This window comes from Aromatoleum evansii (assembly GCF_045689615.1).
Lineage (GTDB): Bacteria > Pseudomonadota > Gammaproteobacteria > Burkholderiales > Rhodocyclaceae > Aromatoleum > Aromatoleum evansii.
This window is the reverse complement of sequence record NZ_CP141259.1, coordinates 2381802-2437848: the sequence shown is the minus strand read 5'-3', so window position 1 is coordinate 2437848 and position 56047 is coordinate 2381802. Positions and strand designations below refer to the sequence as shown.

The following is a 56047-nucleotide window of genomic DNA, read 5'->3' as shown; positions in this document are numbered from 1 at the left end:
TGCCTTCGGCGGAATCGCCCTGCGCTTCCAGCGTGCCGTCGGTGAGGAAGCCGGAGCCATACAGCGGAATCGTCTTCTTCAGGCCTGCCGCGTCGTAGTCCTTCACGAACTTGACCGCTCCACCACCTGCGAAGAACACGAACACGGCGTCGGGCTTGAGCGCAGCGATTTCGGTCAGGTAGGGCTGGAATTCGACGTTCGGGAAGGGCAGGTACATTTCCTTCACGACCTTGCCGCCCGCCTTCTCGAAAGCCTCCTTGAAGCCCGCGACCGACTGTTCGCCGAAGGAGTATTTCCAGCTCAGGGTGACGACGTTCTTGTGCTTCCTCTCGGCCATCACCTGCCCCATCGCGTACGCGGGCTGCCACGCGGAGAAGGAGGTGCGGAAGATGTTGGGCGCGCACAGCGGCCCGGTGATCTCGTCGGCGCCGGCGTTCGGAATGATCAGCAGCGTCTTGGTCTCGCGCGCGACGCGCGTCATGGCCAGCGCCACGCCCGAGTGCACGGTGCCGATGAGGACGTCGACGTTGTCGCGCTTGATCAGCTTGTTGGCGTTCTCGGGCGCCTTCGCGGCATCCGACTCGTCATCGACGGTGAAGTACTCGATCTCGCGCCCACCGAGCTTGCCCCCGCCCTGCTCCACGGCGAGTTTGAACCCGTTGGTGATCGCGTTTCCCAGTGCTGCGTAGGTGCCCGTGTACGGCAGCATCAAGCCGACACGAATCTTGTTGGCGCTCTGGGCGAACAGTGGTGCCCCGGGAAGGGCGAGGCCCCCCGCGATACCGGCAGTGGACAGCAGGAAACGACGGCGATTGAATCCTTGCTCCATTACACACTCCTCCTTTGGTGAGGCCGCTCGAGCGGCTCTGGTTATGTCTTTTTCGCGCGGGATCTACGCCCCTGACAGCGAACGCAGCTTGAATCGCTGGATCTTTCCGGTCGCCGTCTTGGGCAACTCGTCGACGAATTCCAGCCAGCGGGGATACTTGTACGGCGCGAGCTTGCTCTTGACGTGGAGCTTGAGCTCGTCCGCCAGCTCGGCCGCGGGCATGCGACCGGGCTTCAGCACGACAAAGGCCAGCGGCTTGATCAGGCCATCATCGTCCGCCTTGCCGACCACGGCCGCTTCGAGCACAGCAGCGTGGGTGATGAGCGCCGATTCGACCTCGATCGGCGACACGTAAATGCCGCCGACCTTCAGCATGTCGTCGTTGCGCCCGGCGTACACGTAGTTGCCGTCCGCGTCCTGGCTATACTTGTCGCCGCTGCGCGTCCATTGGCCGACGAAGGTCTCGCGGCTTTTCGTGCGGTTGTTCCAGTACAGCGCCGCGCTGGTGGGGCCGCGCACCTGGAGCTCACCGGCCTCGCCGGGTGCGACCTCCTCGCCGCCATCCCCGATCAGGCGCAGTTCGTAACCCGGTACCGGCTTGCCGCTGGTGCCGTAATGGACATCGCCTGCCCTGTTCGAGAGGAAGATGTGCAGCATCTCGGTGGAACCGAGTCCGTCGAGGATCTCGACGCCGAAATGCTCGGTCCAGCGATTTCCGACTTCGGCCGGCAGGGCCTCGCCGGCGGAGGCGCAACGGCGGATCGACAGCTCCTCGCGCCCGGGAAGCGCGGGACTCGCGAGCATGGAAGCATAGAGTGTCGGCACCCCGCAGTAGATGGTCGGCTGGTGCTCCCGCAGGACGCGGAACACCGCATCCGGCGTCGGCCGTTCGGCCATCAGCACGGCCGTGGCACCGGCCGCGAGGGGGAAGGTCAGGCCATTGCCAAGGCCGTAGGCGAAGAACAGCTTCGCCGCCGAGAACACCACGTCGTCCTCACGTACACCCAGGATCGGCTTCGAATACAGCTCGGCCGTGTGGATCAGGCTCGAGTGCAAGTGCACGGTACCCTTTGGGGCGCCGGTGGAGCCCGACGAATACAGCCAGAAACACGGATCGTCGCAGCAGGTCTGGGCTGCCTCGTAGGGCGGACGCGGCGAGGCGATCAGTTCCGCGAAATCCAGATGCCCGCCGTGCGTGCATGCATCGCCGCCCGAGACCATGACGTTCTTGATGAAGGGGCTGGCTTCGATCGCGTTCGAGAAGGCCGGCAACAGGGCCGAGGAAACCACCAGGCCACGCGCACGGCTGTCACGCAGCATGTAGGTGTAATCGGAGGCCGTCAGAAGCGTATTAACGGGGATCGGCACGACGCCGGCCTTGATACAGCCGAGGAAGGCGGTCGGAAAGTCGATCGTGTCGAGCAGGCATAGCAACACCCGCTCTTCCATCCTGATGCCAAGTTCCCCGAGTGCGTGCGCGAAGCGATCGACGCGTTCGGCAAGCTGTGCGTAGGTATAGCTTCCCGCGTGGTCGATCACTGCTGTCTTGCCACCGCGCCCCGCGCGCAGGTTGCGCTCGATCAGGTCGTGCGCGGCGTTGTACTCGCGCGGGATGGTGATGCGCGGAGGGCTGACACTGTGATCCGCGACGCTGAGTTCTGCCATTTGCTCCTCCTCTCCTTATGGTTCTTGCCGGCGTGCCGCTGCGGATCTCTCAGTGGATCGTCATTCCGCCATCGGCCGCCAGGATCTGTCCGGTCACATAGCTCGACGCATCGGAGGCGAAGAACACGAACACTGGCGTGATCTCCTCCGGTTCTGCCCAGCGTCCGAGGGGAATGCGGTCGAGGTACTTTTCCTTGAAGCGATCATCGGTGCGGATCGTCTCGGTCATCGGCGTGGCCGCTCCCGGTGCGATCGCGTTCGCGGTGATGCCGTAGCGCGCGAGCTCCTTCGCCGTGCTCTTGGTCATCCCGAGCACGCCGGCCTTCGCGGCGCTGTAGTTGATCTGCCCGATCGTGCCGAGCACGCCGGCAGTCGAGGTCACGTAGATGATGCGGCCGTACTGGCGCTCGATCATGCCGCCGACCACCGCCTGCAGGCAGTTGAACGCACCGGTGAGATGCACGGCGAGCACCTGGTTCCACTGGTCGGGGGTCATCTTGTTGAGCATCGCCGTGCGCGTGATGCCGGCGTTGTTGACGAGGATGTCGATGCGGCCCCATTCGGCGTTCACCTTGGCTGCCATCGCCTCGACCTGCTCGCGATCCGCGACGTTGCACGCCACGCCGATCGCCTGTCCGCCGGCCTCGACGATCTGTCCGGCCATACGGTCCGCGGTCGCCTGATCGATATCGATCACCGCGACCTTCGCGCCCTCTCGCGCGTAAGCCCTTGCAACGGCCGCGCCGATGCCCTGCCCTGCGCCCGTCACCACTGCAACCTTGTCCTTCAACTGCATGCGAGTCCCCTTCAACTGCGCGGCGACCAACCAGCCGCCGGTGAACTGCAAATGCTCCCCCCGGTTGCGAAAAGGCCGGGGTGGGAAGAAGCGGCCAATGCCGCGTCCACCACCCCGGGAAGGGAGAGACCTTATGAAACTGTTTGAAGCGCGGTGCGTCAGGCCTTCGGCTTGCCCAGCACCTGCTCGGCGAAGTTCTCGTCGAACATCGCGCCTTCGGCGATCAGCTGACGGTACTTGATGAAGTCGATGACGTCCTTGCCCGTCTGCTTCTTGCTGTCGAACGCCGTGAAGCCGAGGTAGGCCTCGTGGTTCATGTTCGCAGCCAGCCAGTGGCGGTTGGCGACCTTGAGCTGGTCCCAGAAGAACTTCTTCTTGCCGCGGATGCCCTCGATCGTCTTCACCAGGCAGTGCGGGAAGAGGTTCGTGAACTTCCACACCAGCGCATTGACCGCTTCATCGAGCTTCGAGAAATCGGTCGTGCATTGGGCGATCAGCTCCTTCGCCGCCTTGGCCTGCTCCGGGGAGACCGGCTCGCCGTACACCAGCTCGCCGTCATCGACGTACGCATCGGTGCGCACGAGCGGGTTGCGCACCCACTGTCCATCCTTCTTCAGCACCGGCACGACCTTCGTGACGAGGTTCTTGGCCTTCATCTTGTACGCGCTCCACGGCTCGCACGAGATGCAGTTGTACATGGCGTCTTCCATGTTCAGCATCCACGGCAGGAAGTCGGTCGAGCCGCCGTCCGGCGCGCTGCCGTGCTTCGGGCCGGCCTGGCCGAACACCGCCATGTCCGAGGTCACGGTCAGGTCGGTCGCCATGCCGATCTCCTGGCCGCCGCCCACGCGCATGCCATTCACGCGGCAGATCACCGGCTTCTTGCAGTTCAGGATGCCATCGACCATGGCGTTGAACAGGTCCATGTACTCGCCGTACTCGTTCGGGCGCTTCGAGTAGTAGGCGGCGTACTCGGCGGTGTTGCCGCCGGTGCAGAATGCCTTGTCACCGACTGCGGTGAACACGGCGGCGACGACCGAGCGGTCCGACGACGCGCGCTGGAAGCCCGCGATCACTGCCTTGACCATCTCGGTGGTGTAGGAGTTGTACTGCGTCGGGTTGTTCAGCGTGATCCAGGCCGAGTACAGGCCGGGAACCTGGTTGCCCTGGGGATCGGTCACCGGGCGCTTCTCGAAGATCACCGAAGGCGCTTCGGTGCCGAAATGCTCTTCTCCGAGCAGGGCGTGATCCTTGATGTGGTTGTCGCGGCGCAGCCAGTCGAGTGACATGAGATGTCTCCTGTTATATGCAGTGTTGCGTTTAATCAGAAATCGGGCGTCAGGATGACGCGACGCTTGAGCTTGCCGTGGTGCGCCTCGTCGAACACCTGTTCGATCTGGCTCATCGGGCGGGTTTCGACGAAGGGGCCGAGCTTGATGCGACCGTCGAGGCACATGTCGCGCACGGCCGCGTAACGATCCGGCGGGCAGCCCCAGGTGCCGATGATCTCGGCATCGAAAGCCATCAGCTTGGAGAGCATGTAGGTCGTCTCCGCCGTGCCGTAGCCGACGATGACGAGCTTGCCGGTGAAGGACAGCAGCGACAGCGCCAGCTCCTGGCCGGGCTTGCTGCCGGTGACCTCGAAGATCTTCCAACCGTAGTTCGACGGCAGGCCACGCTCCTTGCAAAAGCCCTTGAAGAGCTCCTTGATGTCCTTCGCGCTCTTGTCCTTCGGGTTGATGACGAAGTCGGCACCGAAGTCCTTCATCATCACGAGCTTTTCCTCGTTGATGTCGATGCCGATGACGGCCTTCGCGCCCATGCCCTTGGCGGTCTGCACCATGAAGCTGCCCACGCCGCCCGCAGCGCCGATGACGATCACGAGGTCGTCCTTCTTCAGGTCCGCGCGCACGGCGGCCTGGTAGGGGGTCGTCACCGCATCCGCGACCACCGCGAGATGCTCGAGCGGGGTGCTGCCGCGGTTCTCGACCACGCACAGGTACTTGGACTGCGCGACGATGTGGCTCGAATAGCCGCCATAGATGCCCATCGAGTTGCCCGGCATCTTCTGCGACAGGCAGCGGTTGCCGCGACCCGTGTTGCACAGCTCGCACTCGCCACAGGGGATGACGGCCGGAACGATCACTTCCTTGCCGATCATCGACGCTTCGCCGCCGATCACCGTGCCCGAGATCTCGTGGCCGAGCGACAGCGGGGGCTTCTGTACCGTCGGCACGCCCATGTAGAAGTACGACAGGTCGGTGTGGCACACGCCGCAGCCGGCGATCTTCACCACCACGTCGCCAGGCCCCAGCTCGGGCATCGGCACGCGGGTCTTCTGCAGCTTGCCCGGTTCGGTCATCTGCCAGGTATCGATGAATTCAGGAATCACGCTTCGTCTCCCACTCTTGATTTCGGATCTTCACAACCTTCACTACAGGCTCGGCTCACGGCATCCGCCGGCAGCAGCCCCCCGACGGGGGGTGTTTCGTGCCGAGGCGTCCGCTTGCGCCAACGAGGCGCGGAACACCCCTCGGCGGGGGGCGGGTCGCAGGCACAAGCGCCCGTCAGCTGTTCCGCCACACCGGCTTCCGCTTCTCCAGGAAGGCAGCCAGCCCCTCCTTCGCGTCGTCGGTGTTCATCAGTTCCTTCAGATAGATGTTCTCGGCGGTGTCGAGCGCCGCGCCGAAGGGCTTATCGGCCACGGCACGAATGGTCTTGCGGGTGCTGGCGAGCGCGGCACGGCTCAGCCCCATGAAGGGGGCCACGAAGGTCTGCACGTCGGCGGCGAAGGTCTCCTTCGCGAACATGCGGTTCACCAGCCCGATCGCCTTCGCCTCGTCCGCGCCGATGTTCTCGCCACCGAGCAGCAGCTCCAGCGCACGGGCCGGCGGCACCAGGCGCGGCAGCAGCACTGCGGCGATCGGCGGGAATACCGCCAATTTGATCTCCGGCTGGCCAAACTTCGCGTTCGACGCCGCGACCAGCATGTCGCACGCGATCGCCACTTCCATGCCGCCGCCCAGCGCGACGCCATTCACCGCGGCGAGCGTCGGGATCTGCAGCTGCTGCATGCGGCGGAAGATGCCGTGGAAGACTTCGATCATCCGATCGACCTTGTCCGGCGTATGGTCCGCGACCTCGACGCCGGCCGAGAAGGCCTTCTCGCCCGCGCCGGTGATCATCAGCAGCTTCACGCTGTTGTCGGCGAGGCACCGGTCCAGCGCGACATTCATCTCCTCCATCGTCGGGATGTCGAGGACGTTGAACGGCGGGCGGTTGATCGTCAGCGTTGCCAGGCCGTCGGCCACGCCATAGGTGATGAACTGGAATTCCGCACTACTCATCTCGTGTCTCTCCTCGTTCTCGTTCGCTCTGCGCGCTTTCGTACTTCAGTTCTCGTTCTTCATCTGCAGCCGGTACGGGCAGACCGCATCGCAATCCGCACAGCACACTTCGCCGTCGCAGCGGATGTGCCACAGGTCTGCACCGCAATTGGTGCACCGGCACTTGGCCTCGGGCTTGATGGCCGGGCGGACTTCCTCCGCCGACCAGAAATCGATGACCTGTCCCATGTCCGCCCCCGATCAGAACAGGTCGTCGAGTTCGTCGGCCCCTCCGCCCGGCATCTTCCCGAACTGCTGCAGGTAGGCCTGGATCATCTGGCTCTCGCGGGACGTGAAGAGCGCCGCCTCCTCGAACACGAAGTTAGTTGCGTCGCCGCCGCGCTCGAGCTGCTCCATCAAGCCCTCGCGCAGGTTCTCCACGCCCTTGATCATCAGCACGTTCTTGTCGCCATCGAGCAGCTGGAACACGCCCGACTCGGTCGGCACGGACGCGATAGTCGCTTCGTCGAACTTCAGTGAGGACTCCGGGGGCAGGATCGCGTCGGCGATCTTCGGCGCCAGGTTGCACTTGAAGCAGCGAGCCGCCTCCGCACGCGCCGTCGCATCGTCGAAGCCCAGTTCCACCTCGTCCCAGCCCGTGCGCTGCTCGGGCGCCAGCATGATCGGATGGAACTTGCGGATCTTGTTGAAGCCTTCCTTGCGGCCGATGCGCGGGTTGGTCTCCCAGCCGGTGCGCAGCAGCACTTCGGAGATGTCGCCGTCGCCGCCGAGCACGACGTCCATCGCCGAGGCCGCAACCCGCCCCTGTGCAACCGACTCGATAAGGGTCGAAGGTCCGAGCACGCAGTCGCCGCCGGCATAGACTTTCGGCCGGCTCGTCAGCATCGAGTCCTCGCGCACCGTGATGCGGCCCTTGCGGTCGGTCTCGACGCCAAAACCTTCGAAGCGCTTCGGGAACTGGCCAATCGCGGCGATCACCAGATCGACGCCCTCGACGACTTCCTCGCCAGTCTCCACAGGCTTGCGGCGGCCCGATGCATCGGCCTCGCCGAGCGCCATCTTGGCGTACGTGATCTGCAGGCGATAACCGTTCGTGCCCGGCTCGATCTTCTTCGGCGCGAGCAGGTAGCGGATATTCACGCCCTCCTCCACGCAACCCTCGAACTCCTCCAGGCGCGCCGGCATTTCCTCGCGGGTGCGCCGATACACCATGTCGACCTCGGCGCCGAAGCGGCGCGATGAACGCGCGTTGTCGGTCGCGACGTTGCCGCCGCCGATCACCGCCACCTTCTTGCCGGTCTGGATGCCCTCAGGCGTATTCACGAGGCCCATCGTCACGGCCTTGAGGTAGGTCGGGCTGTCGACCACGCCCGGCAGGTCGTCGCCGGGGATGCCCAGCTTGTCGCCGCCCTGCGCGCCGATGCCGACGAACACTGCGCCATAGCCGTCATTGAAGAGCGTATCGACGCTCTCGACCTTGGCACCGAAGCGGAACTCGACACCCAGCGCCGACACTTCGGCAACCTCGTTGTCGATGACCTCGGCCGGTACGCGGTAGGACGGGATGCCGTAGCGCGCCATGCCGCCTGCGGCCGGCTGTGCGTCGAACACCGTGACACCATGGCCCTGCTTGGCGAGGTAGTACGCGACCGTCAGGCCGGCCGGGCCGGCGCCGATCACCGCGGCCTTCTTGCCGGTCGCCGGCAGCTTCTTCGCATGCTCGCGCCAGATCCCCGTGTCGTTGTCCGCGGCGATGCGCTTCAGGTTGCGGATCGACAGCGGATCGTCCAGGTCCTTGCGGCGGCAGGCCGATTCACACATCGCGAAACAGGCGCGACCGAGGATGCCCGGGAAGGGAAGCCGTTCGCGCACCACCGCGATCGCCTCGCCGTACTTGCCTTCGGCGGCGAGCTGCACGTAGCGCGGCACGTCGATACCCGCCGGACAGGCGTTCTTGCACGGCACCATCGACTCCTCGCGCTTGGCAGGGTCGAGCGTGCGGTCCGTCAGCGCGCCGGTCGGGCAAACGGTCACACAGGCCTGGCAGAAGGTACAGCCGGATTCGATCAGCGTCGGCGCGATCGTGCCGACATAGGTGCGCTTGCCCTGCGGCGTCTCGACTTCCTTGACCTCGAGACAGCCCACCCCGCGCACGTCATTACAGGCGACCAGGCAGCGGCGGCAGTCGATGCACAGGTTGTAGTCGCGGTCGAAGAAGGGCTCGTCGAGCACGACCGGCAGCTGCGCGGGCTTGTACGGCGGCGTCGTGTTCGGGATGCCGATGTAGTCGGAGACCTTGCGCAGCTCACAGGACGAGAAGATCGTGCAGCAGCGCGTTTCCTGCGGGTTGCCGTAGGAGCACTGCGAGCGCGAACAGCCGTCGCGCTGCGGACAGGTCAGGCAGACATGGGGATGCGGGCCGAGGATCTTGGCGAGGCTGGCCTGGCGCACTTCCTGGATCGCCGGCGACTTGGTCGTCACGACCATGCCGGCCGTGACGGTCGTCGAACAGGCCTTCACAACGCCATCAACACCGTCGATCTCGACCATACAGAGATTGCAGCCGCCCTCTCCCGCGCCACGCTGGCCGGCGGGCGGCAGATCGGGGTGCGCACACAGCGCCGGAATGTAGAGGCCTGCGGCGGTGGCGGCATTCAGGACCGACGCGCCGGCGGGCGCCTCGACCTCAACGCCGTCGATGCTCAGCTTCACGGGCGCGCCGAACTCGGCCATGCCGGCCGGCTTGCTCGCCTTCCACCACCTGATTTCCGATGTCTGTACGGCTTCCATGTCTCTCTCGTCCTCTGTTTTGCTCCGGGCTTAGCTTTTGCCCGGTCCAAGCCGTTTCTTACGCCGCCTGCGCAAGCTGCAGATAGCCCGGGTAGTAACTCCCCTGGCAGGCTCCCGCGCGCACAGCGGCGATGAAACTCGCCATGTCGGTGACGGGCTGCGAGAACTTCGTCGCGCACCGCCCGACTGCAATCGTCTTGTGGCAATCGCTGCCGCCCAGCGCTGGCAGGGCCATGTGGCGAGCGGCACTGATTGCCAGATCGTTGTCGCTGTCGAGATTGCCGCCGTTATGGGTTTCCACGGCAGCGATCCCGGTGATGTCCAGCAGCCCGTGCAGCAGGCTCGCGACCCCGACCTCGCGGAACGGATGGGCCGGCACGCAGATTCCGCCGATGCTGTTGATATGCTCGATGACCTCGTTGATCGGGAGGTAGTTGTCGCGCCCCCAGATGTTCCAGCCGTCATCCTGCATACCGTACGCCAGCATGTGCCCCCGATCGGTCGCAATCTCCACCCCGCGCAGCACCAGGAAGCCCTCGTCGCGCCCCACCTGCTCTACCGGCAGCGACGCTTCGTACGAGTAATGCTCAGTGATGCACACCCCGTCGAGTCCCAGCTCCTTGGCGCGGCGGATCAGATCCACCGGCTCCAGCCAGTTGTCGTAGGAGTACTTGGTATGGCAATGGCAATCGATCCACATGGGACGGACTCCGCGCGCCGGCCTGGCCGCTCAGGAAACGGTGTACTCGAGGTTGATGCGCTTGGACGGCGCGAAGCGCTGGCGGGAGAAGAATTTCTCCAGCGCGAAGTCGTCCCAGTTCACCAGCGTGTAGACCTTCTTCACGCCCGCCGCCTTCATGTTCATCATGAACTGGTCGAGCAGCTCGCTCGCCACGCCGCGGTTCTGGAAGCGCGGATCGACGCCGATGGTGTCGATCGTCGCGGTCGACTCGGGGATGCCGAACTCGCCGAAATACACGTCGCCCATCACAAAGCCGGCGATCTTGCCGTCGATCTCGCACACCAGGGAGGAGTTGATGTTGTGCTGCGGATTGAGCACCCCTTCCAGCTTCCGCTCGTAGTACTCGCGACGGTTTTGCTTGGAGCCTGCCGCGTCGATCTCGACGATCGCGTTCAGGTCTTCCTTCTTCAGCACCCGCATCACACGCTTCTGGTCAGACATTTACCTATCTCCTTTGGTTGGCAGTTCCGCGTCCGTTCGCGTCACCGCCTCTCAGAACAGTTCGTCTTCCTGCTGGGGCTTCGTCGAGCGGCGGGTGTACACCGTGCCGATGACCTTCCCCATTTCCTGGTCGGTGTCGAGGCAGGTCGTGCAGCCATCGCCCTCGGTCTGGTAGCTCTCGACGTGCACCTCGAACCCCATGCCCCGGTACGCTTCGGCGATTTCCGACAGCCGCGGCTCGCCGATCGTCGTCAGGCGCTTCCAGCCTTCCCGCAACAGGCGATCCTCGACGTCCTCTTCACGGGTGGCCGAGCCGGCCAGCTTGATCGGGATCGTCTTCTTCGTGCTCATCTTGGAACCCTCCGTCATCGCCGGGAACATGGCTTGCTCATTACCAGGAATGCTTGATCGCGCCCGGGGTGCAGGCAGTGGTACAGGGCAGGCTGGTGTAGCCGCCGGCCGGCTTGCACTCGGCACAGTCATAGGCCAGTGCCCGGGTCTTCTCCTTCCTCACCCACGCCACTTCATCGTCGTAGTCGTCGGTGATGATTTCGAACATCTGCTGCGGACAGGCCTTCAGGCACGCCCGCTCCGCGGCACAGTCGATGCACTTGTCCGTGTCGATGCTGATGTAGTACTCGCCGGAACCGTCCTTGTAACCGTAGTTCGCGATCATTTCCCTCTCCTGGAATCTATGTGCCGCGGCGCCCTTGCGGATCACCGCGGCCCTTGCGCCAATTACTTGGCGGCCTGCTTCTGCATCAGCGTGTAGCCGAACAGCGCAGCACCCAGCGCGCCGGCGATCTGGCTGTCGATCTTGGTCTCGAGCTGCTTGATGCCCAGCAGACGCTCGATGCGCTTCACGACGCCCGGGTTCTTCGCGATACCGCCGGTGATGAAGAAGCCCTCTTCCACGCCGATCCGCTCCAGCAGGCTCACCACGCGCTCGGCCATCGCCTGGCAGTAAGCCGCGATCACCATGTTCTTGGTGTAGCCGGCCTTCAGCAGGCCCAGCGCCTCGGACTTCGCGAACACCACGCAGATCGACGACACGGCTTCCGGTTCGGTCTCGACGTCAAAGGAGCGCGGGCCCAGTTCGGCGATGGGGATCTGCATCAGGTCGGAGATGACTTCCATGCCGCGGCCGGTACCGGCTGCGCACTTGTCGTTCATCAGGAAGTTCGTGACCTTGCCCTTGTCATCGCAGTGGATGGCCTTGCAGTCCTGGCCGCCCATGTCCAGGATGGTGCGCACCTTGTTGCCACCCATGTAGTTCGCGCCGCGGGCATGGCAGGCGATCTCGGTGATCGCCTTGTGGGCGAAGGGCACGTTCACCCGGCCGTAGCCGGTGCCGACGACATAGTTGATGTCCTCGAGCTTCATGCCGATCTTGTCCATGATGCCCTGCAGGGCGTTCTTGGCCGAGTCCGGCGAATTGTTGCCGGTGCGCATGCTATTGTAGCCATACAGCTCACCGTCACAGACCAGCACCGCCTGCGAGGACACCGACCCGACGTCGATGCCGCAGGTGATGATCTTGGCGTCCTTCCAGTTCTTGGTCTCGTCGTACCAGGTGTTTTCCTGCCAGCGCCAGAATTCCTTCTTCTCGGGGGCGGCGGTGGCGGCAGCAACTTCTGCATTCATTTGATCGCTCCTTAATCCGTATCTGTTCGCGTGTCGGTTCAGTGCACTCGCTCGGCTGCAATCAGCGCGCAACCCAGGGCGCTGACGAACTCGGGCAGTTCGGGCAGGAGAACCTCATCGACGTCCATTGCGGTCTTCAGCGACTGGACGAAACCGGGGTTGTGGCCCATGCCGCCGATCAGCACGACGTTGCCTTCGATGCCGACGCGACGCACCATCGCGCACACGCGGCTGGCCACCGCATCCAGCACCGCCTTGGCGATGTCTTCCTTGGGCGTCGAGGAGTGGATCAGCGACACCACTTCCGACTCCGCGAACACGGTGCATTGCGCGTTCATCGGGATGCTCTTGTCCGAGCGCAGGCTGGCCTCACCGAACTCCTTCAGCGACAGCTGCAGCGCGCGGCTCATCGCCTCGGCGAAGGAGCCGGCGCCGGCGGCGCACTTCTCGTTACCGGCGAAGTCGATCGCCTTGCCGTCCGGATCGGTCTTGATGCCGCGCCCTTCCTCGGCACCGACGTCCACCACCGTGCGGGCCTGCGGATACATGAACACCGCACCGCGCGCACCGGCGGTCATCTCGGTGATGCCTTCGGTCGCGAAGGCCACCTGGCCGCGGCCGGCGCCGGTTGCGAACACCGACTTCACCTGGTCGCGGGTCACGCCAGCCTCGGCCAGCGCGGCGTCGAAGGCCTTCTCGGCAGCCTGATCGGCGTCGAGGTCGCCCGGCAGCATCAGGTGAGCCTTCTTGACCGCGAAGCTCGGCGCCTTGGCGCCTTCAACCTTGATTTGTTCCAGCAGCACCACCTTGACGCTGCGGGAGCCCATATCGATTCCAGCGGTAATCATTCTCGTCTCCTCTTGGCTCTGTTACCGATCAGGCGGCCTGGCGACGCACGCCAAGCTGCTCCATGAAGGCGTCGACACGTGCCTGGGTGCGCACTTCGTCGAACTCGCGCTCGTCGCCCATGTTTCCTTCGAAGGTCATCACCGGCGTGCCCGACTTGGCGATCGCCAGGCGGTTTTCCATGATGCCGACCGACAGGCCTTCGCAGCCGCGGTTCAGGTGCAGCATCACGCCGTCGACCTGCCATTCCTTGATGATGCGCAGCATCATGTCGCTCTTGATGGTCGGGTCGTAGAAGTGCTGCCACTGCGGCTTCGACAGGTTCCAGTCGGCATACAGGCGCACGGCGGTCGCGCGATCCTTGATCTCGATGCCCTTGTTCCACGGCAGCGTACGACCACCCCAGGTACCGTCGGCCTTCTCTTCCCAGATGCCTTCCAGCGCGAAGGTGTAGAGCGAGCCGATCGACACCGCACCGTAGGTCTCGAGGTAGCGGAAGATCTTCAGGAAGGACCAGGGCGGCTGCGTGTCCGTCATCAGGCGGATCGTTTCGTTCGGCACGGCAGCGATTCCGCGGGCGACGCGATCCTTCACTTCCTCGTACAGCTCGTCCATGAAGTCGGCGCACCACTTCGACGACTTCGACAGCGTGCAGAGCACATACAGCGAGTACATCGTCTTCTCGTCGAGCGGCGCGGGCTTCACCTTGTTCAGCGCGCAGATGTCGGCCCAGCGGGAGGTCGAACGCATCTCGTTCTTGACCGCCTCGATGAACAGCTCGTCGTTGAACTCGCGGCCGCTGGCCTTCTGCACGAACTCGATGCCGTCATGCAGCTGGTTGGCGACGTAGTCGAGACGGGCGTCCGTCATGTCCTTGTACGGACCGACGCCAACGTCGAGGTAGAACTCGGGGATCTTCTCTTCCTTCGCGACGTGCTGGTACCACTTGGAGTGCGAGCAGCAGATCTGCGTCTGGAAAACAAAGTCAGGCTTCGGGAACTCGCCGCCGAAGGCGTACTTGTTCAGGTGCATGCCACCCCAGTAGATCCGCATGTACGAGCACAGGTCACGGGCGAAACCGTAGGCTTCGGCTGCGTCCATGCACTCCTTGGCGAACTTGCGGTCGTGGGCGACGGCGGCGGCGTACGGCTCGCCGGTCAGCGAATAGACGTCCTCACCGAGGCCGGCGGGGATCGCGTCCAGCGCCCAGGCCGAGCCGGACCAGCGGATGCCGCCCTTCTCTTTCGCACGGGCGTAGTTCATGTAGTACTGCTCGCGAAGCTCCTTCGCCTTCTTCCAGAGCTTCAGCGGCTCGGTCGGATACAGATTTGCCATGGCGTTTATCCCTCTTTCCCGTCAGTTCAGAACAGCTCTTCTTCGCTCAGCGTCTCGAGGAATGCCTCGATACGGATGCGGAAGGGCCCGATCGGATTGGTGATGTCGAATTCCAGGAACAGCGTCGGAATCCCGTTATCCTCGAGATGACGCTTCAGATCCGGGTAATCGCCCTCGTGCGGATCGCAGAACTTCTGCTGCAGGAAGATCGCGCCTTGAACGCCGTAGTCCTTGGCCAGACCGAGAACATGGTCGAAACGGGTGTGCGCCGGGTAATCCTTGGTCGGACAGGCCGGGCGGTCGCAGTAACGCTCGGCAATCGCCTTGATCACATCACCTTCGGACTTCGAGGCGTTCCAGAAGTAGCGGCTGCCCGAGCACTGGTCATCAATGACGATGGTCGCGCCGACCGACTCCACCATGCCCATGAACGCGATGTCGTCGTTCTCGGAACCGATGGTCATGAAGCGCGCGCCGGTCTTGCGCTCGACCTTGCGGGTCGGCAGCGCAGCGAGGGTCTTCTTCAGCATCTCGTTGTGCTCGCGCTTGTCGATGAACTGCGCGGTCAGCGATGCGTACAGGGCTTCGACGCCGGTGACCTTCGGGTCGGCTTCCTTGCGGTACTCGTACAGTTCGCGCAGCAGGCGGCGGTTCTCGTCGCACACGGCGAGCGCATCCTTCAGCATCGCGTCGGTGATTTCCTTGCCCGTCAGCGTCTGCAGGAACACGCGGAAGGACTGCACTTCCTCGTAGTGGGCCTTGCGGGAATGCTGCGACTGGACTTCGTTGGGCATCGGCACGTAGTAGTCCCACTTCACGGTGGGGACGTGCAGGCGCCAGGAACCGAAGGTCTGGCGATACTGGATACACGATTGGGTCAGCGTGACGCCTTCAGCGTAGTCGAAGCGGCCGAGCAGGCCCTGTGCGAGCGAGTCGCGGCAGAACGGGCAGAACATGCCGAAGATATGCGGCTCCGTCACGTTCTGCGGTTCGTGCGCACCGAGGACACGCACCGGCAGCATGCCGGCCGCGATCAGCAGCTCTTCCGGCGTGTAGGTGCACATCGTTGCCACCACCTGGCCACCTGTCCGCGCCTTCCAGTCGCGTGCATAATCGTGGCGCTTCTCGTACCAGGTCTTGAACTGGTCGAACAAACCATCGCTCATCGAACTATCTCCTCTGATGTGTTGCGGATCCCGTCCCTGAGTCCGCCTTTGCTGCATTATTGTGCCGTTACTGCATGATTTCGCATGTTACGCACTGCAGTGCAGTCGTTGTTGACCTAAGTCAAATGAGCGGCACCTTTACATGCACTTGATTGCATTTTAAGTGCGCAAAACTGCACTTTTATTCGCTGCAGCGCACAAATAAATGCATTGCGTTGCATCGCAGCAAGCGTACCGCCGTCGCCTGCGAGGGATCAGTGGCAAACCGCCCCCGCCTCGATTGCCTGCAACGGCCGGGCTTCAGGGATGATCAGCGGAATGAGAAGAGAGAGAGTGAAGGCTGCATGCAGGATGCTGCAGCGCAATAGCCACTATTCGTGCAATTTGGTCGCCGCGAGACGACCGGGGAAGAGGAGGCGTCCGGAATTGTTCCGCGCCGGAGGGGCGCGGAAAGGATCGCGCGCGCTGCCGGGGGCCCTTCAGCGCGACAGCACTTCGAGGATATCCAGGAAGGATTGCTCGACCGTGCGGCCGGATGTATCGATGATGGCGTCGGCCTTGCTGTACATGGCCGTCCGGCCGGCCAGGATGCGCTTCAGGTCTTCCATCGCCTCCTGGTTGCCGTGCATGGGGCGGTAATCCCCCTGTGCCATGACGCGGGCCATGTGTTCCTCGGGCGAAGCGCACAGCCAGATCGTGAAACACGATGACAGCAGGAGGTCGAAGTTCGCCGGTTCGGAGACGATGCTGCCGCCAGCGATCAGCACGAAGGCTTCGTTGTGTGCGACCACCGACTCCAGCCCGCGGCGCTCGTAGCGCCGGTAAGCCGACTGCCCGTAAAGCGAAAAGATTTCGGACAGGTCGGCGCCCGCCTCCTGCTCGATGACCTTCGCGAGCTCGAGGAAAGGGACGCCCAGGTGCTCGGCGAGCATCGTGCCCAGCGTAGTCTTCCCGGCCCCGCGCAGGCCGATGAAGGCGATGCGCTGCCTGCGCGCGCTCCGCCCGGACGATTCGAGTTCGTTCTGCAGCAGCCGGCGCGCCCACTCATGCGTCTTGGGCGGAAATCGGCTCAGGTACTGCATCAGCAGCGTCAGCTCGGGCGACTGCTCCGCCTCTTCGCGCACGAGGTCGACGATGGGAAAGCCGAGTCCCTGCGCGATCTGCCGCAACAGGATGATGGAGATGTTCCCGTGCCCCGTTTCGAGCTGGGCAAGGTAGCGCTCCGACACCCCGGACTGATGCGCCAGCATCTTGCGCGTCATTCCCCGTTGCGCCCGCAGGTCGCGAATGCGGTCGCCGAGCATCAGCAAGTAATTGTTCTCTTCCAGCGACAGGTCAGGGCGTTTCAGCCGTGACGAGTTCTCATCGTTGGACATTGGGGCTACCCCTATTTGAGCGGCAATAAAGTGCCGGTGAATTATAGTGCTCAAGCTTGAGCGGGATTGCAACATGCAGTTGCGTCGCCCGGCATTCGTAGTAACCGCAAAAAAAGGGCAAGAGCCTTCGTGGTCGGGCGCACGCGACGCCTGATAATGCATATGGCATCATGTGGAATTTCATCAATCCGCTACCGTCATGAGCCGGAGAAACCTGCACGCAATAGCCGTCGTCGCGACGGCGTTCACCCTTGTTCCCGCCGCCGGCCAGGCGCAAGTATTCAAGTGTGCATCAGCCAACGGACAAACTAGCTATCAAGCGCTCCCGTGCAATGACGAGGGGGCGCGCATCGATCTCCCGGTGCACGCCCCCACCCCACGGGAACGGGTAGCCGCGCAGGCGCGCGCACGCAAGGAGCAGGGTTTCGTCTCGGAAATCGAGTCCGCGCGGGAAACGGCGAAGCGCAGCGCGCGCGCGGAACTCAAGCGGCGCGACGACGAGCGCGAGGCACACGCCGCTCGCTGTGCGAGCTATCAGGAACGCGCCGACCGGGCTGATGCCGACGCCAGGATGCATCTGCGACGAAACCGTTACAAGCGCGACCATGAAGCGCGTGCGCGCGCCCTGCGGGACCGCTACTTCAGCGAGTGTTTCGCCGCCGACTGAGCACCGGCCGTCACCTGGCGGGGATGCCCTGCCCCGCGCTGCGCAAGCGCACTCCCTATAACAAGCGGTGCCCGAGAGGCTGCATTCGCGGACCGGCAGCGTCACCGCATTGCTGCGAACGAATCCTTCGGTCGATATTTTTGCGGCGAGGACTCGTCGCCGCCGGATCTATTTGGAGGTCCGCTCCTCGACGATGCGCCAGCTGCCTGCCACGCTGCCGAACACGACAGTTTTCCGGTCCACCGATTGCAGCGCGTCGCTGCGGTAATCCTGGCGGAATTGTGCGACGGCACGCGTTCCATCGACCTGGATCTTCACTTCCGCGAGCTTGACGTCGATGGACGACGCTCCGCCGATGCGCTCGCGCCGCACGGTGCGCCACTGCTCGAGCGGCCGGCCGTCGGCGGGACGGAAATCGGGCGCGTAGTGGCCGAAATATGCATCGATATCGCGTGCGGACCACGCCCGGGCCCAGGCCTCCAGCGCCTCGCGAACGGAAGTTTCGGCGTCCTGCGGATCGGCCGCTGCGTTCGCTCCGGAGGGAGGCTCGCCGCCTGTGCTCGCAACGGTCGCGGAAACCTGGCCCTCGACCGGCTGGTCGCCCGCGTGCGGCACGACCTTCACAGGCCCCTTGGCCTCCGCCTCGTCGAGCATGCTGCCGATCGGTTCCACGCCGACGCGCACGGGGTCGATGCCGTATGCCGTGAAATTCATCAACTCAGCAAGCGCCGTACGCCCCTTCGCGTTGCGCAGACGAGCGTCCGCGCCGGCCCTGATCAGCGCCTCGACGATTGCGACGTCAGCATCCTTGCGCGGGCGCATGGCCACGAGATGCAAGGGGGCATTGCCCGCAGCGTCTACCGCATCGGGACGCGCGCCGGCGGCCAACAGCGCATCGAGCGCCTCCCGGTCGCCACGCTGGACGGCGTGATGGAGCGCGGTGCGCCCCCGAAGCGGATTGCGCGAATCGGTAGCTGCAAGGTCCGCCCCCTCGGCAATGCGGGCGCGCAGGCGAACCGTGTCGCCGCAGGCCGCCGCGTCGATCAGGTTTCGCGGCAACGATCCCGATTGCGGGCAGGTCACACGGGCGACGGGATGAAACTCGAGCCGGAACGGTTTGACGAACGTGGCGTTGCCGGTGGTCGCAAGCGCCAGACCGTTGAATCCGAACAGGGCGATACCGGCGAACACCCCGAGTGGACGCAGGTTTGCTCGACGATGCAAGGCTTTGGGTTGCATTTTGTTACCGATAGCGGGAGGGGCGGATTCTAACAAATGCCGGAGCACCTCCTGCATGCGCGAACGGCCCGATGTGCTGCATGGCCCCGGGAAACTGCCGACATTTTGATCGTCGTCAACCGTGTCGTGCGCAGCCGCCCGGTACAGCGCAACGGGGGCGCACCTGGCGCCCCCGTTGGAGAGATGGCGGTTCGCGGGGGCAGCCGGTTCATCGGCTGCTTCCGCGGACAGGCGTCAGATGTAGCGTGCCATGCGCGCAAGCACGCGCTCGCGCCCGAGGACCTCGAGCACTGCGTCGATCGCCGGGGTCTGCGCAACGCCCAAGGTAGCCACGCGGAGCGGAATCGCCACTTGCGGCATCTTCAGGCCATGCTCGGCCATCGTGTCCTTGATTGCCTGGCTGAGTGCGGCCTTTTCCCACGCCACCGCCTCCAGGCGCGCCTTGAGCGCGGCAAGCGCGGGACGCGCCACGTCCGTCAGGTGCTGGGCCACAAGTTCGGGCGCCGGATGTAGCTCGACGCAATACAGCTCCACGGAGTCCGCCAACTCATTCAGGTTGGCGACGCGGTCCTTGTAAAGGGCGATCACCGCCTCGATGGCGGGTCCCGCCTCGGGATCGACCCCGCGACGCGCGAGACGGCGCGCGACCTCGGCCGCGAGACGTGCGTCGTCGGCCTGCTTGATGTAATGGGCGTTGAGCCAGTTGAGCTTCTCGGTGTTGAACTGCGCGGCCGAAGGCGTGATGTGGTCGAGATCGAACCACTCGACGAACTGCTCGCGCGAGAAGATCTCGTCGTCGCCGTGACTCCAGCCCAGACGACCAAGGTAATTCACGACCGCCTCGGGCAGATAGCCGTCGTCGTCGTACTGCATCACGCTCACTGCACCATGCCGCTTCGACAGCTTGGTGCCGTCGTCGCCGAGGATCATCGAAAGATGGGCGTACAGCGGCACCTCGGCACCCAGCGCGCGCAGGATATTGATCTGCCGCGGAGTGTTGTTGACATGGTCGTCGCCGCGGATGACGTGGGTGATGCCCATGTCGAGGTCATCGACAACGACGCAGAAGTTGTAGGTGGGGGTGCCGTCGGCACGGGCGATCACGAGATCGTCGAGCTCGGAGTTGGCGATCTCGATGCGCCCCTTGACGAGATCGTCCCATGCGACGACGCCGTCCGCCGGGTTGCGGAAACGCACGACCGGATTCACGCCTTCCGGCGGTGTCGGCAGCGCCTTGCCGGGCTCGGGCCGCCAGCGGCCGTCATAGCGCGGCTTCTCGCCCCGTGCGCGCTGTTCCTCGCGAATACGGTCGAGTTCCTCGGGCGAGGTGTAGCAGTAGTATGCGGTGCCGGCAGCCAGCATCTGCCGGATGACTTCCTTGTAGCGGTCCATCCGCTGCATCTGGTAGAACGGGCCTTCGTCGGCGTCTAGCCCCAGCCACGCCATGCCGTCGAGGATTGCCTGCACCGCTTCGGGGGTCGAGCGCGCCACGTCGGTGTCCTCGATGCGGAGGATGAACGTGCCGCCGTGGCGACGCGCAAAGGCCCACGAGAAGAGCGCGGTACGCGCGCCGCCGATATGGAGGTAGCCGGTGGGGCTGGGGGCGAAACGGGTGCGAACGTTGGAAGCCATCGATGAGGACTCTGGGCCGGATCTAAAGACGCGGATTCTACGCCATCGCCCCTCCTTCGCTGCGCGAAGCCGGTGACCGCGATAATCCGCACGCGAAAAGAACAAAGGCCCTGAAACCGAAGCTTCAGGGCCTTGAACTGTGGTGGGCGGTACTGGGATCGAACCAGTGACCCCTGCCGTGTGAAGGCAGTGCTCTACCGCTGAGCTAACCGCCCGGAATTCCGTGCGTCTTCGTCATCGACTGGTGGGCGGTACTGGGATCGAACCAGTGACCCCTGCCGTGTGAAGGCAGTGCTCTACCGCTGAGCTAACCGCCCAGTGTGGCGAAGAGGCGCGATTGTAGAGGGACGCGAATTCCTTCGTCAAGCATGGCGCGAGACTTTCCGCATTGCCGGCGACCGGAGCCCGGCCTGAGGCATCCCGCCACCGGCAACTCTCGCTGCATGGACAGAAGTCATGCCAGAATCGCGTTGCGCCCCTCGACGGACGTTGCACACAGAATAAACAGGAGACATTGATGGGAGTGGTATTCGCCAAGACCGAGAAAGGGCAGGAGGAGATCGCCAGCCGAAGCGGGGAACTCTCGCCCCGCGTGCGCCGAGTCCTGATTCTCGTGGATGGCCGCAGGACGGTGTCCGAGCTGCGCGATCTGGTCTCGGCCAACGATTTGACGCACACGCTCGGTACGCTGGAAGAGCTGGGCCTCATCGAGGTGAAGAAGCTCCGTGCGGCCGACGGTGCCGAGGCAGAGCCGTCTGGCCCGATGCCGTCCATCACGGCATTCCGGTCACTGCCGACGCCCCCCAATCCCAAGGAGCTGGAGATGGCGCGCAATTTCATGCTGAACACGCTGAAGACGTTCAGCAGCATCCACGCGCCGGTCTCGCTGATGACCAGCATCAACGGGGCACGAACGCATGAGGAGTTGCGCGCGCACTACCCCGCGTGGTTTCGCATGATCATGGAGAGCCGCTCCGGCCAGCGGCGTGCGGAAGACCTCCGCACCGACCTGCTGAAAGTTCTCTGAGCCGGCCGGTCAATCCACCCAGGAAGATGGCAGGGCCGTGATCGTGGGCTTGGGCAGGCGCACGAGATCGGTCCACATCGGCAGTTCGGCGAGGGCATCCATTGCGAGCTTGCGCGTCTCTTCCGGCGTGAGGTCGAGGATCGCGGCGCGCAGGTAGATCGTCGCCACCGAATCCGGATCGGGTTGCGCGGCAAGGCAGGTATCGGCGAGCTTGGTCGCCAGCTGCAGGCCGCAAGCGAGACGATAGGAACGGGAATCGGGCTCGAAGCCGCCCCCTTCTGGATCGCATTGCCAGTACACGACGTCGGCGAGCGAGGTCGGCAGCCCCCAGTCGGCCAGCAGGACCGCGGACAGTTCGTGACGATCGAAGCCGAAGGTGGCGATTTCCACCGTTTCGACCGGCTCGGCGCCGCGCGCAGCCTGCTCCAGCGTCAGGTCGTAGGTTGCCGGGGCCCCCGTGGCGAACGCAAGCGTTCCGATCTCGCTCAGCAGGCCCAGCGTGAATGCTTCCGCCGCCGGGAGGTCGCCGCGGTGGCGGGCCAGCGCTTCCATCACGGCCGCATTGAGCAGCGACGAGGTCCAGAAGGCGTTGTAGTTGAAGCGCTTCGATGTGACCTTCGGCCGGTTCGTGACCAGCGACAACGCGACTGCATGCGCACGTACGATGTTCATGCCCAGCCTGATCACTGCCTGCTGCAGGTCGAGCGAACGCTCCGTGCGGCCGAAACGTGCGGCGGACGCGGCGCGCAGGACGAAGCCCGACAATGCAGGATCGGATCGGATCACGCGCACCACGGCGTCGATGCGCACGTCGGGATCGCGCGCGAGCTCGATGAGCTGCAGCGCGGCGCCGCGCGGACTGGGCAGTTCGTCGGCAGCGAGCAGGAAGTCGCGGATGTTTCCGGTCACCTGGCGGCGGTCTCGCTGGTTGCTGGCTGAATTCATTCCCTTTACCTCTCGTGCAGCGCAGTCGGGCGAGTGTTTCCGTGATGTCGCCGGCTTGATTGCCCGCCTGCTGGATTCTGTTTGATTTCGTCCCGGTTCGGACGCTCCCGGGATCAGCCCCGCAATTCGTCGAGGACGTCGTCCACGACGCGATCCAGGAGGGGCTCCTGATCGGCGGTCGATGCTTCGCCGCTCGCGAAACGCCGCGCCAGCTCCGTCCGCGTCAGGGCAAGCGCGCGCTGCCCCTGGCGGTTGGCAAACAGGTACATGGTGCGTGCGGGACTGATCCACGTCAGGCGCACGCGCCGGACCTCGCCCGACTCGTCCCTGAGTTCCAGCCAGCTGCCACGGGTGAGCAGATCGAGCTCGAGCATTTCCGGCGTGGGCTCCTCACCGATCGGCTGCAGGCCGGGCAAGGGGCCGGACGGTCTTGCCGGCGCATTGGGCGCGGGACGAACCGGCGCCGGCGCGGGCGCGACCGGCGCCTTCAGTGCTGCCGCATGGCATTTGACGAGTTCCGAGAAGAACGCCTTCTGGCTTGCTTCCTCGATCCCCGCGCCGGTCATGCACGCCTTCAGGTTGCGCAGGATCACCGGGAGCTGCTTCACCATGCGCTGGCGCTCTTCCATGCTCTGCTTCGGAAGGACGCTCCAGACGAGCTCGTCGACTGCGGCCATCGCGCCGGCCCAACGTTCGCTCCTGACCGGAGCCGCCGTGGCGCCGACCTCGAGCGCGGCATGTCCGAGCACCCGCGTCCAGGTGTCGCGGATGAAGGCGCGCACCACTTCGGGTATGTCCTCGTTCCCGAGATGCGCGGACAGCGCGTCTTCGCCGAGCTTGCGCGCGAGGTCGATGCGCTCGCGCTCCCGCAGGCGCTCCGTCAGCGTCGCCGCGCGCGCATCCGCGTAGCGCTCCTGTTCGCCGAGATAGTTCTCGAATTCCTGCAGGCAGCCTGCGAAGACGCTCGGCTCGTCCGCGAACTGGTTCTGGATGCGGACGACGATGCCCTCGGCGATGCGGTAGAGGGAACTGTCCTCGCTGAGCGGACCGTCCCAGGTGACGCTTGCCTGCGCCAGCAGATTGATCAGCCTGCGGGCCGGATGAGTGCGATTGGAGAAGAAGCCGTGATCCATCATCGCCAGCTTCAGGACGGGGATCTGCAGGCGGCCGATCAGCCCCTTCATCGCGTCGGGAACACGCGAGTCGTCGAAGATGTAGTCGAACAGGGTGGCGACGACGTCGATGACGATGCCGTCCACCGAACTCGCCTGCTTGCTGAGACCGGCTTCGATGAGGGCGTTGATGACGTTGCCGGAAACCTGGCCATCGGACGGGAGGGCGAAACTTTGCCCGCCGAACTCCAGGTCTCCGCGCCCTTGCTGCAGGCCATCGAGCAGTTGCATCAGCTCGACCGTGCCCGCGCGCTGCCGCCAGTCGGCTCTTTCCGCTGCTGCGGCGCGGGCGGTGAAGATCTCCTTCACGACGTCGGACGGATCGGGTTCGCCGGGAAGCGTTGCGCTCTTGCGCACGGCCATGCGCTCCGACGCTTTGCCCCGTCGCGCGCGTGGCCGGACGTTGGGCATCACACGACGCGCGACAAGCAGCGAATTGACATCGTGGTAAACCGTGGACAGTTCCCCGGCCAGTCGACCGACGAGCAGTTCGAGCGCCGTGGCGCGCAGGCCGCCGGACGCCTCCTGCCCCCAGCAGATATTCTTCAGCGCTTCGCAGATTGCGGTCGGGCCGATCGGGTTGGTGGCATTGTCGATATCGCTCTCGCCCAGAATGAAGGCGACCCGCGTCTGCAGATCCTGATTTTCGGCCTCGCAGGCCCGTTCCAGCCGGGTGGCCAGGTTCTTCACTGCCAAGGTTTCGTCGATCTCGGTTTCATCGACGAGCGAAAGTTCTGGAAAGAAGCCGTTCTCGCCCTCGTAGAACGAGCCGCCGACATTCGAGGTCTTGGCGCGCTCCTGGAATTGATCCTCGAAGCCGGCGCTGAAAGCCCGGTCGATGTCGGCCCCGATACCGCGCAGAAGCGCCTGCAACTCGATCAGTTTCTGCGCTTCGTCGGCGGTTTTCGCGCCCAAGCGCCGGGCCTTGAGTTCATCGCCGAGTTCGCCGACAGCCCGGGCGAGCGCTTCGCGTACGCGCTGGCTGACGAAGTCGCGGCATTCGAGCAGCACCCCCTGATGCGGACGAAACGCATCGGGAGCTCCGGTATGGCGCGATGGTTGTAGGGTGGTCACGAGATGCTCCGCTTCGATGGCGGTACGGGACGAGGGCGATCACCGTCGCCGGGCTAAGGGCGAATCTCAAACATGATCAGTTTGACACATTTCTGGCGCCCCTTCGATGCTTCAAACGACGGTACGGCGGGGCATTCCGACGATCGGCCCGCATTGCGGCGTGAATGGCGGGCGCGTACCGGCACACCGGCGCTTTCTTTATACTTACGGCTCCGCAAGCGATCTCTTTAGCGATTTCCCCATGCCACGCATCAAAGTCGAACTACCCGAGCGTTTCATCTTCGAGACCCGGCTTCCCATCCGGGCCCAACACGTGAATCGCGCCGGCCACGTCGACAATGCGCAAATGGTGATGCTGATTTCGAATGCGCGCGAGGCGTTTTTCGTCGGCCTGGGTTACACGCATATCGAGGTGGAAGGGGTCGGGACCGTGATTACCGACGCCGCATTCCAGTACATCTCGGAGTCCTTCGAGGGCGAGACGCTGGTGTTCCGGTTCGCGGTCAACGATTTCAACAAGTACGGCGGGGATATCGTCTGCCAGGTCAGCGAGCACGACTCCGGGCGTGAGGTCGCGCGGGCGAAGCTGGGTTTCGTGTTCTTCGATTACACGACGCGCAAGGTGGCGCCCATTCCGCCGCGTTTCCTCGAGCGACTCGCTGCCGCGTGACGATCAGCCCGGATCGAGGCGGAGGATGCGCCCCGCGCTTTCGTCGAGGAGGTAGAGCTTCCCGTCGGGGCCCTGGCGAACGTCACGGATGCGACTGCCCAGCTCCGTGAGCAGGCGTTCTTCGCGGACGAATTTTTCGCCGTCCAGCTCGATCCGCACGAGAGTCTGCCCGCGCAGGGCGCCGACGAAGAGGTTGCCCTTCCACTTGGGGAAGGCGTCGCCCGTATAGAAGCTCATCCCCGAGGGCGCGATCGAAGGGATCCAGTAGCGCACCGGGGCGACGACGTCGGCCCGCTGCGTTCCCTCGCCGATGCTGAATCCGGTGACGTATTCCTTTCCGTACGTGATCACCGGCCAGCCGTAGTTGGCGCCGGCACGCACGATGTTGACCTCGTCGCCGCCCTGCGGCCCGTGTTCGTGGGCCCACAGCTTTCCGCTCACCGGGTGCAGCGCCGCACCCTGGACGTTGCGGTGGCCGTAGGACCAGATCTCCGGCAAGGCGCCGCCTTTGCCTACGAACGGATTGTCGTTGGGAATGCTGCCGTCGGGTGCGATCCGCACGATCTTGCCGAGATGGCTGCCCACGTCCTGCGCGCTGTCGCGATAGGACTGGCGGTCGCCCAGCGTGACGAAGAGTCTGCCCTCGCGGTCGAACACGAGGCGAGATCCCCAGTGATTGCGCCCGTCCGGATCTTCGCGCTGCGCGAAGACAATCTCGACGTTCTGCAGGCTCGCGCCCGCCTGGTCGAGGCGCGCGCGGGCGACCGCGGTGCGGGCGCCTTTCTGCGTCGGTTGGGCGAACGAGAGCCAGATGAGGCGGTCGCGGGCGAAATCCGGTCCGACGACGACGTCGAGCAAGCCGCCCTGCCCTGTCGCATGGACTCGCGGGACGTTCTGGATCGGCGGCGAGAGCTTGCCGTCCGGGGTCACCACGCGCAACCGGCCCGGCCTTTCGGTGACGAGCATGTTGCCGTCGGGGAGGAAGGCAAGCGACCACGGGGTGTCGAGACCGCGCGCGACCTCGGTCACACGGACCGGCCCCGCTTCGCTGCGGACCACCGTCTGTGCCGAAGCTGCAGCTGAAAGGCAGCCGACAGACGCGATCAGGGCCAGGGCCATGCGGCGTGCGATGTGCGTTGCGTAGCGGGAAGCAGCGGCGTCGGCCAGGGCCGGCGGCGTGGAGAAGCGCGTCATGAAATCTCCCGATCGATTCGATCAACCCGCAACCGCCCGACCGCGAACGCGGACCGCCGGTTGACGGACATCAATGAGACGACTGCAGCCTTGTTGAGATCCTTGCGCGATGCAGGAAGTTGCTCCACTGCGCCCGGGCGGTGAGTGCGCCGGACGGTGGTCGTCGCAAAACGCAAGGATAAGAGGTCTGAAATGAGGTTCCCGGATTTTTTTGCCGATGTGCGCCGCATCGAGCTGCACGACCCGCTCGCAGCCCTCCTGGGTGCCAGCGAGGGGGGCATCATCGAGTATGACTATGAGGATGCGGTGAAGCTCGCCGGTCATTCGTGCCCGACGGTCGCGTCGGCGTACATGGTGTGCGTGCATGCGCTGCGTGCGCTCTACCCGGACCGGTTGCCCGAGCGAGGCGGCTTGCGGGTCGAGTTCCGCGGGCGCCAGGACGAGGGCGTGACGGGCGTGATCGCAAGCGTGATCACCTTGCTGACCGGCGCGGCGCATGACGGCGGTTTCAAGGGGCTGGGCGGCCGCTTCGTGCGACGGGGCCTGCTCGACTTCGCGGCCGAGCTGCCGCTGGCGATGCGTTTCACGCGCCTCGACACCGCGACGTCCGTCGACGCGCAGGCGGATCTCTCGTCGGTTCCCGCCGATCCCGAAATGCCCGAACTGCTGGGGCGGTGCCTGCAGGCGCCGGACGATCTCGAACTGTCCGCCCGCTTCGGCCGGCTGTGGCAGGAGCGGGTGCGCAGGATCCTGATCGAGCACGGCGACGACCCCGCGGTCTTTCGCGTCGAAGCGGCGAGCTGAGACGCTCCCCGACTACCTCGCCGGCGGGCTGGAACCGTCCGGCCGGGTTCTGCGTCCTTTGGGCAAAACACAGGGAGGCCCCCAACCCCGAAGGAGCAGTCGATCATGAAAACCAACCGCACCCTGTTGACCGTGGCGGCCTTGGCTGCCGTCCAGCTGTTCGCACCCCCCCTCGCCGCCCAGGACAAGAAGATCGAAACGGCGAACCTCGACGCGGCGGTCGCCGCCAACCCGCTGCCTGCGGGCGGTCCCACGGCCAAGGTCATCTCGTCGACCCGTGCCGGCAACAGCGAGCTGCAAATCATTCGCATGAGCAAGATCCGCCTGCACCATCATGCGCAGGAAGATCACGTGGTGTATGTGGCGCGCGGCAGCGGCACCGCACGGCTGGAGAACGACGCCGGACAGATCGAAAGCCGTCCGGCCAAGCCCGGCGACATCTTCAACCTTCCGCGCAACAAGAAGCATGCCTTCGAGCGAAGCGGCGCTGAGGATCTGGTCCTCCTGGTCGTCGCGACGGCCGGATGGAAGCCGCTCGAGGACACCGTCTTTCACGAGTGAGAAGTCGCCTGCCCGCCGGGCGGGCACGGGCGCGTCACCTGCCCTTCGCGGGTGACGCGCCCCTTGCGCGGCCCCGCGCGGGCGGGGCGGCGTTCGAACACATCCGATGGAGGACCGAACATGACAGCGACGACCGTTTTCGATCCGCGGGAGCTCGAATCGCGGGTCAAGTCCATGTATTGCGCGGTTGCGGAGAATCCGCACGGCGAATTCCATTTCGAAATGGGGCGCGGACTCGCCGAGCGTCTCGGCTATCCCGCCGACGAACTCGATCGCATCCCCGTCGAGGCGATCGAATCCTTCGCCGGGGTCGGTCATCATTTCGATCTCGCCGCGCCGGTCGCCGGCGAGACCGTACTCGACCTGGGAAGCGGCTCGGGGATGGACACCTTCGTCGCCGCGCTGCGTGTCGGCCTGCAGGGACGCGTGATCGGCATCGACATGACCGATGCGCAGCGGGCGAAGGCCGAGCGCCTGCGCGACGCACATGGTTTCGGCCAGATCCGCTACCTGAAGGGCTATATTGAGGAAGTGCCCCAACCCGATGCATCGGCCGATGCGGTGATCAGCAACGGCGTGATCAACCTTTCCGCCGACAAGCCTGCGGTGTTCCGCGAGGCCGCCCGCGTGCTGAAGTCCGGCGGACGCCTTGCGATCTCCGACATCGTCGCGGAGCGGGCCTTGCCTGAGGGCATCGTGTGCAATGCAACGCTGTGGGCCGCATGCATCGGCGGCGCCGCGCAGCAGGACGAGTATCGCGAGATGATCGCTTGCGCAGGCCTGCGCATCGTGGAGATGCGCGACAACCCCGCGTATCGCTTCCTCTCGGAAAATGCGCAGGCGGCTTGCCGCAAGTACGGGGTGAAGAGCGTTTCGGTGCTGGCGACGAAGGCATGACAGATGGAACATGGGGCGTTTCAATCGTCGCTGCAGCGGAGCCGCTCCGGATGCGACCCACCTGCCCCGACGACCGAAGACCGCAGCTTCTTTGCGCTGCGCATCGGGGAACTGGCTGACCGGCTCTACGGCGTTGCGCTGCGCTTTACCCGCAACGGCGCAGCCGCCGAGGATCTCGTATCGGAGGCCGTCGTCAAGGCGTGGGCGCATCTGCCGCAGCTCGAAGACCGCGCCTGCTTCGAGAAGTGGATCTTCCGCATCCTGGCGAACACCTTCTTCAGCCAGTGCCGACACGAACGCGAAGAGCTCCTCGACGCTGACGAGGACGAGGATGGCTTTTCGCTGTTCGATCGCCTGCACCAGCCCTTCCTGCTGTGGTGGGGCAATCCCGAACAGGAATTGATCCACAAGCTGCTGTGCGAGGACCTCGACCGTGCGCTGGGGGAGCTGCCCGACTGCTATCGCGCCGTCGTCGTCTCCGTCGACCTGCTCGGCCACTCGTATGCGGAGGTCGCAGCCATGCTCGGCGTACCGGTCGGGACGGTTCGCTCGCGACTCAATCGCGCACGCTCGCGGCTGCAGCGCGCGCTGTGGCAGCAGGCGCTGGCGGCGGGGCTGGTGCAGGGCAAGTCCGCGGAGGACAACACTCATGACTGAGCAGGAACGGATGCATTGCGACGAGGTGGTCGCCAGCCTGCTGGAGTACCTCGACGGCGAGATCGACGACGCAAGAAGAGCGCTGATCGACGACCATCTGGCCGAATGCCGCGGGTGCTTCTCGCGTGCGGAGTTCGAGCGCGCGCTGCGCGATCGCATGCGCTCATTGGCGAGCGCGCCTCCGCCCGACTCCCTCAGGCGCAGGCTGAAAGCGATTATCGACGAGTTCTGAGCGGATACACGCGGGAGGAGATCATGGTCGCGATCGCCGGACTCCGGAAGGAGCAGATCTTCGAGGCCGTGCAGCAGATGTACACGGATGTCGCCAACCAGCCGCAAAGGCGCTTCCACTTCCCGACCGGACGCGCAGCCTGCCTTTTCGTCGGCTATCCGGAGAGCTGGTTGGAGCGGGTTCCGGACACCGCGCAGGAATCGTTCGCAGGCGTCGGCTTTCCTTTCGCGGCGGACGTGATTCGGCGCGGGAACCGGGTGCTCGACGTGGGCTCCGGGTCGGGGACGGATACGCTGATCGCGGCTGGACTCGTCGGCACGGACGGTCGCGTGCTGGCGCTCGACATGACGCAGGCGATGATCGACAAGCTGCGCGCGAACGCCACCCTTGCGGGCGCCGGCAACGTCGAGCCGATCGAAGGCAATGCGGAAGCCATCCCCATTCCCGATGCGTGCGTCGATGTCGTCACGAGCAACGGCGTGCTCAACCTCGTGCCCGACAAGCCCAGGGCCTTCGCGGAACTTCACCGCGTGCTCCGCCCAGGTGGGTGGGTGCAGCTTGCCGACATCGTGGTGTCGCAACCGATCGGCGAGAAGTCGCGCAGCAACCCCAGGCTGTGGGCCGAGTGCGTAGTAGGTGCAGTCATCGAGGAGGCCTATCTCGACGCCTTCCATCAAGCGGGTTTCGACGAGATCCGGATCCTGCGCCGCTTCGACTACTTCTCGGGCAGCAGCAGCGAGGACACGCGGCGGATCGCGGCCGCACTGGGCGCTCACGCCCTGGAACTCGTCTTGCGCAAGCCGCGGGCGGGCTGAGCCGGCCCCCGGCGCTGCGGACGCCGGGGCAGCAAGATGCGGGGTGGGCATGGGTGTGCCGTCGTGCCGGATGTGCTAGCCTCGGGCCGCCCGCTTACGAATCTCTTCCGATGAACGCCCTGTCGCTACCCGAACTGCTTGTCGTCTGCCTATGCGCCGAATGGTGCGGCACGTGCCGCGAATACCGCGCCGGATTCGAGGCGCTCGCGGCGCAGTGGCCGCAGGCCGGCTTCCATTGGGTGGATGTCGAGGACGATGCGGAGGTCGTGGGCGACCTCGACATCGAGAACTTCCCCACGCTGCTGATCCAGCGCGGTGACCTGGTGCTCTTCTTCGGCACCATGCTGCCGCAACATGTCTTCCTCCAGCGCACGCTGGAAACACTCACGGCCCTCGGCGATGACGAGGCGCGTGCGTATGCCTTCGCCAATGAGGAGCGGCGCTCCTGGCAGCGGGAGTGCAATCTCCGCCCTGCGCTGGCGGAGCATCTCGGGCGCAAGGCGGCCTGAGTCGGCGGAGCCCTCCTCCCCCTCCCCGCCCCTTCGGCCTCGCTTCAATGCCCGTCCAGCCCGCCGATCGCAAGCGCTGCGTTTCCTGCAAGCGTTGGGGTGGTGCGCGCAAGCCAGGCGTCAACCCGGGCGAAGTGGAATACGAAGACGACGCCCGCGGCCCGTGCAACGAGGGACCGTGGCACGGCACCCTGCGCAGCCCGCGCAATGCCTGCGGCCAATGGGTCATGTGGGCCGAACTGAAGCTTCCCGAAGACTGATCCGCCCCGCCGCGCCGCGCGCTGACGGAGGCAAATTTCCTTATTGCAGTGCAGCTTGCATTCCCTTGCGGGTGGCGGTATTTTCGCGCCTCTCCGTATAACGTATACGATCTTACACAAGACCATCCATGGCATTGCCACTCGAACAACTCGCAGTCCCGCGTGTCTTGCGTCTCTCGGCATCCGACCAGATTGCCGGTTCGCTGCGCGACGCGATTGTCGGGGGGCACCTCGCGACCGGCGTGGTGCTCCGCCAGGATGAGATCGCATCCCGCTTCCATGTCAGCAAGATTCCGGTGCGCGAGGCGCTCAAGCGGCTGGAGGCGGAGGGCCTGGTACGCTTCACGAAGAACCGTGGTGCAGTGGTGGCCGGCCTGTCGCCGGCCGAGATCCTCGAATACATGGACATCCGCGCGATGCTCGAAGCACGCGCGGCCGGGCTGGCTGCAGCCCGCATCAGCGACGAACGCCTGAACGAAGCCCGCCAGAAGCTGGCCGAATTCGGTGCGTCGCAGGACCCTGGACGCTGGGGCGAACTGAACTGGCTGTTCCACTCGACGCTGTACGCGGACGCCGACCGGCCGATCCTGCTCGTCGAGATCCGGTCGCTGTACGACAAGCTCGAACGCTACGTACGCGCCCTTCTTGCGATGACCTCGCAGACCGAAATGCCCAAGACGCAGAGCGAACACGGCGCGATCCTCGACGCGTTCGCAAGGCGCGACCCCGACGCTGCGGCGTCCCTGACGCGGGCCCATGTGCTCGAGGCGGGGGCCTCGCTCGTGCAGTACCTGAAGGACCACAGACACCACGGAGGAAACACATGAAGAAGACCCTGATTGCGACCGCCTTCCTCGCGCTCGGCGCGCAGGCCCAGCTCGCCCACGCCGACCTCGCGGTGGCGATCGCGGGCCCGATGACCGGCCAGTACGCCTCGGCCGGCGACCAGATCCGCCGCGGTGCGGAGATGGCGATCGCCGACATCAACGCCAAGGGCGGTGTGCTCGGGCAGAAGCTGAAGCTAGAAGTCGGCGACGACGCCTGCGATCCGAAGCAGGCCGTCTCGGTCGCGAACACGATGGTGAACAAGAAGATCGTGTTCATGCACGGCCACTGGTGCTCGAGCTCGACGATCCCCGCGTCGGAAGTGTATGTCGAGGCCGACATCCCGATGGCGACGGTGTCGACCAACCCGCAGGTCACCGAGCGCGGCCTGAAGAACATCTTCCGCATCATGGGTCGTGACGACCAGCAGGGCATGGTCGCCGGCGGTTACATCGCCGACAAGTTCAAGGGCAAGAAGGTCGCCGTGCTCGACGACAAGAGCGCCTACGGCAAGGGCCTGGCGGACGAGATGGCCAAGGCGATGACCGCCAAGGGCCTGAAGCCGACGCTGCGCGAGTCGATCACCGCGGGCGAGAAGGACTACTCCGGCATCGTCACCAAGCTCAAGCAGGCGGGCGTAGAAGTGCTGGCCTACGGCGGCTACCACACCGAAGTCGCGCTGATCCTGCGCCAGGCGCAGCAGGCTGGCCTGAAGCTGACCGTGATGGGCGGCGACACGATGACCAACTCGGAACTCGTCACCGCTGCCGGCGCTGCTGCCGACAACGTGATGTTCACGTTCTCGCCCGATCCGCGCAAGAACCCGGATGCGGCGCCGATCGTGAAGCGCTTCCGCGACGCCAAGGTCGAGCCCGAAGGCTACGTGATGTACGCCTACGCCGCGATGCAGCTCTTCGCCGACGCCGCGACCCAGGCCAAGAGCACCAAGTTCGCCGACCTCGAGAAGACGATGCGCGGCAACTCGTTCAAGACCGTCATCGGTGAGCTCGCCTTCGACGCCAAGGGCGACCAGAAGCAGCCCGGCTTCGTCGTGTACCAGTGGAAGGGCGGCCAGTACGACTACGCCGCCAAGTAATCCTCCGTTTCAAATGGCCGGGTAACCAGCCCGGCCTGCGCGCCGCCGGTCCAAAAGGCCGGCGGCGCACTCGCGCCGAACGGTTCCCGGCACGGGCTGCCGCCCTGCCCGTCTGCGCCGCTCGCGCGATACACGCAAAACGACAAAGGAGACTGCTGTGGCATATGCATTGCAACAGCTCATCAACGGCCTGACGCTGGGGGCCGTGTATGGCCTGATCGCGATCGGCTACACGATGGTGTACGGCATCATCGGGATGATCAACTTCGCCCACGGCGACATCTTCATGGTGAGCGCGTTCATCGCGGTCACCGCCTTCACGCTGCTCGCCGCATTCGACATCACGTCGCTGCCGCTGGCGCTCACCGCGGTGCTGATCACCGCGATCTTCTTCACCTCGGCCTACGGCTGGGCGGTCGAGCGCATGGCCTATCGGCCGCTGCGCGGCTCGACGCGGCTGGCGCCGCTGATCTCCGCGATCGGCATGTCGATCTTCCTGCAGAACATGGTGCAGCTCACGCAGGGCGCGCGCGTCAAACCGATCCCGCCGGTGCTCGAAGGCGGCATCGAGATCTGGCAATCCGGCGGGTTCACGGTGCAGATCTCGTGGACGCAGATCATGATCGTCGTCGTGACCGTCGTGCTGATGGTGGCCTTCACCTACCTCATCACGCAGACCGCGTTCGGCCGCCAGCAGCGCGCGTGCGAGCAGGACAGCACGATGACCGCACTGCTCGGGATCAACGTCGACCGCACGATCTCGGCGACCTTCATGCTCGGTGCGGCGCTGGCCGCGGTCGCCGGGGTGATGGTGACGGTGTATTACGGCGTGGTCGACTTCTTCATCGGCTTCGTCGCCGGCATCAAGGCCTTCACCGCGGCGGTGCTGGGCGGGATCGGCTCGCTGCCGGGCGCGATGCTGGGCGGGCTGATCATCGGCCTGATCGAGGCCTTCTGGGCGGCCTACCTCTCGCCCGAGTACAAGGACGTCGCGACCTTCGCGATCCTGATCCTGGTGCTGATGTTCCGCCCCAGCGGACTTCTCGGCCGTCCTGAAGTGGAGAAGGTCTGATGAGCGCCGTGATCATTGCGCGCCATGCGCGCACGCCCGCAGAACGCTTCAAGGACGCGGCCTGGGTCGCCTTCGTCGCCCTTCTTCTGGGCATTCCCATGGTCGGCCTGACGACCGTCGACGAGGGCGGCGCACTGACCGTGCAGACCCGCTTCGGCATGCTCGGCGCCTTCGTCGGCGCATCCTTTGCGGGCCGGTTCATCTTCCGCTGGATCATGGACCAGGTCCAGAATCGTCGCGCCGCGAAGCCTCCGGTGGCGAAGATCGACCGCACCCCGCAAGCGATCAAGGTGATCGGCTGGGCCGTGCTCGGCGCGTCGATCACATTGCCGATCGTCTTCTCCGAGAACCGCTACGTCATCGACACGGCGACGACGGTGCTGATCTACGTGATGCTCGGCTGGGGCCTGAACGTCGTTGTCGGCCTGGCGGGCCTGCTCGACCTCGGCTACGTCGCGTTCTACGCGGTCGGCGCCTACACCTACGCGCTGCTCTTCTCGCACTTCGGCTGGACCTTCTGGGAGGCCTTGCTGGTGGCCGGCGCGATGGCCGCCGCCTTCGGCATCCTGCTCGGCTATCCGATCCTGCGCCTGCGCGGCGACTACCTCGCGATCGTGACCCTGGGCTTCGGCGAGATCATCCGCGTGATCCTGGTGAACTGGACCGAGCTCTCGAACGGCCCCAACGGCATCGGTTCGATCCCGCGCCCGACGCTGTTCGGCCTGCCCTTCGAGCGCAACCCGGCCGAAGGCACACAGAGTTTCGCGACCTTCTTCGGGCTCGAGTTCTCGGGCATGCACCGAATCATCTTCCTGTACTACCTGATCCTGGTGCTGGCGCTGCTGACCAACGTCTTCGTGGCGCGCTTGCGCAAGCTGCCGGTCGGTCGCGCCTGGGAAGCGCTGCGCGAGGACGAGATCGCCTGCAAGGCGATGGGAATGAACGTCACCAACGTCAAGCTCTCGGCCTTCGCGATCGGCGCGATGCTGGGCGGCTTCGCAGGGGTGTTCTTCGCCGCGCGCCAGGGCTTCATCTCGCCCGAGAGCTTCACCTTCACCGAGTCGGCGACGATCCTCGCGATTGTCGTGCTGGGCGGCATGGGCAGCCAGCTCGGCGTCGTGCTCGCGGCGCTGGTGCTGGTGCTGCTGCCCGAGCTTGGACGCAACTTCTCCGAGTACCGCATGCTGCTGTTCGGTACCGCGATGGTGCTGATCATGGTGTGGAAACCGGGCGGCCTGCTCGCCTCGCGCGAACCGACGATCCGACTCAAACAGGCTGCCACCGAGGGAGGTGAGGCATGAGCGCCGCGACCCTGCTTTCCGTCGAGAGCCTGACGATGCGCTTCGGCGGCCTGACGGCGATCGACGACCTGTCGGTGTCGGTGCCGGCGGGCAAGATCACCGCGATCATCGGCCCCAACGGCGCCGGCAAGACGACCTTCTTCAACTGCCTGACCGGCTTCTACAAGCCGACCACGGGCAGCGTGCGACTCGCACATCCGAACAAAGGCGAGATGCGCCTGGAGACGATGACCGGCCACCGCGTCGCACGCGATGCGCAGGTCGTGCGCACCTTCCAGAATATCCGCCTGTTCCCGAAGATGACGGTGCTGGAGAACCTGATCGTCGCGCAGCACAACTTCCTGCAGAAGGCGTCCGGATTTTCGCTCGCGGGCATCTTCCGCCTGCCGGGCTACCGCAAGGCCGAGGCCGAGGCCTTGAAGAAGGCCGCGCACTGGCTCGAACGCCTGGGCCTGACCGACATTGCCGACGTCGCCGCAGGGGACCTGCCCTACGGCACGCAGCGACGCATCGAGATCGCGCGCGCGCTGTGCGTCGATCCGGTGCTGCTGTGCCTGGACGAGCCGGCCGCTGGCCTCAACCCGCGCGAATCGGCCGAACTCAACACGCTGCTGCTGTCGCTGTGCCGCGAGGAAGGCATCGCCATCCTGCTGATCGAGCACGATATGAGCGTCGTGATGAACGTCTCCGACCACATCTGCGTGCTGAACTACGGCCGCAAGATCGCCGAAGGCACACCGGAGGAAATCCGCAACGACCCGCAAGTCATCAAAGCCTATCTCGGCGAGGATGACGAGGACACTGCATCCGGGGAGAAAGCCGCATGATGCTGCACATGGAGGGCGTGCACGCCCATTACGGCCATATTCACGCGCTGCGCGGCGTCGATGTCACGGTGCAGGTCGGCGAGATCGTCACCCTGATCGGTGCCAACGGTGCCGGCAAGTCGACGCTGATGATGAGCCTGTTCGGCAAGCCGGGCGCGTCGTCGGGGCGCATCGTGTTCGACGGCGAGGACATCACGCGTGTGCCGAGCCACCTTATCTCGCGCCGCGGCATCGCGATCGTGCCCGAGGGCCGGCGCATCTTCCCGCGCATGACGGTGCTGGAGAACCTGCTCATGGGCACGGCCTTCGCCGACCCGGCGAACTTCAACGCCGACATCAAGCGCGTGTATGCGATGTTCCCCATCCTCGAGGAGCGTGCGTCGCAGCGCGCGGGCACCTTGTCCGGCGGCGAACAGCAGATGCTGGCGATCGGGCGCGCGCTGATGAGCCGGCCCAAGCTGCTGCTGCTCGACGAGCCCTCGCTGGGCCTCGCGCCGATCTACATCAAGCGCATCTTCCAGATCATCCGCGAGCTCAACACCGAGCACGGCATGACGGTACTGCTCGTCGAGCAGAACGCCCACCACGCACTGCGCGTCGCCCATCGCGGCTACGTGCTGCAGCACGGCGAGATCGTGCTGGCGGGGACGGGACAGGAACTGCTGGAGAGCCCGGAAGTGCGCGCGGCCTACCTCGAGGGCGGGCACTGATGAATGGCGTCGCCGCCCCGCCGCGCTGGATGCCCTTCGTCGTGCTGGGCGTCGGGCTGATGGCGGTCTCCTTCGGTTCGATCTTCGCGCGCCTCGCGCAGGCCGAGGGGGTGCCTTCGCTCGCCGTGGCGTGCTGGCGGCTGGGGCTGGCGGCGCTGGTCGTGACGCCGATTGCGCTGTGGCAATCCGGTCACGCGCTGGCGCGGCTCGACCGTCGCCAGGGCTTGCTCGCACTGGCGGCGGGGTTCTTCCTCGCGCTGCATTTCGGCACGTGGATCACCTCGCTGGAATACACCTCGGTCGCCTCCAGCACCGCCCTCGTCACCACGAACCCCTTGTGGATCGGGCTGGCGTCCTTCGTGCTGTTCGGCGAGCGCCCGAGCCGGATGATGCTGGGCGGAATCGCGCTGTCCTTCGGCGGCAGCCTGCTGATTTTCTGGAGCGACAGCCAGAACGCCGGCGCCGGCTCGAACCCGATGCTCGGCAACCTGCTCGCGCTGATCGGTTCGTGGTGCTTTTCCGCCTACCTGCTGATCGGGCGGCGGCTGCGCGCGGGGCTGCCCCTGCCTGCCTATGTGTGGCTCGCCTACGGTGTGGCCGCGCTGTTCCTCGCCGTCGTGAGCGGCGGTAGCGGCTCACCGCTCAGCGGCTTCAGCCTGAGCGCGTGGATCGTGCTCGCCGGCATGGCACTGGGCCCGCAGCTGCTCGGGCACACGGCCTACAATTGGTCGCTGCGCCATGTCTCGGCGACCTTCGTCGCGGTCGTCACGCTCGGTGAACCCGTAGTCAGCGCAGCGATGGCCTTCGTCATGTTTGGCGAGGGTTTCGCGCCGCTTCAGTTCGGCGGTTTTGCGTTGCTGCTTGCAGGTATCTATCTCGCGGCGCGCGGCGAGAAGTCCTGAGTTTCGTCCCCGCCCCGCTAGCCCCTGATCCAGCCGCGCTTCAGCGCATAGCTCGCGAGCCCCGCCGCCGTCTCGATGCCGAGCTTGCGGCGCAGATTGAGGCGGTGCGTCTCGACGGTGCGCACGCTCACGTCGAGCTTCTGCGCGATGCGCTTGTTGCTGTCGCCCTGGGCGACGAGGATCAGCACTTCACGCTCGCGTTCCGTCAGGGCCGCCGCGTCGTCCGCCTGCGTCGACAGGGCGGTGGTCAATGCGCTGCTGAAGTAGGCGCCGCCGGCGGCGACTGCCCGGATTGCCGCAATGATCTCGACCGATGGTGCGTCCTTGAGCACGTATCCGCGCGCGCCGGCACGCATCGCCGACATCACGTAGCCCTGGCTGTCGTACATGCTCAGGATCAGCACGCGCAGCTCCGGACGCCTTTGCGCGAGTGCCGTCGTCAGTTCGATGCCGTTGATGTCGGGCAGGCCGACATCGACCAGCGCGAGATCCGGACGCAGGGTTTCCGCGGCGCTCAGGGCCTGCTCGCCGTTGGCCGCCTCCCCGACGATGTCGATCTCCGGGATATCCCCCAGCCGCGCGCGCAGGCCGTCGCGGACCAACTGATGATCATCGACCAACAGCAGACGAATCCGCGCGACGGGATCGGTCGTATCGCTCATGAGAAGCTTCCTTTCTTCGCATTCGGGCACGGCAGCAGCGCACTGAGCTCGGTATGGCCGGGCACGGAACTGACCGCGAGTTTGCCGCCATGATGCTCGATGCGCTCGCGCATGTTGCGCAGGCCGATGCCGCCGCTACGCGGGTGGTCGATCCGGGACGAGTCGAAGCCACACCCGTCATCGGCGATCACGAGCCGGACGGCCCCGCCCCCCGACGCGAGCGTGAGACGGACGTGATGGGCGTCGGCGTGACGCTCGATGTTCGTCAATGCCTCCTGCGCAATGCGATACAGGGTGGTCGCGCCCGCCTCGTCGGCGAGCAGGTCGACCTTGCCGATGTCGGCATCGACGACGATGCCGGTGCGCAGGTGAAACTCGTCGAGCAGCTGTCGCAGGGCAGCGGAAAGGCCGAGGTTGTCGAGCAGCGAGGGGCGGAGGTTGTGCGAGATGCTGCGGATCTCGCCGATCGCCACCCCCAGCCCGTCCAGCCCCTTGGTGATGTGCTCCGCGACGTCGTCACGCCCGGCAAGCGCCCGCTCCCTGGCGAGTTCGAGGTGGAACTTGACCGAAACGAGCAACTGGCTGAGGCCGTCGTGCAGGTCGCGTGCGACGCGCGTGCGCTCCTCCTCGTGCGAGGTCACGATGCGCTGCGCGAGCGCCTTCAGCCGGCGGTCGGCGAGCTGGTGTTCGCTGATGTTCAGTGCCATGCCGCCGGCAAACACGATGAGCGCCGCGACGATGCCCACGACGGTGAAGCCGACGACTGTCGTCGTGATGCGCGACGACATCCGCTCGCGCAACTTGCTGCGGATGCTCTCGACATCGTCGAGGTAGATGCCGGTCCCGAGCACCCAGCCCCAGCGGTCGAGCTTGACGACATAGCCCAGCTTTGCGGTTTCCCTGCCCGTCGATGGCTTGTTCCATTTGTACTGGAGGAACCCGTCGCCGGAAACGGTCGCGGCGATCAGACGCTGGATGACGGGGAGCCCCTCGGAATCCTGCTTGTCCCAAAGGTTGCGGCCGACGAGTTCTGACTGTCGCGGATGCACGACGTTGAGGCCGGTGATGTCGTAGGCGAAGAAGTAGCCGTCGTCGCCGTAGTTCATCTCGCTGAGGATGCGCTTCGCCTCCGCCTTGGTCGCCTCGTCGTCCCGCCCCGCCGAATACAGGTGGTCGATCGAGGTCTGCGCGAGCTGGACGTAATGCTGCAACTCCGCGCGCTTTGCCGCGAGCATCGCCTCGTTCAGCACACTTTCCTGTTGCCGCTCGAGGTCGCGCGCCTGCATCGCAACGAGGATCGCAATCGCCGCCACGGCCGCGATGAGCGGCAGCACGGCCAGGACGATCACTTTGTGCTTGAGCCGCAAGCCCATTCTCCCCAGCTTTTCACCCGTTTCCCGCCCGCGATTGTAGTGCCGCGCGGCAGTCCCCCGACATGTCTGCGTAGTACTACGCAGACGCGGAAAGTAGTAGTGCGAATGGTTCGGCAGGCGCCGTTCCGCGACATTACCTGGTGATTCCCGGCACAGCTTTGCCGGGCCCCGGAACCAGATCCGGTAAGACCAGAGCCTGATTCAACGGCCTATCCGGAGAGAGGAGGAGTATAGATGGCCACGCTGTCGAGACACGCGCTGTGGGCGCTTGTCGGCATCTTCGGCGCTTTCGCGCTCGCATATATCGCACTCAATCGTGGTGAAACGATCAATGCCTTGTGGATCGTGGTCGCCGCAGTGTCCGTATACCTCATCGCGTTTCGCTATTACAGCCTGTTCATCGCGAAGCGGGTGATGTCGCTGGATCCCGAGCGCATGACCCCGGCGACGCGCCATAATGACGGTCTGGACTACGTGCCGACCAACAAGTACGTGCTGTTCGGCCATCACTTTGCCGCCATTGCCGGCGCCGGCCCGCTCGTCGGCCCCGTGCTTGCGGCGCAGATGGGCTACCTGCCGGGCATGTTGTGGATCCTGGCGGGCGTCGTGCTCGCCGGGGCGGTGCAGGACTTCATGGTGCTGTTCGTATCCACGCGCCGCGACGGTCGCTCGCTCGGCGATCTGGTGAAGTCCGAGCTCGGCCCGATTCCTGGAGTGATCGCGCTGTTCGGCACCTTCATGATCATGGTGATCATCCTCGCCGTGCTCGCGCTGATCGTCGTGAAGGCCCTGGCCGAAAGCCCGTGGGGCACCTTCACAGTCGCCGCGACCATCCCGATCGCGATCTTCATGGGCATCTACACGCGCTACATCCGCCCGGGCCGTATCGGCGAAATCTCGGTGATCGGCTTCGTGCTGCTGATCTGGGCGATCGTGGGTGGCGGCAAGGTCGCTGCCGATCCCGCGCTGGCGGCGCTATTCACCTTCTCGGGCACGCAGCTCACCTGGATGCTGATCGGCTACGGCTTCGTCGCCTCCGTGCTCCCCGTGTGGCTGCTGCTCGCGCCGCGCGACTACCTGTCGACCTTCCTCAAGATCGGCGCGATCCTCGCGCTCGCGGTCGGCATCCTGTTCGTCGCGCCCGACCTCGAGATGCCGGCAGTCACGCGCTTCATCGACGGCACCGGCCCCGCCTGGTCGGGCAGCCTGTTCCCCTTCCTCTTCATCACCATCGCCTGCGGCGCGGTATCCGGCTTCCATGCACTGATCTCTTCCGGCACCACCCCGAAGATGATCGAGAACGAGTCGCACATGCCCCTGATCGGCTATGGCGGCATGCTGATGGAATCGTTCGTGGCGATCATGGCGCTTGTTGCCGCGTCCATCATCGATCCGGGCGTATATTTCGCGATGAACAGCCCGCTCGCGGTGCTCGGGCCCACGGCCGAGAGTGCTGCACAGGTGATCTCGAACTGGGGCTTCGTGGTGACGCCGGAAACGCTCACCGGCACCGCCGCAGCGGTCGGCGAGAACACGATCATCGCACGTGCCGGCGGCGCGCCGACGCTTGCGGTGGGCATGGCGCAGATCTTCTCGAAGATGTTCGGCGGCACCGCGATGATGGGCTTCTGGTACCACTTCGCAATCCTGTTCGAGGCGCTCTTCATCCTCACCGCGGTCGATGCCGGCACGCGTGCGGGACGCTTCATGCTGCAGGACCTGCTCGGCACCTTCGTACCCGCGATGAAGCGCACCGACTCCTGGGCCGGCAACGCGATCGCAACCGCGCTGTGCGTCACGGCATGGGGCTACTTCCTCTACCAGGGCGTGGTCGATCCGTTGGGCGGCATCAATACCTTGTGGCCGCTGTTCGGCATCGCCAACCAGATGCTGGCCGCCGTTGCGCTGATCCTCTGCACGGTCGTGCTGTTCAAGATGAAGCGCGAGCGTTTCGCGTGGGTGACGGTCCTGCCGATGGTGTGGCTGCTCGCCTGCACGCTGACGGCCGGCTGGCAGAAGGTGTTTGACGCCAACCCGAAGATCGGCTTCCTCGCCCAGTCGTCGCGCTATCAGGACGCCCTCGCCCGCGGCGAACTGCTCGCACCGGCGAAGTCGCTGGACCAGATGCACCAGATCATCCTCAACAACCAGATCGATGCCGGACTGACCGCGTTCTTCATGCTCGTCGTCCTGAGCATCCTGGTGTTCGGCGCACGCACCTGCTACCAGGCCTGGTGCGTGGCGCATCCCACCACGCAGGAAGTCGGCGCACCGACCACGTCCTCCCAAGGCGCTGCGGCTTAAACCCGTGTTCAACGACCTCTCCAAGCTCGGCAAGTATCTCGGGCAGGCCGCCCGCCTGATGGTAGGCCTGCCCGACTACGACACCTACGTCGCGCACATGAAGGCGACGCACCCGGATCGGCCGGTGATGAGCTACGAGGAATTCTTCCGCGAGCGTCAGGAAGCGCGCTACGGCGGCGGCACCGGCCGCTGCTGCTGAGACACTACCAAAAGGTGCCGGACATGAGCGCCCCCAACCCCAACCCCAGCCCTCGACTCCCGATCCCCGTCACCGTCCTCACCGGCTTTCTCGGCGCCGGCAAGACGACGCTGCTGAACCGCATCCTGACGACGGCCCGCGGCCAGCGCATCGCGGTCATCGAGAACGAGTTCGGGCCGGTGAATATCGATAGCGAACTGCTGGTCCAGCAGAGCGCCGAAGTCGTCGAGATGACCAACGGCTGCCTGTGCTGCACCGTGCGCGGCGACCTGGCGAAAAACCTCCTCGATCTGAAGTCGCGACGCGATGCGGGCGAGCTTGCCTTCGACCGCATCGTCATCGAAACCACCGGCCTCGCCGATCCCGGACCGATAATCCAGACCTTCTTCGCCGACCCCGAGCTCGCCGAAGCCTATCTGCTCGACGCGGTACTCACGGTGGTCGATGCCGTACACGCCCCGCGCCAGCTCACCGAACACCCGGTGCTCCTGAAGCAGATCGGTTTCGCCGACAGCCTGCTCGTATCCAAGAGCGGAGGCGTAGCCGCCGATGCGCTCGACGCGCTGATGGACCGGCTCGCGCGCATCAACCCGCGCGCACCGATTCGCCAGCTCGTCGCCGGCGAACTCGATGTCGGCTTCCTGCTCGACATCCGCGGCTTCAACCTTAACGAAAACCTGCTCGCCGAAGACACCCCCGCCAGCCCCTGTTTCCGCGCGGCAGCGAAGAACGGCAGCCGCGTGTTTGATCGAAGCGCACACAGCGACGAGATCAGCTCGCTGCTGCTCGAACACGCCGGCGACGTCGATCTCGACCGCATTGGCACATTCGTGCAGGGGCTCCTCGACCGCCACGGCGACGACCTGCTCCGCTACAAGGGCGTGCTCGCGATTCCCGGCCAAGTGAACCGACTGGTGTTCCAAGGCGTGCACCGTCTCGCCGGCTTCGACTACGGTGTTGCGTGGAACGACGACATCCGGCGCTCGCGCATCGTCGTCATCGGCCGCCGGCTGCAGGAAGACGAATTGCGCGCCGGCTTTGCGGAGTGTGTGGTCAACGCCTAGCCACAACCGCCTTTGTGGCGGCTCGTGTCATCGACGACACGGATGAGCCGCCGGGCAATGCTTGCGACTGGAACTCGGTTCAGGCCCTGAATTCCACAACCGTCGGGCGTCGTACCTCCCAGTCGGCGATCCAGTCCGCAATCTGCTCGGGCGGCAATGCCTTTGCGATGAACCAGCCTTGCGCCAGCTCGCAGCCTCTGATGCGCAGGAAGTCCCAGTCCTCCCTGTCTTCCACCCCTTCTGCAACCGTTTTCATGCCGAGCTGGCGTGCCATCCCGAGGCTCGCCTCGAGGATCGCGCGCAGCGAGGCGTCCCGCCATGCACCATGCACAAAGCCGCGGTCGATCTTCAGTTCGCTGAACGGAATGTCGCGCAATTGTGCAAGCGACGAGTGTCCGGTGCCGAAATCATCAATCGACAATCCGACGCGTTTGAGCCGCAGGCGCGCCAGCACTTCGAGCGGCGTCAACGGATCCTTCATCAGGCGGCTTTCCGTAACCTCCAGCAACAGACCGCTTGCCGCGATGCCGGCCTCACCCAGTGCGCGCTCGACGAAATCCGGGAAATCCAGGGACACCAGGTTATCCATCGACACGTTGACCGCCACCTGCAGCGGGTAGCCGTCGTCGCCCCACGCGCGCGCATGGCGCAAGGCCGTGCGCAGCACTGAACGCGTAAGTTCGTTGATCAGTCCGCTCTCTTCGGCGAGGGGAATGAACTGATCGGGCGGAATCAATCCGTCCTGCGGGTGCCGCCAACGCACCAGGGTCTCGAATCCGGCGACGGCGCCCGATGCAAACTCGACCTTGGGCTGGTAGTGATTGACTAGTTCGCCATCGGCAATCGCACGCCGCAAGCGCTCCGCGGAGTACGTCTTGCGCTCCTTGCTCCCCTGTGCTGGGCTTTGGGCCTGGTCATCGGCAAGAATCCGCTTCAGCGTCTCGATCGACACCGGCTTGCTCAGCGCGCCCAACACCTTGAGCTTGTGAGCCCGGGCAAGCTTCGCCGCGGTCTGCACGACCCGCTCGTCCTCGCCGCTCACCAGTACCAGCCCGCCCTCATAACCCACCCGCACCAGATGGCGCACGAACTCGACGCCGTCCATCTCCGGCATCTGCAAGTCACAGAAGATCAGCTCGGGTTTGGCGCTGCCCTCTTCGAGCAGCGACAATGCCTCCCGAGCGCTCGCGCATGCCTGCACGCGTTCGAAGCCCATGCGGCCGAGCTGGTGGACGAGAAGCTTGCGCACGAAGGTCTCGTCATCGATCACGAGGATGTTCATTGCGTCCCCCCGATCCGGGTCGCTTCATTCAGCTGTCTGTCGAGCGCGGCTTCGACAGCCCCTACCATCTCGTCAAAGCGCCTCATGGCCTGCTCCAGGGCCCCCTGATCCGCGGCCTGTACGGCGGTTTCGATGCGATTGCACAACTCCCCGAGCCCGAGGGCGCCCACCGTGCGCGAGGAAGACTTTAGCTTGTGTGCGCTGCCAGCCACAGCCGCCACGTCGCCGGCCGCAAATGCCCTTCGCATCTCGTCGGTCAGAAGCGCGGCCGAAACGCGATAATCGCACAGGAACTCGCGGATCACCGCGGGATCGTCGCCCACCAGTCCTGCTAGGACCGAAACGTCCAGGATCGGCCGCTCGGGCGCCGGGGCTGCGGCCACGCTCGCAGAATCCTCCCGGGGCACCGCGACCGGCGCGCTCGTTTCCTGCCGGGGCAGCCAGATCGCGAGCTTTGCGCCGAGCACGTCGAGCCTCACCGGCTTGGTAAGGTACTCGTCCATCCCCGCATCCAGAGCCTTGCGCGCTTCTCCCTGCAGTGCGTTTGCGGTGAGCGCCACGATGGGCGTGCGTGTTGCACCCTGTTCCGCCTTGCGGATCACTTTCGTGAGATTGTAGCCGTCCATGTTGGGCATATGGATGTCGGTCAGTATCAAGGCGTATCCTCCGCCCTGCCACATCCGCAGCGCCTCAGCCCCGTCGCCCGCGACCTCCGCCGCATGACCCAGCAGCGCGAGCTGTTCGACGATCACCTTCCTGTTGATCTCATCGTCGTCCGCGACGAGGATCAGCTGCCCCTGCTTCCTCGCGTCCTCCACACTCGGTGCCGCTCTGGCGGATCGAATGGCGCCCTCCGTGAATCCGGCGTGGAAGATTTCGGGCGATGCACGCCCCGCCGCGACCGCCACTGCCCGCAACAAGGCCTGTCGCCGTAGCGCATTGCCGTCCACCACGACGGTGTCGGGTGCGGCAATACGGGGGCGCCGGCGCCTGCCGCGGGTGATCCTGACGCGAGCCACTGCACTCGCCGCGGCCCCTCCCGGCTGGCCCGCCCGCGCCCTTTCGCCGCCGAACGCGATCAGGACTGCCGGCGGGTCCAGTTGGGCAACCAGCGCCCCTGCCGCATCCTCGTCGTCGGTGCGGAACACCCGCGCGCCGGCATGCTCCAGGTACGCGCACAAGTCGTCGCTATCGAATTCGGCACCGCCGGCCAGAACGCAGTTCACGCCACCGACTTCGGGCATCGGTCGGGCTGGCTGGTCCGCGGAAACCGCGAAGGGAATCGTCACGGTAAACGTCGCACCCTTACCCGGTTCGCTGCGTACCTCGACCTGCCCGCCCATCATGTCCAGCAAGCGGCGGCAAATCGCCAATCCCAGCCCCGTGCCGCCATAGCGGCGGGTCGTGGACGTTTCGGCCTGGGTGAACGGGTTGAACAGTTCCCCGATCTTCGCCGGGTCGATCCCGATTCCGTTGTCCGCGATCGCAAAGGCGAGCCTCAGGGGCTCGGTGCCCGCCACGACCACGCGGACCGAAACGCGACCGCGAATCTGCGGACGGCCCGAAGAAAACTTGATCGCGTTCCCCACCAGATTGTAGAGAATCTGCCGCAGCCGGACTTCGTCCCCCTGGAGACGGCCTGGGATATCCGGCGAGACGAACACGGACAGGTCCACATTGCGACGCGCCGCCACGGGAAGAAGCGAACCGGCAAGCCCCTCGACCAGGTCTTCGACCGACACCGGTCCCACATCGAGCTCCAGTCGTCCCGCCTCGATCTTCGAGAAGTCGAGGATATCGTCGATGATGCGCAGCAGGGTGTTCGACGACTCGCGAATGGTGGCCACGAGATCCGCCTGATGTTCGGACAAGTGGCTGCGCGCCAGCACCTCGACCAGGCCCAGCACCCCGTTCATGGGGGTCCGGATCTCGTGACTCATCGCGGCCAGGAAGGCCGATTTCGCCCGGCTTGCCTGCTCGGCATCCTCACGCGCATGAGTCAGCGCCTCGATCAGGGCCTTTCGCTCGCCGATGTCCCGCAGCGTACCGATGAAGAACTGCTCGTCATGCGCGCGGTACTTCGCGACGCTGAGCTCCAGCACGATGGAGTGCCCCAGCTTGTGCTGCCCCTCGACCACCCGCGTCGTGCCGATGATGTGCCTCTCGCCGCTCGCCAGGTAGCGCGCGAGGTACTCGTCGTGCTGCTCGCGGTGCGGCGAGGGCATCAGCATCGACACGTTCCGGCCGATGACCTCCTCGCTGCGATAGCCGAAAACCGTCTCCACCGCCGGATTGGCGGCCTGCACGATCCCGCGTGAATTGATCGTGACGACGCACTCGAGCAGGTTGTCGACGACCGCCCGGATCTCCTCCTTCGTCGCGCTGAGGGCATTCAGGGCCGCCTCGCGCTCGCCGACGCGGCGGCTCAATTCGGCGTTCAGATCGCGCAGATGCTGGGCGCGCTCGTGCCGCGTCGTGCAGTCGTGCGCCGTCACCAGCATCAGTCCGCCCGGCAGCGGCAGGGCCTTCCACTCCAGCCAGCGCCATGTGCCGTCCTTGCAGCGATAACGGTTCTCGAAGCCGATCGTCGTGTGTCCGTGAGCGATGCGATCCACTTCGGCGAGCGTCGCCTCGACATCGTCCGGATGCACGAAATCGAGGAAGGGGCGCGACAGGAACTCCTCGTCGCTCCATCCCAGCGTCCGGGCAAAGGCCGGATTCACGCGCCTGAAGTAACCGTCGACGCCGGCAAGGCCGAGCAGGTCGAGGGACAGGTCGAAGATGCGGTCGCGCTCATCCTCCGCCGCCAGGCGAGCATCCAGCGCACGCTTGAGGTCCGCGGTCCGCTGCACCACTTCGGCCTCGATGGCCGCGGTATGACCCGCATTGCTCAACCCGACATAGGCCACGAGCAAGGCCGCCAGCACCGAAAACACCTGGTAGATCTGCTCCTCGACACGGTAGCCCGAATAGCTCGCGGGCTCATCGGGCGCCATTTCCAGGATCAGCGTCCGCCCTCCGAATCCAATTTCCCTGCGCGCCACCGGTCTTGCCCCCGCTGGCATTTCATCAAACAAAGTCTGCGCGAGATCGCCGGACGTCACATCCGAAATACGGAAACCGATGTTCCGCGCGCGCGCCGCTGCCGCCAGCGGCGCGAACAGTTGCTCGACGTCGAACACACCCACCACATAGCCGATCAGGTCACGGGTTCCGGCCCGCCCGGTGCCGACCCATGATCCCCTCACAAGCCCATGGACGGGCTGGAATACGAGCAGCGACTGCCGCTCCGTGCGTAGTAGCGGCATCGTCCGGACAAGATGTGGCGCGCCGCTTTCCCGTGCGTGCCTCATCTCCACGCGCCGATGGGCATCGAATGCATGGTCGAGCCCCAGAAGATCGCGGGCCGCCTGCTGCGGTTCGCTGAACAGGATCGGAAAATACTCCGCGCGAAGGGTCGGGGCTTGCCGGCCACCATTGGCACCCGGCTCGAAAACCTTGAAATCGGGGACACCTTCGGCCCGCACCGCGCGTTCGAAGTCTTCGCGCTCCCCGCTCAACACACGCGGCGCCCAGTCGATCGACGTCAGCGCGGGATGCCGGGTGATCCAGCGCGTGAAGATGGCGAACTCCTCCCGGCTGAAGTGCTGGCTGGCGTTGATGAAACGCTCGACACCCTCGAGCGGCGCGATGACACCGGGCACCGGAAGGAAGCCGATCTCGAACACCTGGTCCATCGCCCCCGAGATCTCGATGTCCTTGCGGTATTCAGCCAGTCGATCAACGCCAAAACTGCCCGCCGAAAGCAGCACCACGACGACGAGCAACAGAATGGAAATTCTCGCCTTGCCCCCCATGCGCCCCCACACAGGGCCCGCACCCGGCCAGACGAGGAGCACCAGCGGGGTGAATAACAGCACGCCGAGGGTGTCGCCGGCCCACCACGCCAGCCAGACGCCCGCCGCCTCCGCCGCCGGTATGCGTCCGAAAGCGAGCAACGTGGCGACAGCGATGACCGACGCCACCAGGTTTGCCGCCGGACCCACCAGCAGCAGGAAGCGTGCAAGATCGCGTGCGTGCGCGACGAAGATCGGCGTGCGCAGGAAACGCCTGGCCAGCCGGTAAGCGATCAGCGCCTGGATCGTCGCCCCCGCGGCGACAAATACGGCCACCGCAAGGCCGACGGACGATCGGTCGAGCAGGAAAACGACAATGAAAGCGCCGAGCCAGACGCCGGGCCAGCAACGCCTTCCCCAGCCAATCAGGCAGCCAAGGGCGACGCCTGCGGCAGGCCACACCGGCGACGCATAGCCCGACGAGGACGTCAGCGCATTGGCGAGCAGGCCGGCAACGATGTACATCGCGGCAACGGCTGCGATACGCACGATGCGGGTGGCAGAGCCGACCGGAACGGCGGTCCGTTCACCAGACGCGGCGTTCGCCGCGAGTGGAGTGGCAACAAGGTGATCGGGCTCGGCTCGCAGCCTAGGATCGGAATCGGCCATCAGGGTGCGCCTCGGGAACCGGAGAGCACGGAAGCCAAAAACATGCTGCCGTAATCCGGTATTCGGCCAATGCTATCACCCAATCAACATTAGTGGGTGATATTCCTCACACATCGCCGGCTGCCTGAGGGGCCTCGCATCATCGCCCCCCATACGCTCACCCCGCTCGCTACAGCTTGTTGTGGGTCCCGTCGCAGTATGGTTTGTTGCCCGTGCGCTTGCAGCCGCACAGATAGGCCGTACCGGTCGCGGCGGCCTGGAACTTCAGCGGCAGGAACGGGCCACCCTTGTGCGACCCGTCGCAGAACGGCTGATGCTTGCTGTTGCCGCAGGCGCACCAGAAATAGTCCGTGCCGGCCTCGAGCTCCACGGCATAGGGTCCCTTCTGCGCGATGTTCGGAACGGGATCGTTCATGGCTACCTCCTGGAGTGCCCCCGGACCGCGCCTTGCGATCCGCATGCGTCCACTCTAGACGCCCGTTCCGCCCCGATGCCAGTCGGAATCCGGTCAGTAGTGCGGCGGAATTTCCTCGCGCAGGTCACGCCGCTCGCCGGGCGAAGCGGACGCAATCTGGCGGTGCAGTTGGACAATCTGCTTCTGCAGGCGATCGATGAGCTGCTGCTGGCGGAACACCGTCATGTTGAGCTCGTCGATCGCGTCTTCGGCGAGTGCGAGCTTGCTCTCGATGCGGTCGAGGCGGTCTTCCGTCATGCCTCCTCCTCCACGACGGTCACGTCGCCCAGGATGGACTTCGCGACCGCTTCGGCGACGCGAATGCCATCGACGCCGGCCGAAAGGATTCCCCCGGCGTAGCCTGCCCCCTCGCCCGCCGGATAAAGCCCCTTCACGTTCAGGCTCTGGCAATCAACGCCGCGCGTGATGCGCAGCGGCGACGAGGTGCGTGTCTCGACCCCTGTTAGCACCGCATCGCACATGGAGAAGCCCTTGATCTGGCGCTCGAAGGCTGGCAGCGCCTCGCGCACCGCGGCGATCGCGTAGTCCGGCAGGCTCGTCGACAGGTCGCCGAGCTTCACGCCCGGCTTGTATGAAGGCTCGACCGATCCGAGCACGCTCGACGGCTGGCCCTTGATGAAGTCGCCGACGAGTTGGCCCGGCGCGATGTAGTCGCCGCCGCCCAACTCGTAGGCACGCGATTCCCAGTGGCGCTGGAACGCGATGCCGGCGAGCGGCCCGCCCGGGTAATCGTCGGGCGTGATGCCGACGACGATGCCGGCGTTGGCATTGCGCTCGTTGCGCGAATACTGGCTCATGCCGTTGGTGACCACGCGGTTGGGCTCGGAAGTCGCCGCGACCACCGTCCCGCCCGGACACATGCAGAAGCTATAGACCGAACGGCCGTTCTTCGCATGATGGACGAGCTTGTAGTCCGCCGCACCCAGCACGGGATGCCCCGCATTGGGGCCGAAGCGCGCCTTGTCGATGAGCGATTGCGGATGCTCGACGCGGAACCCCACCGAGAAAGGCTTGGCCTCCATATACACGCCGCGCTCGTGCAGCATCTCGAAAGTGTCGCGCGCGCTGTGGCCGAGCGCGAGGATGACGTGATCCGAACGGATCTCCTCCCCGTTCGCGAGCACGACGCCGCGCAGGTGTCCGTCCTCGATGCGCACGTCGGCCACGCGCTGCTGGAAGCGGATCTCGCCGCCCAGCGCGATGATCTCGGCGCGCATGGTCTCCACCATGCCGACGAGGCGGAAAGTGCCGATGTGCGGCTTGCTCACGTAAAGGATCTCTTCGGGCGCCCCCGCCTTCACGAACTCGGTGAGCACCTTGCGGCCGTAGTGCTTCGGGTCCTTGATCTGGCTGTAGAGCTTGCCGTCCGAAAAGGTGCCCGCCCCGCCCTCGCCGAACTGCACGTTCGACTCCGGGTTCAGCACGCTCTTGCGCCACAGGCCCCAGGTGTCCTTGGTGCGCTCGCGCACGGCCTTTCCGCGCTCCAGCACGATGGGGCGAAAGCCCATCTGCGCCAGGATCAGGGCCGCGAAGATGCCGCACGGTCCGAAACCGACGACCACCGGCCGATGGGCGAGCTGCTCGGGCGCCTTGCCGACGAAGCGGTAGTTCGTGTCCGGCGTGCGGACCACGTTGCGGTCCCCGGCGAACTTCGCAAGCAGCGCGTCCTCGTTCGCAAGCTGCATGTCGACCGTGTAGCTCAGCGTGATCGCGCTCGGTTTGCGTGCATCGTAACTGCGCTTGAACACGGTGAACTCGCCCAGCTCGGCGGGTTTGATGCCCAGACGGGCGACGATGGCGTCCCTCAGCACACCCTCGGGGTGGTCGAGGGGCAGCCTGAGTTCGTTGATTCGCAGCATGGTGATTCCGTTACAAGTTCGCGGGGACGTGCCGCGCACGTCAAAGCCCGCGATTTTAAACGGGATTGCCCGCAGTCACCGCGTTTTCGCGCCCGCGCGCGGCCATCACCCTGAGCACCAGGACGAGCACCGTCCCGACCGCCATCACGCCCGCGGCCATGTAGAGCCCGTCGGCGTAACTGCCACCATGCGCCGCAATCGTGCCGGTGACCGCCGGCCCGGCAATCTGCGCGATGCCGTAGGCGATGGTCATCTTGCCCATCATCTTTGCCGGACGGGTCGGGTAGTAGCGGCCGGCCATCGTCAGGACGAGGCTCACCGCGCCGATGAAATTGCCGCCGAACAGGATCGCGCCGGCAAACGCCGGGATCAGTCCGCCCACCAGCGGCAGCAGCATGCCGGCGATCTGCAGCACGAAGGACAGCAGCACCGAGTTCAGGTAACCGACGCGGCGTGCAATGAAGTCCCACACGATGCAGGCCGGTGCCGCCGAGAGCCCGAGAACGAGGAACACGAGCGCCCCTTGCCCGCCCAGGCCGGGTAGCTTGTCGATGATTGCGACGATGAAGGTCGCGCTGACCACGTAGCCGACACCGGCGCAGAAATAGGCCGCCATGAACACGCGCAGGAAGGCTGCTCCGGGCGGGTTGTCCTCCATCTTCTGCCCGCCGACCGTGAGCGGCGTGGTGTCGGGCCGCGGCAGCCAGCGCCACGCGGGGATCAGCAGCAGCACGCCCAGCACGCTGAACACGAACCACTGTGCGCGCCAGTCCAGCGACTGCGTCATGAGCGCGACCGCCGCAGCACAGCCCGCGATGCCTAGGCCGATGCCGGAGAAGTGGATGCCCAGCTCTGAGCGGTGCTGGTGGCGGATGAGCCAGTTGAGGATCAGCCCCGTGCCGAGCAGCATCCCGGAGGCGGTGCTCAGGCCCGCAAGGAAACGCGACACCGACCACCAGAAGACGCTGGTCGTGAGGCCCATCATCACCGTGGTAAGCACGGCGACGACCAGCCCGATGCGGTACAGGCGGTCCTTCAGCACGAGATCGCTGATCACCGACGCGATCAGCGCGCCACTGAGGTAACCCGCGTAGTTCCACGCCGCCAGCCAGCCGGCGTCGGCCACACCGAGGCCGGCCTGCTGCTGCATCAGCGGCAGGAGCGGCGTGTAGGCGAAGCGCGCGACGCCCATCACCAGAATCAGGCTCAGGATGCCCGCCCCGAGGACCTTCATCCGCTGCATCTGCTCTCTCATCGCGGTTGTCCTTGTCGTTGGTCTCGATACGGTATGGTATGGAGAGCGACAGCGCAAGCTATCCTGATTCCGACATAAACGCCCTTGATACGACACGAGCACGTGCCTGAGGGAATACCGCCTCCACAGCGTGATGCACGCCACGCGCTGCAGGGATCGTCGCGCATGGGCGAGCGGGCAAGGCCGGAGGGCTTCTCTATACTGGGAGCGCTGCCCGTTCAATCCTCGAGGAGAGCGCGATGTCCGCCCACACCTACAAGCTCGTCGAAATCGTCGGTTCGTCCCCGGATAGCGTCGATGCTGCGATCCGCAACGCGATCGAGACTGCGGGCAAGACGATCCGCCATCTCGACTGGTTCGAGGCGACCGAGATCCGTGGCCACATCACCGATGGCAAGGTGGCGCACTTCCAGGTCAAGCTGAAGGTGGGGTTCCGGCTGGAGGAGTGAGGCCGCGGTCGGTCTCGAGCATGGCGCGCCGGCTTTCCGGCGTCTCAAGGCTGATGCGCCCGAGCACGCCGCTGCGGTAGTCGGTGAGGAAGATCTGCGCGGCCTTTTCGAGGTCGAGTGCGCCCCCCTTGAGGCGGCAGCCGCGCCGTGCCGCGACGATCTCGACCACGCCGACGCCGTCGAGCGCCTCCATGCGCTCCGGCGCGATGCCGTAACGCCTGGCGACGAGGTCCGGATAGCGTTCCACCAGCACGTCACCGAGGAAGGCCGCGACCTCCTCGTCGATCACCGCATTGCGGCCGATCGCATGGCTCGCCGCCAACATGAAGCCGTCCGAATCGTGCTCGATCTTCGGCCACATCAGGCCCGGCGTGTCGGTGACCGTCATATGCGAGCCGAGGTCGAAGGTCTGCTGCGATTTCGTGACCGCCGGCTCGTCGCCCACGGCCGCGACGCGGCGCTTGAGCAGCGCATTCATCAAGGTCGATTTGCCGACGTTGGGAATGCCCATGATCATGATACGCAGCGGCTTCGTGCCGTCGGTGCGGTGCGGCGCAAGCGCCTGGCACAGCCCGGGGACGCGGGCGACATCACCCGGCTTCTTGCACGACAAGGCCACCGCCTTCACGCCCGGCTGCGCGTTGAAGAAGTCCAGCCAGGCGCGCGTCGCGACAGGATCCGCGAGGTCGGCCTTGTTGAGCAGCTTGAGGCACGGACGCTGCCGGAACAGGCGCAACTCGCGGATCATCGGGTTGCTGCTCGCCTCGGGGATGCGGGCGTCGAGCACCTCGATCACGACGTCGGTCATGGCCATGGTCTCGGCGGCCTTCTTGCGCGCCGAGGTCATGTGACCGGGAAACCACTGGATGGACATCTGAAGAGTACGTGTTGGACAAGGCGCGCATTATCGCCTCCTTCGGCCCCCGATTGGGGCAAAATGGCGGCCTTTCGAGGGGTAGTGCATGAATCGTGACGAAGTGATCGCGGCGACGCGGCAGTGGATCGAGAAGGCGGTGATCGGGCTCAACCTGTGCCCGTTCGCGAAGTCGGTGTATGTGAAGAACCAGGTGCGCATCGTCGTCAGCGAGGCGAAGCATGTGGACGGCTTCCTCGAGGATCTCGACCGCGAGCTGGAATTCCTCGCCGCCGCCGACCCGCAGGACGTCGACACCACCCTGCTCGTGCATCCGACCCTGTTTCCGGATTTCCTCGACTTCAACGAGATCGCCGGCATCGCCGAGGAAGCGGTCGAAGAGCACGAGCTCGAAGGCATCCTGCAGGTCGCCAGCTTCCACCCGTGCTTCCAGTTCGAGGACGCAGCCGAGGACGACATCGCGAACTTCACCAACCGCTCGCCCTTCCCCACGCTGCACCTGTTGCGCGAGGACAGCATCGAACGCGCGGTTGCGGCTTACCCGGAGGCCGAGTCGATCTACGAGCGCAACATCGAGACGATGAAGAAGCTCGGGATCGATGGCTGGCGGGCGCTGGGAATCCCCGGCATGGGAGACGGGAAGAAGTGAACCGCACGCGCCACAAGCCTGAGGCACCCACGGGCCGGCCCATAGCCCCCGCGGCACCGGTCGCGGTTCCCGACGTGCGTCCGGGACAATCGGTCGAGCTCCTCAAGGAGCTGCATATCCTGACGCGCGACGGCAAGCTCAACCAGGACAGCCGGCGCAAGCTGAAGCAGGTGTATCACCTCTACAACTTCATCGAGCCGCTGCTCGAGGAAGTGATGGCGGCACGCGGCGACCTCACGCTGGCCGACCACGGCGCGGGGAAGTCCTACCTCGGCTTCATCCTGTACGACCTGTTCCTGAAGTCGCGCCAGGGGGGTCACATCTACGGCATCGAAACGCGCGAAGAGCTCGTCGCACGCTCGCGCGAGCTCGCCGGCCGGCTGGGTTTCGGGCGCATGAGCTTCCTGAACCTCTCGGTCGAGGAATCGATCCGCTCGACCCAACTGCCCGAACGCATCGACATCGTCACGGCCCTGCACGCCTGCAACACCGCGACAGACGACGCGATCCGCTTTGCGCTCGAGAAACACGCGCGCTTCATCGTGCTGGTGCCCTGCTGCCAGGCCGAAGTCGCGGCCACGCTGCGCAAGCACAAGAGCGAATCCTTCGGTCGCACCCCGCTCTCGGAGCTGTGGCGCCACCCCATCCACACGCGCGAATTCGGCAGCCAGATCACCAACGTGCTGCGCTGCCTGCTGCTCGAGTCGCACGGCTACCAGCTCACCGTCACGGAGCTCGTCGGCTGGGAGCATTCGATGAAGAACGAGCTCATCATCGCGCGCGCGACCGGGCAGCGCCGCGGCAACGCGCGCGAACGGCTGGAGAGCATCCTCGCCGAACTGAACCTGCAGGACCTGCGCGAACGCTTCGTTTACTGAACCGCGGGCGGGGCGTCAAACTTGATCGCGGTGAAGTACGTACCGGTCGTGCGCTGGTAGGCTGCGGGTTCACACACTGACCGCGGGTTCCCCCATGTCCGATGTCCCCTTTCCCGTCCTGGTCGCCGCCGTCTTCCTGTTCGGCACCCTCGCC

56 protein-coding genes, 2 tRNA genes and 1 pseudogene (2 of these 59 only partly in view) are annotated in these 56047 nt (G+C 65.4%); 26 read left to right on the top strand and 33 right to left on the bottom strand.

Features of this window, described 5'->3' with window-relative positions:
- From U5817_RS11400 to U5817_RS11320, 17 genes are all read right to left on the bottom strand, one after another.
- Positions 1–829: the 5' portion of an ABC transporter substrate-binding protein gene (locus U5817_RS11400; protein ID WP_407280833.1), read on the bottom strand. 359 nt of this gene lie to the left of the window's left edge; 829 of the gene's 1188 nt are visible here — the first part of the coding sequence; the start codon lies at positions 827–829; its stop codon lies off the left edge, out of view.
- Positions 830–892: 63 nt separating this feature from the next.
- Positions 893–2494, bottom strand: a complete 1602-nt coding sequence (locus tag U5817_RS11395) for a benzoate-CoA ligase family protein (protein ID WP_407280832.1) — start codon at positions 2492–2494, stop codon at positions 893–895.
- A 49-nt stretch (positions 2495–2543) separates the two neighbouring features.
- The gene (locus U5817_RS11390) at positions 2544–3290 is read right to left on the bottom strand and encodes an SDR family NAD(P)-dependent oxidoreductase (protein WP_407280830.1); all 747 of its coding nucleotides are present in this window, start codon (positions 3288–3290) and stop codon (positions 2544–2546) included.
- 158 nt (positions 3291–3448) lie between these two features.
- Complete coding sequence (gene oah / locus U5817_RS11385; RefSeq protein ID WP_407280828.1) at positions 3449–4579, bottom strand: 6-oxocyclohex-1-ene-1-carbonyl-CoA hydratase; 1131 nt, start codon at positions 4577–4579, stop codon at positions 3449–3451.
- Between the two features lie 35 nt (positions 4580–4614).
- The gene (gene had, locus U5817_RS11380; RefSeq protein ID WP_407280827.1) at positions 4615–5682 is read right to left on the bottom strand and encodes a 6-hydroxycyclohex-1-ene-1-carbonyl-CoA dehydrogenase; all 1068 of its coding nucleotides are present in this window, start codon (positions 5680–5682) and stop codon (positions 4615–4617) included.
- A 175-nt stretch (positions 5683–5857) separates the two neighbouring features.
- Positions 5858–6637 (bottom strand): enoyl-CoA hydratase/isomerase family protein, encoded by a 780-nt coding sequence (locus tag U5817_RS11375; RefSeq protein WP_407280825.1) that lies wholly within the window; start codon positions 6635–6637, stop codon positions 5858–5860.
- Between the two features lie 45 nt (positions 6638–6682).
- Positions 6683–6865 (bottom strand): hypothetical protein, encoded by a 183-nt coding sequence (locus U5817_RS11370; protein WP_018991499.1) that lies wholly within the window; start codon positions 6863–6865, stop codon positions 6683–6685.
- 12 nt (positions 6866–6877) lie between these two features.
- Entirely contained in the window at positions 6878–9427 is a 2550-nt protein-coding gene (locus U5817_RS11365; protein ID WP_407280823.1) for an FAD-dependent oxidoreductase, read from the bottom strand.
- A gap of 58 nt (positions 9428–9485) precedes the next feature.
- A complete protein-coding gene (locus U5817_RS11360) occupies positions 9486–10127 on the bottom strand; it encodes a PHP domain-containing protein (protein ID WP_169130817.1) in 642 nt (213 codons plus the stop codon).
- Between the two features lie 30 nt (positions 10128–10157).
- Entirely contained in the window at positions 10158–10610 is a 453-nt protein-coding gene (locus U5817_RS11355) for a GNAT family N-acetyltransferase (protein ID WP_169130819.1), read from the bottom strand.
- A gap of 51 nt (positions 10611–10661) precedes the next feature.
- Positions 10662–10961, bottom strand: a complete 300-nt coding sequence (locus U5817_RS11350; RefSeq protein ID WP_246262366.1) for a hypothetical protein — start codon at positions 10959–10961, stop codon at positions 10662–10664.
- 40 nt (positions 10962–11001) lie between these two features.
- On the bottom strand, positions 11002–11286 hold the full coding sequence (locus U5817_RS11345; protein ID WP_169130823.1) for a ferredoxin: 285 nt from the start codon (positions 11284–11286) through the stop codon (positions 11002–11004).
- A gap of 62 nt (positions 11287–11348) precedes the next feature.
- Positions 11349–12254 (bottom strand): benzoyl-CoA reductase, bzd-type, subunit Q, encoded by a 906-nt coding sequence (gene bzdQ / locus U5817_RS11340; RefSeq protein ID WP_169130825.1) that lies wholly within the window; start codon positions 12252–12254, stop codon positions 11349–11351.
- Positions 12255–12292: 38 nt separating this feature from the next.
- Positions 12293–13102, bottom strand: a complete 810-nt coding sequence (locus U5817_RS11335) for an acyl-CoA dehydratase activase (protein WP_407280821.1) — start codon at positions 13100–13102, stop codon at positions 12293–12295.
- Between the two features lie 28 nt (positions 13103–13130).
- Positions 13131–14435 carry a benzoyl-CoA reductase, bzd-type, subunit O gene (bzdO, locus tag U5817_RS11330; RefSeq protein WP_169130829.1) on the bottom strand — a complete coding sequence of 435 codons (1305 nt, stop codon included), beginning with the start codon at positions 14433–14435 and terminating at the stop codon, positions 13131–13133.
- A gap of 26 nt (positions 14436–14461) precedes the next feature.
- Complete coding sequence (gene bzdN, locus U5817_RS11325; RefSeq protein ID WP_169130831.1) at positions 14462–15601, bottom strand: benzoyl-CoA reductase, bzd-type, subunit N; 1140 nt, start codon at positions 15599–15601, stop codon at positions 14462–14464.
- 479 nt (positions 15602–16080) lie between these two features.
- Positions 16081–16977 carry a helix-turn-helix transcriptional regulator gene (locus U5817_RS11320; protein ID WP_169130833.1) on the bottom strand — a complete coding sequence of 299 codons (897 nt, stop codon included), beginning with the start codon at positions 16975–16977 and terminating at the stop codon, positions 16081–16083.
- Positions 16978–17176: 199 nt separating this feature from the next.
- Here U5817_RS11320 and U5817_RS11315 point away from each other — a divergent pair.
- Positions 17177–17314 (top strand): annotated as a pseudogene (locus U5817_RS11315) (DUF4124 domain-containing protein); the annotation flags it as partial.
- Between the two features lie 24 nt (positions 17315–17338).
- Positions 17339–17644, top strand: coding sequence for a hypothetical protein (locus tag U5817_RS11310; protein ID WP_246262367.1), 306 nt, complete (start codon positions 17339–17341; stop codon positions 17642–17644).
- Between the two features lie 168 nt (positions 17645–17812).
- Here the strand turns inward: U5817_RS11310 and U5817_RS11305 are convergent, their stop codons facing one another.
- From U5817_RS11305 to U5817_RS11290, 4 genes are all read right to left on the bottom strand, one after another.
- A complete protein-coding gene (locus tag U5817_RS11305; protein WP_407280819.1) occupies positions 17813–18940 on the bottom strand; it encodes an ankyrin repeat domain-containing protein in 1128 nt (375 codons plus the stop codon).
- 177 nt (positions 18941–19117) lie between these two features.
- Entirely contained in the window at positions 19118–20515 is a 1398-nt protein-coding gene (gene gltX, locus U5817_RS11300) for a glutamate--tRNA ligase (RefSeq protein WP_407280818.1), read from the bottom strand.
- Positions 20516–20655: 140 nt separating this feature from the next.
- Positions 20656–20730 (bottom strand) — tRNA-Val (locus U5817_RS11295).
- Positions 20731–20757: 27 nt separating this feature from the next.
- Positions 20758–20832 (bottom strand) — tRNA-Val (locus U5817_RS11290).
- A 200-nt stretch (positions 20833–21032) separates the two neighbouring features.
- Here U5817_RS11290 and U5817_RS11285 point away from each other — a divergent pair.
- A complete protein-coding gene (locus U5817_RS11285) occupies positions 21033–21542 on the top strand; it encodes a hypothetical protein (RefSeq protein ID WP_169130841.1) in 510 nt (169 codons plus the stop codon).
- A 9-nt stretch (positions 21543–21551) separates the two neighbouring features.
- Here U5817_RS11285 and U5817_RS11280 read toward each other — a convergent pair whose 3' ends face one another.
- Together U5817_RS11280 and U5817_RS11275 are read right to left on the bottom strand one after the other, a co-directional pair.
- A complete protein-coding gene (locus U5817_RS11280) occupies positions 21552–22487 on the bottom strand; it encodes an HDOD domain-containing protein (RefSeq protein ID WP_169130843.1) in 936 nt (311 codons plus the stop codon).
- A 113-nt stretch (positions 22488–22600) separates the two neighbouring features.
- Complete coding sequence (locus U5817_RS11275; RefSeq protein WP_407280816.1) at positions 22601–24733, bottom strand: DUF1631 domain-containing protein; 2133 nt, start codon at positions 24731–24733, stop codon at positions 22601–22603.
- Positions 24734–24974: 241 nt separating this feature from the next.
- Here U5817_RS11275 and U5817_RS11270 point away from each other — a divergent pair, with 241 nt between their 5' ends.
- Complete coding sequence (locus U5817_RS11270) at positions 24975–25403, top strand: acyl-CoA thioesterase (protein WP_407280814.1); 429 nt, start codon at positions 24975–24977, stop codon at positions 25401–25403.
- A 3-nt stretch (positions 25404–25406) separates the two neighbouring features.
- Here U5817_RS11270 and U5817_RS11265 read toward each other — a convergent pair whose 3' ends face one another.
- On the bottom strand, positions 25407–26522 hold the full coding sequence (locus U5817_RS11265) for a PQQ-dependent sugar dehydrogenase (RefSeq protein WP_407281058.1): 1116 nt from the start codon (positions 26520–26522) through the stop codon (positions 25407–25409).
- Positions 26523–26789: 267 nt separating this feature from the next.
- Here U5817_RS11265 and U5817_RS11260 point away from each other — a divergent pair, with 267 nt between their 5' ends.
- From U5817_RS11260 to U5817_RS11190, 15 genes are all read left to right on the top strand, one after another.
- Positions 26790–27401 (top strand): hypothetical protein, encoded by a 612-nt coding sequence (locus U5817_RS11260; RefSeq protein WP_407280812.1) that lies wholly within the window; start codon positions 26790–26792, stop codon positions 27399–27401.
- Positions 27402–27506: 105 nt separating this feature from the next.
- Positions 27507–27962, top strand: a complete 456-nt coding sequence (locus U5817_RS11255; protein WP_407280811.1) for a cupin domain-containing protein — start codon at positions 27507–27509, stop codon at positions 27960–27962.
- A 120-nt stretch (positions 27963–28082) separates the two neighbouring features.
- A complete protein-coding gene (locus U5817_RS11250; RefSeq protein ID WP_407280810.1) occupies positions 28083–28859 on the top strand; it encodes a methyltransferase domain-containing protein in 777 nt (258 codons plus the stop codon).
- Positions 28860–28862: 3 nt separating this feature from the next.
- Entirely contained in the window at positions 28863–29516 is a 654-nt protein-coding gene (locus U5817_RS11245) for a sigma-70 family RNA polymerase sigma factor (RefSeq protein ID WP_407280808.1), read from the top strand.
- Complete coding sequence (locus tag U5817_RS11240; RefSeq protein WP_169130855.1) at positions 29509–29748, top strand: anti-sigma factor; 240 nt, start codon at positions 29509–29511, stop codon at positions 29746–29748. Before U5817_RS11245 ends, U5817_RS11240 begins: the two co-directional genes overlap by 8 nt.
- A 23-nt stretch (positions 29749–29771) precedes the next feature.
- A complete protein-coding gene (locus U5817_RS11235; protein WP_407280806.1) occupies positions 29772–30563 on the top strand; it encodes a methyltransferase domain-containing protein in 792 nt (263 codons plus the stop codon).
- 110 nt (positions 30564–30673) lie between these two features.
- On the top strand, positions 30674–31072 hold the full coding sequence (locus tag U5817_RS11230; protein ID WP_169130859.1) for a thioredoxin family protein: 399 nt from the start codon (positions 30674–30676) through the stop codon (positions 31070–31072).
- A gap of 47 nt (positions 31073–31119) precedes the next feature.
- Positions 31120–31332, top strand: coding sequence for a hypothetical protein (locus U5817_RS11225; protein ID WP_407280804.1), 213 nt, complete (start codon positions 31120–31122; stop codon positions 31330–31332).
- 128 nt (positions 31333–31460) lie between these two features.
- Positions 31461–32159, top strand: coding sequence for a GntR family transcriptional regulator (locus U5817_RS11220; RefSeq protein WP_169130863.1), 699 nt, complete (start codon positions 31461–31463; stop codon positions 32157–32159).
- Complete coding sequence (locus U5817_RS11215) at positions 32156–33253, top strand: branched-chain amino acid ABC transporter substrate-binding protein (RefSeq protein WP_169130865.1); 1098 nt, start codon at positions 32156–32158, stop codon at positions 33251–33253. The genes U5817_RS11220 and U5817_RS11215 overlap by 4 nt, the downstream gene beginning before the upstream one ends.
- 157 nt (positions 33254–33410) lie before the next feature.
- Positions 33411–34325: an ABC transporter permease subunit gene (locus tag U5817_RS11210; protein ID WP_169130867.1), complete on the top strand. Its 915-nt coding sequence runs from the start codon at positions 33411–33413 to the stop codon at positions 34323–34325.
- The gene (livM, locus tag U5817_RS11205) at positions 34325–35626 is read left to right on the top strand and encodes a high-affinity branched-chain amino acid ABC transporter permease LivM (RefSeq protein WP_407280802.1); all 1302 of its coding nucleotides are present in this window, start codon (positions 34325–34327) and stop codon (positions 35624–35626) included. The genes U5817_RS11210 and livM overlap by 1 nt, the downstream gene beginning before the upstream one ends.
- A complete protein-coding gene (locus U5817_RS11200; protein ID WP_407280800.1) occupies positions 35623–36453 on the top strand; it encodes an ABC transporter ATP-binding protein in 831 nt (276 codons plus the stop codon). Before livM ends, U5817_RS11200 begins: the two co-directional genes overlap by 4 nt.
- Positions 36453–37163, top strand: coding sequence for an ABC transporter ATP-binding protein (locus U5817_RS11195; protein ID WP_169130891.1), 711 nt, complete (start codon positions 36453–36455; stop codon positions 37161–37163). Before U5817_RS11200 ends, U5817_RS11195 begins: the two co-directional genes overlap by 1 nt.
- Positions 37163–38065, top strand: a complete 903-nt coding sequence (locus tag U5817_RS11190; RefSeq protein ID WP_407280798.1) for a DMT family transporter — start codon at positions 37163–37165, stop codon at positions 38063–38065. The genes U5817_RS11195 and U5817_RS11190 overlap by 1 nt, the downstream gene beginning before the upstream one ends.
- A 17-nt stretch (positions 38066–38082) precedes the next feature.
- Here the strand turns inward: U5817_RS11190 and U5817_RS11185 are convergent, their stop codons facing one another.
- Positions 38083–38727: a response regulator gene (locus U5817_RS11185; protein WP_407280797.1), complete on the bottom strand. Its 645-nt coding sequence runs from the start codon at positions 38725–38727 to the stop codon at positions 38083–38085.
- The gene (locus U5817_RS11180; protein ID WP_407280796.1) at positions 38724–40100 is read right to left on the bottom strand and encodes a cache domain-containing protein; all 1377 of its coding nucleotides are present in this window, start codon (positions 40098–40100) and stop codon (positions 38724–38726) included. Before U5817_RS11180 ends, U5817_RS11185 begins: the two co-directional genes overlap by 4 nt.
- A 234-nt stretch (positions 40101–40334) precedes the next feature.
- Here U5817_RS11180 and U5817_RS11175 point away from each other — a divergent pair, with 234 nt between their 5' ends.
- Genes U5817_RS11175 through U5817_RS11165 form a run of 3 tightly spaced genes read left to right on the top strand, consistent with a single transcriptional unit; the run spans position 40335 to position 43667 of the window.
- Complete coding sequence (locus tag U5817_RS11175) at positions 40335–42404, top strand: carbon starvation CstA family protein (protein ID WP_407280794.1); 2070 nt, start codon at positions 40335–40337, stop codon at positions 42402–42404.
- A gap of 4 nt (positions 42405–42408) precedes the next feature.
- Positions 42409–42603 carry a YbdD/YjiX family protein gene (locus tag U5817_RS11170; protein ID WP_050415382.1) on the top strand — a complete coding sequence of 65 codons (195 nt, stop codon included), beginning with the start codon at positions 42409–42411 and terminating at the stop codon, positions 42601–42603.
- A gap of 23 nt (positions 42604–42626) precedes the next feature.
- Entirely contained in the window at positions 42627–43667 is a 1041-nt protein-coding gene (locus U5817_RS11165; protein ID WP_407280793.1) for a CobW family GTP-binding protein, read from the top strand.
- A 79-nt stretch (positions 43668–43746) separates the two neighbouring features.
- On the opposite strand, the gene U5817_RS11160 is transcribed toward U5817_RS11165, so the two are convergent.
- The 6 genes from U5817_RS11160 to U5817_RS11135 form a co-directional block, all read right to left on the bottom strand.
- On the bottom strand, positions 43747–44949 hold the full coding sequence (locus U5817_RS11160; RefSeq protein WP_169132294.1) for an EAL domain-containing protein: 1203 nt from the start codon (positions 44947–44949) through the stop codon (positions 43747–43749).
- Positions 44946–49454, bottom strand: a complete 4509-nt coding sequence (locus U5817_RS11155; protein ID WP_407280791.1) for a PAS domain S-box protein — start codon at positions 49452–49454, stop codon at positions 44946–44948. The genes U5817_RS11160 and U5817_RS11155 overlap by 4 nt, the downstream gene beginning before the upstream one ends.
- A 169-nt stretch (positions 49455–49623) precedes the next feature.
- A complete protein-coding gene (locus U5817_RS11150) occupies positions 49624–49869 on the bottom strand; it encodes a CDGSH iron-sulfur domain-containing protein (RefSeq protein WP_407280789.1) in 246 nt (81 codons plus the stop codon).
- Positions 49870–49962: 93 nt separating this feature from the next.
- Entirely contained in the window at positions 49963–50166 is a 204-nt protein-coding gene (locus tag U5817_RS11145) for a SlyX family protein (RefSeq protein ID WP_169132297.1), read from the bottom strand.
- A complete protein-coding gene (locus tag U5817_RS11140; RefSeq protein ID WP_169132298.1) occupies positions 50163–51788 on the bottom strand; it encodes an NAD(P)/FAD-dependent oxidoreductase in 1626 nt (541 codons plus the stop codon). The genes U5817_RS11145 and U5817_RS11140 overlap by 4 nt, the downstream gene beginning before the upstream one ends.
- A 55-nt stretch (positions 51789–51843) precedes the next feature.
- Positions 51844–53043: a YbfB/YjiJ family MFS transporter gene (locus tag U5817_RS11135; RefSeq protein ID WP_169132299.1), complete on the bottom strand. Its 1200-nt coding sequence runs from the start codon at positions 53041–53043 to the stop codon at positions 51844–51846.
- 239 nt (positions 53044–53282) lie between these two features.
- Here U5817_RS11135 and U5817_RS11130 point away from each other — a divergent pair, with 239 nt between their 5' ends.
- Positions 53283–53492, top strand: coding sequence for a dodecin (locus tag U5817_RS11130; protein ID WP_169132300.1), 210 nt, complete (start codon positions 53283–53285; stop codon positions 53490–53492).
- Here the strand turns inward: U5817_RS11130 and ylqF are convergent.
- Positions 53458–54366 (bottom strand): ribosome biogenesis GTPase YlqF, encoded by a 909-nt coding sequence (gene ylqF, locus U5817_RS11125; RefSeq protein WP_407280788.1) that lies wholly within the window; start codon positions 54364–54366, stop codon positions 53458–53460. The genes U5817_RS11130 and ylqF overlap by 35 nt on opposite strands.
- Positions 54367–54454: 88 nt before the next feature.
- Here ylqF and U5817_RS11120 point away from each other — a divergent pair, with 88 nt between their 5' ends.
- The 3 genes from U5817_RS11120 to U5817_RS11110 form a co-directional block, all read left to right on the top strand.
- Complete coding sequence (locus tag U5817_RS11120; RefSeq protein ID WP_407280786.1) at positions 54455–55015, top strand: DUF1415 domain-containing protein; 561 nt, start codon at positions 54455–54457, stop codon at positions 55013–55015.
- Positions 55016–55056: 41 nt separating this feature from the next.
- On the top strand, positions 55057–55893 hold the full coding sequence (locus U5817_RS11115) for a class I SAM-dependent methyltransferase (protein WP_407281057.1): 837 nt from the start codon (positions 55057–55059) through the stop codon (positions 55891–55893).
- Positions 55894–55987: 94 nt separating this feature from the next.
- Positions 55988–56047, top strand: partial view of a hypothetical protein gene (locus U5817_RS11110; protein WP_407280785.1) — the beginning only. It continues 243 nt past the right edge of the window; the window shows 60 of its 303 coding nt (coding positions 1–60); it begins with the start codon at positions 55988–55990; the stop codon falls past the right edge of the window.

Bases quoted from the DNA above. Each gene is read 5' to 3' on its own strand.
- U5817_RS11270 (WP_407280814.1), top strand. From the start codon at position 24,975: ATGCCACGCATCAAAGTCGAACTACCCGAGCGTTTCATCTTCGAGACC.
- U5817_RS11135 (WP_169132299.1), bottom strand. From the start codon at position 53,043: ATGAGAGAGCAGATGCAGCGGATGAAGGTCCTCGGGGCGGGCATCCTG.
- U5817_RS11260 (WP_407280812.1), top strand. From the start codon at position 26,790: ATGAGGTTCCCGGATTTTTTTGCCGATGTGCGCCGCATCGAGCTGCAC.
- U5817_RS11320 (WP_169130833.1), bottom strand. From the start codon at position 16,977: ATGTCCAACGATGAGAACTCGTCACGGCTGAAACGCCCTGACCTGTCG.
- U5817_RS11370 (WP_018991499.1), bottom strand. From the start codon at position 6,865: ATGGGACAGGTCATCGATTTCTGGTCGGCGGAGGAAGTCCGCCCGGCC.
- U5817_RS11215 (WP_169130865.1), top strand. From the start codon at position 32,156: ATGAAGAAGACCCTGATTGCGACCGCCTTCCTCGCGCTCGGCGCGCAG.
- U5817_RS11130 (WP_169132300.1), top strand. From the start codon at position 53,283: ATGTCCGCCCACACCTACAAGCTCGTCGAAATCGTCGGTTCGTCCCCG.
- U5817_RS11365 (WP_407280823.1), bottom strand. From the start codon at position 9,427: ATGGAAGCCGTACAGACATCGGAAATCAGGTGGTGGAAGGCGAGCAAG.
- U5817_RS11345 (WP_169130823.1), bottom strand. From the start codon at position 11,286: ATGATCGCGAACTACGGTTACAAGGACGGTTCCGGCGAGTACTACATC.
- U5817_RS11375 (WP_407280825.1), bottom strand. From the start codon at position 6,637: ATGAGTAGTGCGGAATTCCAGTTCATCACCTATGGCGTGGCCGACGGC.
- U5817_RS11350 (WP_246262366.1), bottom strand. From the start codon at position 10,961: ATGAGCACGAAGAAGACGATCCCGATCAAGCTGGCCGGCTCGGCCACC.
- U5817_RS11255 (WP_407280811.1), top strand. From the start codon at position 27,507: ATGAAAACCAACCGCACCCTGTTGACCGTGGCGGCCTTGGCTGCCGTC.
- U5817_RS11235 (WP_407280806.1), top strand. From the start codon at position 29,772: ATGGTCGCGATCGCCGGACTCCGGAAGGAGCAGATCTTCGAGGCCGTG.
- U5817_RS11175 (WP_407280794.1), top strand. From the start codon at position 40,335: ATGGCCACGCTGTCGAGACACGCGCTGTGGGCGCTTGTCGGCATCTTC.
- U5817_RS11180 (WP_407280796.1), bottom strand. From the start codon at position 40,100: ATGGGCTTGCGGCTCAAGCACAAAGTGATCGTCCTGGCCGTGCTGCCG.
- U5817_RS11220 (WP_169130863.1), top strand. From the start codon at position 31,461: ATGGCATTGCCACTCGAACAACTCGCAGTCCCGCGTGTCTTGCGTCTC.
- U5817_RS11145 (WP_169132297.1), bottom strand. From the start codon at position 50,166: ATGACGGAAGACCGCCTCGACCGCATCGAGAGCAAGCTCGCACTCGCC.
- U5817_RS11250 (WP_407280810.1), top strand. From the start codon at position 28,083: ATGACAGCGACGACCGTTTTCGATCCGCGGGAGCTCGAATCGCGGGTC.
- bzdQ (WP_169130825.1), bottom strand. From the start codon at position 12,254: ATGAATGCAGAAGTTGCTGCCGCCACCGCCGCCCCCGAGAAGAAGGAA.
- U5817_RS11120 (WP_407280786.1), top strand. From the start codon at position 54,455: ATGAATCGTGACGAAGTGATCGCGGCGACGCGGCAGTGGATCGAGAAG.
- U5817_RS11200 (WP_407280800.1), top strand. From the start codon at position 35,623: ATGAGCGCCGCGACCCTGCTTTCCGTCGAGAGCCTGACGATGCGCTTC.
- U5817_RS11245 (WP_407280808.1), top strand. From the start codon at position 28,863: ATGGAACATGGGGCGTTTCAATCGTCGCTGCAGCGGAGCCGCTCCGGA.
- U5817_RS11190 (WP_407280798.1), top strand. From the start codon at position 37,163: ATGAATGGCGTCGCCGCCCCGCCGCGCTGGATGCCCTTCGTCGTGCTG.
- U5817_RS11195 (WP_169130891.1), top strand. From the start codon at position 36,453: ATGCTGCACATGGAGGGCGTGCACGCCCATTACGGCCATATTCACGCG.
- U5817_RS11185 (WP_407280797.1), bottom strand. From the start codon at position 38,727: ATGAGCGATACGACCGATCCCGTCGCGCGGATTCGTCTGCTGTTGGTC.
- U5817_RS11230 (WP_169130859.1), top strand. From the start codon at position 30,674: ATGAACGCCCTGTCGCTACCCGAACTGCTTGTCGTCTGCCTATGCGCC.
- bzdN (WP_169130831.1), bottom strand. From the start codon at position 15,601: ATGAGCGATGGTTTGTTCGACCAGTTCAAGACCTGGTACGAGAAGCGC.
- U5817_RS11140 (WP_169132298.1), bottom strand. From the start codon at position 51,788: ATGCTGCGAATCAACGAACTCAGGCTGCCCCTCGACCACCCCGAGGGT.
- ylqF (WP_407280788.1), bottom strand. From the start codon at position 54,366: ATGTCCATCCAGTGGTTTCCCGGTCACATGACCTCGGCGCGCAAGAAG.
- livM (WP_407280802.1), top strand. From the start codon at position 34,325: ATGAGCGCCGTGATCATTGCGCGCCATGCGCGCACGCCCGCAGAACGC.
- U5817_RS11225 (WP_407280804.1), top strand. From the start codon at position 31,120: ATGCCCGTCCAGCCCGCCGATCGCAAGCGCTGCGTTTCCTGCAAGCGT.
- U5817_RS11360 (WP_169130817.1), bottom strand. From the start codon at position 10,127: ATGTGGATCGATTGCCATTGCCATACCAAGTACTCCTACGACAACTGG.
- U5817_RS11285 (WP_169130841.1), top strand. From the start codon at position 21,033: ATGGGAGTGGTATTCGCCAAGACCGAGAAAGGGCAGGAGGAGATCGCC.
- oah (WP_407280828.1), bottom strand. From the start codon at position 4,579: ATGTCACTCGACTGGCTGCGCCGCGACAACCACATCAAGGATCACGCC.
- U5817_RS11165 (WP_407280793.1), top strand. From the start codon at position 42,627: ATGAGCGCCCCCAACCCCAACCCCAGCCCTCGACTCCCGATCCCCGTC.
- U5817_RS11390 (WP_407280830.1), bottom strand. From the start codon at position 3,290: ATGCAGTTGAAGGACAAGGTTGCAGTGGTGACGGGCGCAGGGCAGGGC.
- gltX (WP_407280818.1), bottom strand. From the start codon at position 20,515: ATGGCTTCCAACGTTCGCACCCGTTTCGCCCCCAGCCCCACCGGCTAC.
- U5817_RS11335 (WP_407280821.1), bottom strand. From the start codon at position 13,102: ATGATTACCGCTGGAATCGATATGGGCTCCCGCAGCGTCAAGGTGGTG.
- U5817_RS11305 (WP_407280819.1), bottom strand. From the start codon at position 18,940: ATGCAGGAGGTGCTCCGGCATTTGTTAGAATCCGCCCCTCCCGCTATC.
- U5817_RS11265 (WP_407281058.1), bottom strand. From the start codon at position 26,522: ATGGCCCTGGCCCTGATCGCGTCTGTCGGCTGCCTTTCAGCTGCAGCT.
- U5817_RS11155 (WP_407280791.1), bottom strand. From the start codon at position 49,454: ATGGCCGATTCCGATCCTAGGCTGCGAGCCGAGCCCGATCACCTTGTT.
- U5817_RS11150 (WP_407280789.1), bottom strand. From the start codon at position 49,869: ATGAACGATCCCGTTCCGAACATCGCGCAGAAGGGACCCTATGCCGTG.
- U5817_RS11395 (WP_407280832.1), bottom strand. From the start codon at position 2,494: ATGGCAGAACTCAGCGTCGCGGATCACAGTGTCAGCCCTCCGCGCATC.
- U5817_RS11355 (WP_169130819.1), bottom strand. From the start codon at position 10,610: ATGTCTGACCAGAAGCGTGTGATGCGGGTGCTGAAGAAGGAAGACCTG.
- U5817_RS11160 (WP_169132294.1), bottom strand. From the start codon at position 44,949: ATGAACATCCTCGTGATCGATGACGAGACCTTCGTGCGCAAGCTTCTC.
- U5817_RS11240 (WP_169130855.1), top strand. From the start codon at position 29,509: ATGACTGAGCAGGAACGGATGCATTGCGACGAGGTGGTCGCCAGCCTG.
- bzdO (WP_169130829.1), bottom strand. From the start codon at position 14,435: ATGGCAAATCTGTATCCGACCGAGCCGCTGAAGCTCTGGAAGAAGGCG.
- U5817_RS11280 (WP_169130843.1), bottom strand. From the start codon at position 22,487: ATGAATTCAGCCAGCAACCAGCGAGACCGCCGCCAGGTGACCGGAAAC.